This window comes from Hyalangium ruber (assembly GCF_034259325.1).
Classification (GTDB): domain Bacteria; phylum Myxococcota; class Myxococcia; order Myxococcales; family Myxococcaceae; genus Hyalangium_A; species Hyalangium_A rubrum.
Genome location: NZ_JAXIVS010000032.1, coordinates 1 through 45,610, shown reverse-complemented (window position 1 = coordinate 45,610; position 45,610 = coordinate 1). Strand labels below are relative to the sequence as shown.

General features: G+C 68.3%; 41 protein-coding genes. 23 read left to right on the top strand and 18 right to left on the bottom strand.

Annotated features, from left to right (window positions below; all coding sequences use genetic code 11):
* Positions 1 to 315: 315 nt before the first annotated feature.
* Positions 316 to 471: a hypothetical protein gene (locus SYV04_RS43435; RefSeq protein WP_321552029.1), complete on the top strand. Its 156-nt coding sequence runs from the start codon at positions 316 to 318 to the stop codon at positions 469 to 471.
* Positions 472 to 1,116 (top strand): IS5 family transposase, encoded by a 645-nt coding sequence (locus SYV04_RS43430; protein ID WP_321552028.1) that lies wholly within the window; start codon positions 472 to 474, stop codon positions 1,114 to 1,116.
* A gap of 35 nt (positions 1,117 to 1,151) precedes the next feature.
* On the opposite strand, the gene SYV04_RS43425 is transcribed toward SYV04_RS43430, so the two are convergent.
* Genes SYV04_RS43425 through SYV04_RS43415 form a run of 3 tightly spaced genes read right to left on the bottom strand, consistent with a single transcriptional unit; the run spans position 1,152 to position 4,425 of the window.
* On the bottom strand, positions 1,152 to 1,523 hold the full coding sequence (locus SYV04_RS43425; protein ID WP_321552027.1) for a DUF2019 domain-containing protein: 372 nt from the start codon (positions 1,521 to 1,523) through the stop codon (positions 1,152 to 1,154).
* Complete coding sequence (gene sitA5 / locus SYV04_RS43420; protein WP_321552026.1) at positions 1,520 to 2,851, bottom strand: SitA5 family polymorphic toxin; 1,332 nt, start codon at positions 2,849 to 2,851, stop codon at positions 1,520 to 1,522. Before sitA5 ends, SYV04_RS43425 begins: the two co-directional genes overlap by 4 nt.
* A gap of 32 nt (positions 2,852 to 2,883) precedes the next feature.
* A complete protein-coding gene (locus tag SYV04_RS43415) occupies positions 2,884 to 4,425 on the bottom strand; it encodes a Kelch repeat-containing protein (protein WP_321552025.1) in 1,542 nt (513 codons plus the stop codon).
* 85 nt (positions 4,426 to 4,510) lie between these two features.
* Here SYV04_RS43415 and SYV04_RS43410 point away from each other — a divergent pair, with 85 nt between their 5' ends.
* Both SYV04_RS43410 and SYV04_RS43405 read left to right on the top strand, forming a co-directional pair.
* Complete coding sequence (locus tag SYV04_RS43410; protein ID WP_321552024.1) at positions 4,511 to 6,055, top strand: sensor histidine kinase; 1,545 nt, start codon at positions 4,511 to 4,513, stop codon at positions 6,053 to 6,055.
* Complete coding sequence (locus tag SYV04_RS43405; RefSeq protein WP_321552023.1) at positions 6,052 to 7,377, top strand: M16 family metallopeptidase; 1,326 nt, start codon at positions 6,052 to 6,054, stop codon at positions 7,375 to 7,377. The genes SYV04_RS43410 and SYV04_RS43405 overlap by 4 nt, the downstream gene beginning before the upstream one ends.
* Here the strand turns inward: SYV04_RS43405 and SYV04_RS43400 are convergent.
* The gene (locus SYV04_RS43400) at positions 7,358 to 8,605 is read right to left on the bottom strand and encodes a tetratricopeptide repeat protein (RefSeq protein ID WP_321552022.1); all 1,248 of its coding nucleotides are present in this window, start codon (positions 8,603 to 8,605) and stop codon (positions 7,358 to 7,360) included. The two genes, SYV04_RS43405 and SYV04_RS43400, sit on opposite strands and share 20 nt — an antisense overlap.
* Before the next feature lie 112 nt (positions 8,606 to 8,717).
* Between SYV04_RS43400 and SYV04_RS43395 the strand changes: the two genes are divergently transcribed.
* Together SYV04_RS43395 and SYV04_RS43390 are read left to right on the top strand one after the other, a co-directional pair.
* A complete protein-coding gene (locus SYV04_RS43395; protein WP_321552021.1) occupies positions 8,718 to 9,065 on the top strand; it encodes a hypothetical protein in 348 nt (115 codons plus the stop codon).
* A gap of 8 nt (positions 9,066 to 9,073) precedes the next feature.
* Positions 9,074 to 9,760, top strand: coding sequence for a phosphoribosylanthranilate isomerase (locus SYV04_RS43390; protein ID WP_321552020.1), 687 nt, complete (start codon positions 9,074 to 9,076; stop codon positions 9,758 to 9,760).
* On the opposite strand, the gene SYV04_RS43385 is transcribed toward SYV04_RS43390, so the two are convergent.
* The 5 genes from SYV04_RS43385 to SYV04_RS43365 all read right to left on the bottom strand — a co-directional run bounded on the left by SYV04_RS43385 (position 9,731) and on the right by SYV04_RS43365 (position 19,772).
* Complete coding sequence (locus tag SYV04_RS43385) at positions 9,731 to 9,946, bottom strand: hypothetical protein (protein WP_321552019.1); 216 nt, start codon at positions 9,944 to 9,946, stop codon at positions 9,731 to 9,733. The two genes, SYV04_RS43390 and SYV04_RS43385, sit on opposite strands and share 30 nt — an antisense overlap.
* Positions 9,947 to 10,066: 120 nt before the next feature.
* Positions 10,067 to 11,563 (bottom strand): DUF4388 domain-containing protein, encoded by a 1,497-nt coding sequence (locus SYV04_RS43380; protein ID WP_321552018.1) that lies wholly within the window; start codon positions 11,561 to 11,563, stop codon positions 10,067 to 10,069.
* A 12-nt stretch (positions 11,564 to 11,575) separates the two neighbouring features.
* The gene (locus SYV04_RS43375; RefSeq protein WP_321552017.1) at positions 11,576 to 13,426 is read right to left on the bottom strand and encodes a GGDEF domain-containing response regulator; all 1,851 of its coding nucleotides are present in this window, start codon (positions 13,424 to 13,426) and stop codon (positions 11,576 to 11,578) included.
* A 37-nt stretch (positions 13,427 to 13,463) separates the two neighbouring features.
* On the bottom strand, positions 13,464 to 14,315 hold the full coding sequence (dapF, locus tag SYV04_RS43370; RefSeq protein ID WP_321552016.1) for a diaminopimelate epimerase: 852 nt from the start codon (positions 14,313 to 14,315) through the stop codon (positions 13,464 to 13,466).
* A gap of 24 nt (positions 14,316 to 14,339) precedes the next feature.
* Positions 14,340 to 19,772 (bottom strand): methyltransferase domain-containing protein, encoded by a 5,433-nt coding sequence (locus SYV04_RS43365; RefSeq protein ID WP_321552015.1) that lies wholly within the window; start codon positions 19,770 to 19,772, stop codon positions 14,340 to 14,342.
* 104 nt (positions 19,773 to 19,876) lie between these two features.
* On the opposite strand from SYV04_RS43365, the gene SYV04_RS43360 reads away from it, so the two are divergent.
* Entirely contained in the window at positions 19,877 to 20,692 is an 816-nt protein-coding gene (locus SYV04_RS43360; RefSeq protein WP_321552014.1) for an IF-2 protein, read from the top strand.
* A 4-nt stretch (positions 20,693 to 20,696) separates the two neighbouring features.
* Here the strand turns inward: SYV04_RS43360 and SYV04_RS43355 are convergent, their stop codons facing one another.
* Positions 20,697 to 22,205 (bottom strand): ATP-binding protein, encoded by a 1,509-nt coding sequence (locus tag SYV04_RS43355; protein WP_321552013.1) that lies wholly within the window; start codon positions 22,203 to 22,205, stop codon positions 20,697 to 20,699.
* A 535-nt stretch (positions 22,206 to 22,740) separates the two neighbouring features.
* On the opposite strand from SYV04_RS43355, the gene SYV04_RS43350 reads away from it, so the two are divergent.
* Both SYV04_RS43350 and SYV04_RS43345 read left to right on the top strand, forming a co-directional pair.
* Positions 22,741 to 25,200 carry a ribonucleoside-diphosphate reductase subunit alpha gene (locus SYV04_RS43350; RefSeq protein WP_321552030.1) on the top strand — a complete coding sequence of 820 codons (2,460 nt, stop codon included), beginning with the start codon at positions 22,741 to 22,743 and terminating at the stop codon, positions 25,198 to 25,200.
* A 60-nt stretch (positions 25,201 to 25,260) separates the two neighbouring features.
* A complete protein-coding gene (locus tag SYV04_RS43345) occupies positions 25,261 to 26,271 on the top strand; it encodes a ribonucleotide-diphosphate reductase subunit beta (RefSeq protein WP_321552012.1) in 1,011 nt (336 codons plus the stop codon).
* 15 nt (positions 26,272 to 26,286) lie between these two features.
* On the opposite strand, the gene SYV04_RS43340 is transcribed toward SYV04_RS43345, so the two are convergent.
* The 4 genes from SYV04_RS43340 to SYV04_RS43325 are packed head-to-tail and all read right to left on the bottom strand — an operon-like array spanning position 26,287 to position 28,682.
* The gene (locus SYV04_RS43340) at positions 26,287 to 26,697 is read right to left on the bottom strand and encodes a hypothetical protein (protein ID WP_321552011.1); all 411 of its coding nucleotides are present in this window, start codon (positions 26,695 to 26,697) and stop codon (positions 26,287 to 26,289) included.
* Positions 26,698 to 26,702: 5 nt separating this feature from the next.
* Complete coding sequence (gene hpt / locus SYV04_RS43335) at positions 26,703 to 27,236, bottom strand: hypoxanthine phosphoribosyltransferase (protein ID WP_321552010.1); 534 nt, start codon at positions 27,234 to 27,236, stop codon at positions 26,703 to 26,705.
* A gap of 10 nt (positions 27,237 to 27,246) precedes the next feature.
* Positions 27,247 to 28,062, bottom strand: a complete 816-nt coding sequence (locus SYV04_RS43330; protein ID WP_321552009.1) for a uracil phosphoribosyltransferase — start codon at positions 28,060 to 28,062, stop codon at positions 27,247 to 27,249.
* Between the two features lie 20 nt (positions 28,063 to 28,082).
* Positions 28,083 to 28,682 carry a thymidine kinase gene (locus SYV04_RS43325; protein ID WP_321552008.1) on the bottom strand — a complete coding sequence of 200 codons (600 nt, stop codon included), beginning with the start codon at positions 28,680 to 28,682 and terminating at the stop codon, positions 28,083 to 28,085.
* A gap of 260 nt (positions 28,683 to 28,942) precedes the next feature.
* On the opposite strand from SYV04_RS43325, the gene SYV04_RS43320 reads away from it, so the two are divergent.
* From SYV04_RS43320 to pth, 5 genes are all read left to right on the top strand, one after another.
* Positions 28,943 to 29,254: a DUF5658 family protein gene (locus SYV04_RS43320; RefSeq protein ID WP_321552007.1), complete on the top strand. Its 312-nt coding sequence runs from the start codon at positions 28,943 to 28,945 to the stop codon at positions 29,252 to 29,254.
* 101 nt (positions 29,255 to 29,355) lie between these two features.
* Positions 29,356 to 29,655 (top strand): septation regulator SpoVG, encoded by a 300-nt coding sequence (gene spoVG, locus SYV04_RS43315; RefSeq protein ID WP_321552006.1) that lies wholly within the window; start codon positions 29,356 to 29,358, stop codon positions 29,653 to 29,655.
* A 41-nt stretch (positions 29,656 to 29,696) separates the two neighbouring features.
* Complete coding sequence (locus tag SYV04_RS43310) at positions 29,697 to 30,650, top strand: ribose-phosphate pyrophosphokinase (RefSeq protein WP_321552005.1); 954 nt, start codon at positions 29,697 to 29,699, stop codon at positions 30,648 to 30,650.
* 174 nt (positions 30,651 to 30,824) lie between these two features.
* A complete protein-coding gene (locus SYV04_RS43305) occupies positions 30,825 to 31,556 on the top strand; it encodes a 50S ribosomal protein L25/general stress protein Ctc (protein WP_321552004.1) in 732 nt (243 codons plus the stop codon).
* Between the two features lie 69 nt (positions 31,557 to 31,625).
* The gene (gene pth, locus SYV04_RS43300; protein WP_321552003.1) at positions 31,626 to 32,201 is read left to right on the top strand and encodes an aminoacyl-tRNA hydrolase; all 576 of its coding nucleotides are present in this window, start codon (positions 31,626 to 31,628) and stop codon (positions 32,199 to 32,201) included.
* A gap of 21 nt (positions 32,202 to 32,222) precedes the next feature.
* Here pth and SYV04_RS43295 read toward each other — a convergent pair whose 3' ends face one another.
* Entirely contained in the window at positions 32,223 to 34,298 is a 2,076-nt protein-coding gene (locus tag SYV04_RS43295) for a phage tail family protein (RefSeq protein ID WP_321552002.1), read from the bottom strand.
* A gap of 374 nt (positions 34,299 to 34,672) precedes the next feature.
* On the opposite strand from SYV04_RS43295, the gene rpsF reads away from it, so the two are divergent.
* The 7 genes from rpsF to SYV04_RS43260 all read left to right on the top strand — a co-directional run bounded on the left by rpsF (position 34,673) and on the right by SYV04_RS43260 (position 40,943).
* Entirely contained in the window at positions 34,673 to 35,149 is a 477-nt protein-coding gene (gene rpsF, locus SYV04_RS43290) for a 30S ribosomal protein S6 (RefSeq protein ID WP_321552001.1), read from the top strand.
* 51 nt (positions 35,150 to 35,200) lie between these two features.
* Entirely contained in the window at positions 35,201 to 35,614 is a 414-nt protein-coding gene (gene rpsR, locus SYV04_RS43285; protein ID WP_321552000.1) for a 30S ribosomal protein S18, read from the top strand.
* Between the two features lie 30 nt (positions 35,615 to 35,644).
* A complete protein-coding gene (gene rplI, locus SYV04_RS43280) occupies positions 35,645 to 36,088 on the top strand; it encodes a 50S ribosomal protein L9 (protein ID WP_321551999.1) in 444 nt (147 codons plus the stop codon).
* Between the two features lie 172 nt (positions 36,089 to 36,260).
* On the top strand, positions 36,261 to 37,637 hold the full coding sequence (gene dnaB / locus SYV04_RS43275; RefSeq protein WP_321551998.1) for a replicative DNA helicase: 1,377 nt from the start codon (positions 36,261 to 36,263) through the stop codon (positions 37,635 to 37,637).
* A gap of 140 nt (positions 37,638 to 37,777) precedes the next feature.
* Positions 37,778 to 39,310: a Ca2+-dependent phosphoinositide-specific phospholipase C gene (locus SYV04_RS43270; protein WP_321551997.1), complete on the top strand. Its 1,533-nt coding sequence runs from the start codon at positions 37,778 to 37,780 to the stop codon at positions 39,308 to 39,310.
* 44 nt (positions 39,311 to 39,354) lie between these two features.
* Positions 39,355 to 40,344, top strand: a complete 990-nt coding sequence (locus tag SYV04_RS43265) for a TIGR01777 family oxidoreductase (RefSeq protein ID WP_321551996.1) — start codon at positions 39,355 to 39,357, stop codon at positions 40,342 to 40,344.
* On the top strand, positions 40,344 to 40,943 hold the full coding sequence (locus SYV04_RS43260) for a YdeI/OmpD-associated family protein (protein ID WP_321551995.1): 600 nt from the start codon (positions 40,344 to 40,346) through the stop codon (positions 40,941 to 40,943). Before SYV04_RS43265 ends, SYV04_RS43260 begins: the two co-directional genes overlap by 1 nt.
* Before the next feature lie 330 nt (positions 40,944 to 41,273).
* Here SYV04_RS43260 and SYV04_RS43255 read toward each other — a convergent pair whose 3' ends face one another.
* Positions 41,274 to 41,429, bottom strand: a complete 156-nt coding sequence (locus SYV04_RS43255) for a hypothetical protein (protein ID WP_321551994.1) — start codon at positions 41,427 to 41,429, stop codon at positions 41,274 to 41,276.
* A 73-nt stretch (positions 41,430 to 41,502) separates the two neighbouring features.
* On the opposite strand from SYV04_RS43255, the gene SYV04_RS43250 reads away from it, so the two are divergent.
* Positions 41,503 to 41,631, top strand: coding sequence for a hypothetical protein (locus SYV04_RS43250; RefSeq protein WP_321551993.1), 129 nt, complete (start codon positions 41,503 to 41,505; stop codon positions 41,629 to 41,631).
* Here SYV04_RS43250 and recD2 read toward each other — a convergent pair.
* Both recD2 and SYV04_RS43240 read right to left on the bottom strand, forming a co-directional pair.
* Complete coding sequence (gene recD2, locus SYV04_RS43245; protein ID WP_321551992.1) at positions 41,628 to 43,913, bottom strand: SF1B family DNA helicase RecD2; 2,286 nt, start codon at positions 43,911 to 43,913, stop codon at positions 41,628 to 41,630. The genes SYV04_RS43250 and recD2 overlap by 4 nt on opposite strands.
* Before the next feature lie 94 nt (positions 43,914 to 44,007).
* A complete protein-coding gene (locus SYV04_RS43240) occupies positions 44,008 to 44,499 on the bottom strand; it encodes a VOC family protein (RefSeq protein WP_321551991.1) in 492 nt (163 codons plus the stop codon).
* Between the two features lie 114 nt (positions 44,500 to 44,613).
* Here SYV04_RS43240 and SYV04_RS43235 point away from each other — a divergent pair, with 114 nt between their 5' ends.
* On the top strand, positions 44,614 to 45,531 hold the full coding sequence (locus tag SYV04_RS43235; protein ID WP_321551990.1) for a dienelactone hydrolase family protein: 918 nt from the start codon (positions 44,614 to 44,616) through the stop codon (positions 45,529 to 45,531).
* The last annotated feature ends 79 nt before the right edge of the window (positions 45,532 to 45,610 follow it).

The following is a 45,610-nucleotide window of genomic DNA, read 5'->3' as shown; positions in this document are numbered from 1 at the left end:
TTCCTCCGGGAGCACCTCCCGAGAAGATGGCCTCGGCCCTGGCTCGGCACGCCTCAGTCGGCTATCGGCTGCTCTCCCGGACCCTCTCCTCTCAGAGAGCCACTACGCAACACCTTGAAAGGGGTGGGCTTAAGAGGGTGTTGATCCGGGGTGAGCAGGCCCCAGATATAGTGCTCCCCCAGCAGGTTACCGAACACAATGCTGCTGCACACGGACGGGCTGCCGCCTGCCTGTACTGATGCTCTGTCAGGTGGGACACGGCCCGTCCTACTTACCAGGTTGCCCCTCTCCGATGCCCGTTCTATAGGCACGGGCATGAGCTCTGCTCCCCAACCCCCTGGTCGACAGCAGTACCCCTCGGATTTGACCGACGAGCAGTGGCAACTGGTCGAGCCCTTCGTGCGCGGCAACCCTGTGGGGCCGCAGCCGGTGGTGTACTCGCGGCGCGAAGTCGTCAACGCCCTGCTGTAAGTGTCGCGCACCGGAGTGCAGTGGCGCTACCTGCCGCACGACTTTCCCGACTGGCAGAGCGTCTACTCGTACTTTCGGCAATGGAAGAAGGACGGCACGCTCAAGCTTCTCCACGACGTACTGCGCGGCAAGGTGCGAAAGCAGGCCGGACGTGCGGTGCAGCCCACCGCAGGCGTGCTCGACAGCCAGAGCGTCAAGAGCGACGTGCAGGCACAGACTCGAGGCTATGACGCCAACAAGAAGATGAAAGGGCGCAAGCGTCACCTGCTGGTGGACATGCTGGGCTTGGTGCTGGTGGCGTGGGTTACCACCGCCGACGTGCAGGACCGGGATGCGAGCGCCGCTGTGTTACCTCTGGCCGCAGAGCAGTTCCCCACTCTGGTGAAGGCGTGGGCCGATGCGGCCTACGAGGGCCCTCGCGTCGAGCGCATCGCCCAGCAAACCGGAGTCCAGGTGGAGATTGTAAAACGCTCGGACACCACACCTGGGTTCGTGGTTCAGCCCAAGCGTTGGGTCGTGGAGCGCACCTTCGGGTGGTTGAGCCGAGAACGGCGCTTGGCCAGAGACTACGAGCGAAAGGAGGAGTCCTGCGAAGCGTTCATCTACCTGGGGATGATACGACTGATGCTGGGCCGCCTTGCCTGAGTGCCCTGGCTCAACACCCTCTGAATGTAGGGTCATCACGCTGGAGTGAAGGTTCCGTCCTTCCACTTCTTGAGAACCATCTCCGCGCTAAAGCCCACAAGACTTTTGGGAATACTTGCTAGTTCGCCTAACACCCTTTCCGCTTCATGAGGCATGAACTCCAGCAGAAACGTCGCAGCCCAGTACCGGGTTCCCGGTTCCGGATCATGAAGCAGGGAACTCAGACGCTGCCATCCTTCCTCGCCTCGTGTGCGGAGTTCCTTTCGGATGGCAACCAGAATATCGAACTCTTTGTTGGCGGCTCTTGGATGCCCCTCTGAAATAGCGCGTCCGTGCTTTGCCGAGGAGCTTCTGTACTTCTCGATGAGCGCTTCCAACTCAAGTGCCTTCAGAGTGGCTTCTTTCATGGGCTCACCCCGAATCGTCTCAAGATCATAAGCCCGAAGTCCCGCTGCTCCTCGTAACTCTTCCCACGCAACCATTCGCGGACAACTCTATTGTCCGTGAGTTCTTGCTTGGATGAATAGAATGCGCTGATTTGCTTGTGTAGCTGAGAATCTATCGCAATTGCATTCTCAGTATTGTGCAGAGCGTCGGGACCAAATCGTTCAATGTTACCCGATGTCTGATGCCAGTTCTTTCCTTCGCCCGCAGGGCCCATCGCGTTCTTGAAGTCCCGCATGGATTTGAAAGACCTGAAGCCAGCCTTGGCCGAAGAACCTGCACCGCCCGAGGCCCGCGCCGTCATGGCAACAGCGTTGGGAGCCAACACGACCACAGCACCCTCTGCATTGATCGCCACCGACTCAACCTCAGCCAGCGCAGCGGCCGAATACCGGATCAATTGGGCTTCCGCCACTACCGCTGCCTGCCCAGCCCCGGGCAGCGTAGGCATCTTCGCCGCCATCCCCGCCGCTGTATTCCCTACCGCCAGCATCGCTAACATCACGAATGCCTTTGCGGCCTTGTCCCCCATCACCTTCGCGAACTGCTCCCCAGCGGCGCGAATCTCCTCAAAGGTGGTGGCCCGCTCCACCTTCGCCACAAGAACGCGCCACCCATCGATCAGCTTCCACAGCATGTCCCAGCCCAGGTAGCTCACCATTCCCACGGTCATCAACGCAGCGACGCCCTTGCTGATGGGCTCGGGCAACATCCACAACAACAGGTACGTCGTCATTGCCCCCACGAGGGCAGCTGCCACTGCCTCGGGCGATACCATCTCTCCGAAGGCAGTCTTCAATTCCCCGAGCACTGCGCCTTGAGCGATAGCCATCGCCAAAGCGTATTTCCCGTCGCCTTCCAGCACAGGGCTGTCCACAAGCAGGCGTAGGCAATCTCCAGGCGGCGATCCCCAAGCGCGGCCACACCAGAGAAAGTACAGGCGGTTCAACTCCGCATCAGCGGGCGAAAGCGCGACCTTCAGCTCGTTCCCGGCTTCGAGAGGTAGCAGCCGCCGGCTTTTTCGCTCATAGCGATACCAGCCACTGTGCTCGGGTACCCCAAAAAGTTGGCGAGCATGTACCAGAGGCCGCGCAGGGGTCGGCACGGTGCGCGCATGTTTCGCGACCGACTTCCTGAACGCGTCGTCGCCTACGTCCACTGTCTTCATGTCGCGACGCGGCACATGGACAATGGGACCGCCCTGACCCGTGTCCAGGCGGACAACCTTTGTGGTGCCGCTTGTGCATCCCACGAGGAACGCGAACTGCAGCAGAACCACCCAGCGGGGCATGTGAGGCCTCATGACCTTTTGAAGCGCCTGGTTCAGTCGCGGGGCACCGGCATGAAGATGAAGGCCCCCGGGGCCACCCGGGTCGAGCCTCCGTTGTTATCCAGCCCGCCCGTGACGAGCACCGAGCCATCCGGTAGCGCTGTGCAGGTGTGGAGGGAGCGTGGTGGCTCCACTGGCGACATACCGAGCACTCCGCCCGTCACGTTCTGCGTGGGAGTGATGAGTTCCGCGAGCCCTGTGCTCACCAAGCCTCCCTCTCCCGGCCGCTGCCCTCCCACTGTGAACACTCGGCCTTCTGGCAGGGACACCGCGCACAAGTCTCCCCGACCCACGATGGAGGGACCTACCGAGGCGCTCGTGCTTCCTGCCTCGAGATTGAGGATCTCCGACACCGCCACGGGCCTGGTAATGCCCTCCGTCGTCGGGACGGCATCCATGTAGCCCCCCGTCACGAGCAACCGCTTCCCGTCGTCATAGAGGGCCGTAGCCGCGTTCCTCCGCCCCTGGCGCAACAGCTGGCTCTCGGGGGTCGGCGCGAACGTGGTGCCGTTGAAGGCGAAGACCTGTACCTCGCGGGAGACCTGCGCCCCATCCGAGCCTCCCACCACCGCCATGCGCTGGCCATCCGCCAGCACCGTCACGCTCACGCCCGTGCGAGGCACTGGCGTGGGCACTGGGAAGCTTCGGCCCGCCGCGGGATCCACTCCCTCGGGGTTCGTTACCACCGCGCCGCCCTCCCCCACTCCTCCCACCACCAGCCCCCGGCCCGAAATATCGATCGCCGACGCATGGCGGGAACGCGCCTGTGCCATCTCGAACCGCTGCACCTCCCGCGTCGCTGGGTTGAACACCGCAACACTTCGCAGCGGCGTGCTCGCCGTGCCTGATTGCGTCTCTCCGCCCATCAGCGCCACCCGCCCGTCGATCGTCCGCGCCGCCGTGTGGAACGCACGGCGCGCAGCGTCTCCCCCTGGGTCCGGCACGAAGGTGAACGTGCGCGCCATCGGGTCCAGGATTTCAATGGAGGCCAGCGTCTCCACCGCCCCCTCTTCCGAAATGCGGAAACCGCCCGCCAACAGCACCCGGCCGTCCTCCAGGAGGGTGGCCGTGTGCCCGGCCCTCTCCTCGGTGAGTCCCAGGCAGTTTCCCGGCTGCTGCGCATCCTCCACCGGGACGAAGGTCTCCACCCGACGAAGGATGACGCGCACGGGCGCCTCGGGCGCCCCGCTCTCTGGCATGTCGAACGGACCCGAACGGCCCACGGAGACCACCCGGCCCGCGCTCGTGGGCTCTCCTGTGTAGCCCCGGACCTCCAGCATCCGCCTCGGCCCAGCGGGCACTGCGGGGATGTCCTCCGGCTGCAGGAGCACCGGGGTCACACGCTCAATGGGTCCGGACAACCCCTCTCCCGTCACCTTCAGGCGCAGGTGCGTGACGCCCTCCAACGGGGAGGTACCGGCACACGAGGTGGTGACGAGCTGGACCTGGGGAGCCGCCCCCCCTTGTTCCTGACACGCGGGGACGAGAGCCAGGGCAGCGGCCAGGAAGGCATGACGGAGGAAACGGAGCCTCATTCGGCGGGACGGTATCAGCTTGCGCTCCGGCCGGCGCGAGCGTAGCGATGCGGTTGGCGTCTCCTGGACGCCCCGGTTCCGCACGATGAAGCTCTCGCTCGCCACGCGCATCTTCCTGGGCTACGCCGTGGTGCTCGTCACCTTCGGCGCGGTGTCCCTGTTCAGCGTGGCCGAGCTCCATCGCAACCAGCAGGAGATCCGCCTCGTCAGCCAGGGCTACCTCCAGCTCTCCCAGGACGCCGCCGCCCTGGAGACCTTCCACACCAACCAGGGCAAGGATACCGAGCGCCTCCTGGACGAGCAGAGCGTCGAGACGCGGCGCGCCCTCATCCGGCTCGCCCGCCTGTATTTCCCTCCGCTGATGGCCCAGCGCCTTGCGGGCGCTCGCGCCAAGGCCCAGGACATCCTCACCTTCGCCCCTGCCGGCGAGGTGCCCTTCGTGCGCGAGCTGGAGGCCCGCTTCGCGGAGCTGGAGATACAGTACGCGGCCCACGGTCGCACGGCCGAGGCCATCTTCTCGGCGCTCGCGGTGGAGAGCCCGGACCGCGCACAGGTGGCGGAGCGAACCTCCGAGCTGCGCGACCGGGAGGCCTCCATCGGCCGCGAGCTGCGCGTGGTGCGCGCCGCCCTGGACAACCGCATCCGCTCCCGCGTGGACCGCGCCGAGGAGCGCGAGCGGCGCACCGGCCTGGCCATCATCACCCTGTCCCTGGTCGCCATCGGCGTGGGCCTCGGCGCCACCCTCCTCTCGGCGCGCACCCTGCGCCCGGTGCGCACCCTCATCGAGGGCGTCTCCCGCATCGGCCGGGGCGACTACAGCGCGCAGCTCGGCGTGCAGGGCGAGGACGAGGTGGCCGTGCTCGCCCGCGAGTTCGACGCCATGGCCCGCTCGCTCCAGGCCCGTGAGTCCCAGCTCAAGGCCCAGGCCGAGGCCCTGGCCCGCGCCGAGCAACTCGCCGCCGTGGGCCGCATCTCCGCCCAGGTCGCCCACGAGGTCCGCAACCCCCTGTCCTCCATCGGCCTCAACGTGGAGATGCTCGGGGACGCGCTCGCCCGCGCCACCTTCCACTCCGAGGAGGAGGGCCGCGAGGCCCATGACCTGCTCACCGCCGTGACGCGCGAGGTGGACCGGCTCACGGATGTCACCGAGCAGTACCTGCGCATGGCCCGTCCGCCCAAGCCCACCCTCGTCTCCGAGAACGTGACGGAGGTGCTGGGCGGGGTGCTGGACTTCTCCCGCGAGGAGCTCGAGCGCGCCGGCGTCGAGGTGGTGCGCGACTTCGCCCCGGACACCCCGCCGGTGCTCGCCGACGAGGGGCAGCTACGCCAGGTGCTCCTCAACCTCGTGCGCAACAGCCGCGAGGCCATGCCGGATGGCGGCCGCCTCACCGTCTCCACCCGGGGCCTGGACAGCAAGGAAGTGGAGATCTCCGTCCAGGACACTGGCCGAGGCATGACGGAAGCCGTCCGGGGACGCCTCTTCGAGCCCTTCTTCTCCACCAAGGAGGGCGGCACCGGGCTGGGCCTGTCCGTCAGCCAGCAGATTCTGCAGGCACACGGGGGCACCCTTTCCTGCCAGAGTCAGCCCGGCCAAGGTACCACCTTCGTGTTAAGGCTCCCTCGCGCATGAGCTTCACACCCTATCGGGACGTGCTGCCCTCCGGGCTCCGCGTCGTCACCGTCGAGACTCCCCACCTGCACACCGCCCTGCTGGCCGTGTACGTCCGGACGGGCAGCCGCCACGAGGTGGACGCCAACAACGGCGTGAGCCACTTCCTGGAGCACCTCTTCTTCCGCGGCAGCGAGGGCTGGCCCGACACCGTGCGGATGAACGCCGCCGTGGAGGAGGTCGGCGGCAACCTCAACGGCGTCACCACCCGCGACCACGGCTACTACTACACCCCCATCCACCCGGATCACCTCGCCGTGGGCATGGACATCATCGGCGACATGCTCACCCGCCCTCGGCTCACGGACATGGAGGTGGAGCGGCAGATCATCCTCGAGGAGATGCTGGACGAGGTGGACGAGAAGGGCCGCGACATCGACATCGACAACCTGTCCAAGCGCCTGCTCTTCCCCCAACACCCACTGTCGCTGAAGATCGCCGGCACCCGCGAGTCCGTCTCCGACCTCACCCACGCCCAGGTGCTCGAGCACTTCGCGCGGCACTATGTCGCCGGCAACCTGGTGGTGACGGCCGCCGGCCGGGTGAAGCACGCCGAGGTGCTTTCCCTCGCAGAGCGCGCCTTCGCCCGCCTGCCCAAGGGCCCCGCCACCACCGAGGCCGCGCCTCCCGACTCGGAGCCCGGTCCCCGCCTGCACTTCGTCACCCACGACGAGTCCCAGACGGAGTTCCGCCTCAACTTCCGCACCGTGCCCGAGCACCACGAGGACTACCCGGCCTTGCAGATCATCCGGCGCGTGCTGGATGACGGGCTGTCCTCGCGCCTGCCCTTCGAGATCGTCGAGAAGCGGGGCCTGGCCTACTCGCTGCACGCCTCGCTGGACGCGTTCCACGACACGGGCCTGTTCGAGATCGACGCGGCCAGCGCCCCCGAGAAGGCCTCCAAGGTGGTCGAGGAAGTGCTGCGCGTGCTGGGCACCCTGTGCGAGCAGGAGATCGATCCCGAGGAGCTGGCCCGCGCCAAGCGCCGGCACCGGATGCTGCTGGAATTCTCCCAGGACTCGCCGGGCGAGCTGGCCGGCTGGTTCGGCGGCACCGAGCTGTTCCGGCTGCCCGAGTCCTTCAGCCGGCGCGCGGACCTGGTCGACGCCCAGACCGCCGCCAACGTGCGCCAGGTGGCCCAGCGCTACTTCAACCGCGAGAACCTCACCGTCGTGGCGGTGGGCCAGCGCAAGGGCCTCAAGGCCCTGGAGCAGGTGGTGGAGTCCGCTGCCGCGCTGCCCTCGGCCCACCCGCTGAAGAAGCTCAGCGCCTCCCGCGCATGATCTGGATGCCCTGAGGCTTCTTCTTCGGGGCCGCCTGCGTGAGCGACGCCTTGATGGCGACGTACTTGGGGTTGCCCGGCTCGCGCTGCAGCGCCTCGTCGATGAGCTTGCGGCCGCGCTCCAGGTTCGTCTTGCTCTCGGCGTACAGCTCCGCGAGCGACACCTTCTCCTCCACCGAGGCCTCGCCGGAGAAGTAGAGCTTCTCCAGCGCCGCCATCGCCTCCCCTTTCTCGCCCCGCTCCCGGTAGAGCCGCCACATGCGCGAGAGCGCCGGGGCGAAGCGCGGATCGGCCATGAGCGCGTAGCCGTAGTGCTCCTCGGCGCCCTGCTTGTCGCCCTGCAGTTCCATGGCCCGGGCGCGGACGTAGAGCGCGCGCGGGTAGCGGGCCCGCATCCGCAGCACCTTGTCCACCAGCTGCTGCGCCTCGGCGGGCTTGTTCAGCAGCAGCTTCGTCTCGGCCAGCTGCGCCAGCCCCTCGGCGTTGTCCGGGTGCTCCTCCGTCAGCCGCGTCAGCTCGGCGTCCGCTTCCTCGTGGCGCTCCAGCTTCGTGAGCAGCCGCGCCCGCAGCAGCACCACCTCGGGCCGCGCCGCGTCCTTGCCGGTGATGCCCGACAGGTCCTGCAGCGCCTCCGCCGCGTACCCGCTGTTGAAGAAGTAGCGCACGCGCAGCAGCCGCGCCTCGATGAGGCCCGGGTTCTCGTCCACCAGCCGGTCCATCAGCTTCGCGGCCAGCAGCTCCTCGCCCTTGATGAGGAGGATCTCCGCCTCCACCACCTTGGCGTCCGGGTCGTCCGGGCGCTCGCGCTGGATGGGCTCCAGGGACTTGAAGGCCCCGTCCGGATCTCCCGTGCGCGCCTGGAGCCGTGCCAGCGCCAGCAGCTCCGGATCCGTGAGGTGATCTCCGTCGCGCAGCCCCACCAGCACCGTGATGGCCTGCTCGATGTGGCCCTGGCGGCGGTAGAGGTCCGCCATCTGCTTCTGGATGGCCGGATCCGAGCCGGGCGCGATGGCCTCGGCCTCCTTGAGGGCCAAGATGGCCGGGCCCTCATCCCCCGCGGCGCGGTAGGCCTCGGCCAGCAGCAACAGGGGCTCGAGGTTCTCTGGGGCCACGTTGGCGGCGGCACGGAACGCCTTGGCGGCGGCGCCTGGCTGGTTGGCGGCCATCAACGTCCGGCCCTCGGCGAGCCGGGCTTCGTAGTTGTTGGTCCGCGCCTGGACGGCGGCCATCTCCGGGTCCTTGCAAGCGACCGGGAGAAGCAACGGCAGGAGGGCAGTCAACCTTAGAATTCGAAAATGCATCGCTGAGGCGCAGGGTACCGGATGTTATCCTCCCCCGTCGATGGACCCTTTCGTCCGACGCCTCGTCGAGAGGCTCCATGATCCCACCCGGCCGCTGTCGCGCAACCGCCACTTCCACACCTTCGATACTCCGGAGGGGCGGTCGGCGATGAAGGTGTCTCGCAGACTCAAGAGCCTGCAGCGGGACATCGCCGCCTGCGTGAAGGAGGGCCGCCGCGCCCGCTTCTTCCGCCACGTGGGACCCAACGGGGAGAACCGCATCGAGCTGCTCATGGAGCGCATCCAGGGCCGGCGGGTGTCCCATCTCCAGGACGCTGAGTTCGAGCTGCTCGCTCAGCTCCCTGGCGTGCGCGAGGCGTTGGAAGAAGTGCTGGAACCCGCCGCCTGAGAGGCTTCGTGGAAGCAACAACCCGAGTCCGAGTGAAGGTGTGCTGCATCATGTCCGAGGAAGAGGCGCGCATCGCCGTGCGCCATGGCGCCTCGGCCTTGGGGCTCGTGTCACGGATGCCCAGCGGGCCCGGCGTCATCTCCGAGGAGCGCATCGCGGAGATCGCCTCCCAGGTCCCCCCACCGGTGGGCACCTTCCTGCTCTCGTGCGCCACGGAGGTGGAGGAGCTGGTCGAGCAGCACCGGCGCACCCGCGCCAACACCCTTCAACTCGTGGACCACGTGCCCCGGGAGAACCTCCGCCGGCTGCGTCAGGCCCTGCCCGGCGTGCGGCTGGTGCAGGTCATCCACGTCGCCAGCCCCGCCTCGCTCGATGAGGCGCTCTCGGTGGCCTCGGAGGTGGATGCGCTGCTGCTCGACAGCGGCAACCCCACCCTGGCCGTCAAGGAGCTGGGCGGCACCGGCCGGGTCCACGACTGGGAGGTGAGCCGGCGCATCCGCGAGCGCTCTCCCGTGCCCGTGTTCCTCGCCGGAGGCCTGCGCCCGGAGAACGTGGTGGAAGCCGTGCGACAGGTAGGCCCGTTCGGCGTGGACATCTGCTCCGGGCTGCGGACGAACGGCGCGCTGGATGAGGACAAGGTGGCCCGCTTCTTCCGGGCGCTGGACTCAGGGGTCCTCGGGCTCCACCACGTGTAGATAGCGCTCGGCTACCTGGCGCTCCGCCGTATCGATGTCGGAGTGCAGCGCCTGCCAGACCGCGTCGAACGCCGCGAGGTCCCCCTTGGTGCCGTCCATCCCCAGGGCCGCGCGCTGGAGCGTGAGCTCCAGGAATCGGACGACCTCCTCGAAACCTTCCGGCACCTCGATGGTGACCTTCGGCATGTCGTCTCCTCGCAGCCACCCAACTCACCAGATTCTACTACCCCCGTCACGCCACCCAACGTCCTAGAGCAGATCACCCTGAGTCTGAGTACAACGACGACGGAATGCCCGGTGCCCCGCTCACCCGGAGGACACGGCACGCGGTTCCTGCGACGGAACCCCCGGCACCACGGGGACCGGGTGGAGGCTCTGGATGAGCAACGTCTTGAGCGCCTCGGGCAAGTCCTCGCCCAGCGCCATCGCCCCGGCCGGAGCGCCCTGCAACGGCGCGGGCACCGCGTCGCCCACCACCACGACCGGCACCCGGATCTCCCACGCCAGGAAGCTGGCCAACCGGACGGCTGCCTCCGAGCTGTCCATCAGCAGCGCCCCCACCGCGCCCGCGCTGAAGGGGCGCCAAAGCGGCCGGGCCGCCTCCGCGGGTGGCAGCACGCAGAAGTCCAGGTGCAGCACCTCGCTCAGCTCCATGTGCCCCAGCGTGCCAAAGCCGCTCTTCACCGCCGAGGGCTCGGCCGACGCCGCCACCAGCCCCGGCAGCCGCGCGAACAGCCTCCGCGCCGCGGACGGGCCGTTGCCGCAGATGAACACCTTGGCCGTCACCACCTTCAACGGTGCCTTGCCCCGGAGCACCCGGCTGCGCAGCGCGTGCAGCTCCGCGGGCCCCAGCAGCGGGCCGCTCCCCTCCTCCTCCCCTTCGGCCACCCGCGCTACGCCCTTCTGCATCAGCGTGGTGAGGACGCCCAGCACCTCCAGGTCCGTGGCGGGCGCCAGGTCCAGCACCTCGCCCAGCGAGCGCGGCTGGCGCAGCAGGTCCACCACCTGCGCCGTCACCGGGTGCTGGTCCTGCGGCAGGTCCGCGTCCGGGGCGATCATCAGCCGCGTGGTGCGCGCCGGCAGCGAGGGCTGCAGCCGGTTCACCTCGTCCGCCTGCCGCATGCCCTCCAGCAGCGCGTCGTCCATGCCCCGGTTGATGCGGGGACGCGCGGAGCTACCGCCCGGCGCGAAGGTGAACGAGCCCTCCGTCCACGACAGCAGCCGGAACAGGGCCTTCTCGCCCTCCACCCGGCCCAGGCGCGCGTTCACTGGACGGCCGTCGCCGACGAGGATCTCTCCGCGCTCGCTGCCGCGCTCCAGGCTCAGCTTCCCGCTGCGCTTGTTCATCCCGAGGATCTGCATCAGATCCGGGATGCCCAGCTGGCTCAGCGAGCCTTCGATCTCCTGCGCGTCGTTCTTGAGGTCCCTGGCCGCCTCGCTGCGGCGGAAGATGTGCTCGATGCGCCCGAGCACCTCATCCAGGTTGAAGGGCTTCTTGAGGTGCGCCGCCAGCCGCATGCCTCGCAGCCGGTCTACGTCCAGGCTGGTCGTGGTCAGCACCACCGGGATGTCCTCGGTGCGCGGGTTGGTGCGGAGGATCTGGATGAAGGTGCGCGCCTCCAGCAGCTTGCAGCCCTCGTCGAACAGCGCCAGGTCCGGGTGGCGCAGCACGCAGATCTCCAGCGCCCGCGAGCCATCCGGCGCGTAATGCACCTGGTACCCACGCTGGCGCAGCGCGCGCGTGAGAACCCGGACCGCCTCCAGGTCGGGATCTGCGATGAGGATCTTCCGGGAGGGGGCCACGGCGCGCGCTCTCTAGTACGGCTGTAGATCGTACTCCGACTGCAGCTTGGTGATGAGCCCGTCCACCACGGCGGTGTCCGAGGAGTGGAAGCCCCACGTCGCCCCCTTCCCACGACGCTGAATCAGCGCGTAGGAGGCGTGCTCCGAGAGCCAGAACAGGAACTCGTGCCGAGCCACCCGCTCGTCTCCCTCCAGGAACACGGGGGTGAGCGCGGGGTGCGACTCCATATCCACGCGGCGTCCCAGCAGGTAGATGCGAGAGGACAGCTCCGGCGGCGCCGACTCCAGCCCCGAGGCGATGGGCAGGTCCGCGCGGATCTCCGGCCCACCCACGTACAGCAGGCCGCGCGAGCCTGGGTCCCGCATCAGCTCCCGGGCGATCTCCGACTGCAGCTCGTCGAAGAGCACGTCCGACACCTTGCCCCGGCGCGAGGGCTCGGCCCGATCGTCCGAGGGCAGCTTGGGGCTGGTGGGGCTGCCCAGCAGCAGCTCCACCTCGTCCCAGAAGGGCAGCCCATCCAACAGCAGCCGGCGCTGCAGCGAGGCGCGCCGCTCGTCCATGCGCCGCCGGCAGCGGTGTACCAGCTCGTCGAAGTCCTCGCCGTCCTTGGGGAAGGTGCTCGCCCCGCCCACCAGCGCCAGCGGCAGCTTGCTCTCCACCTCCTGAACGTCCGGCTCCTCGCGCAGCGCCGACACCGCCCGGCGCACGAACATCAGCGCGCCGAAGAAGTCCGTCTCCGGCAACAACAGGTAGAACTCCTGGTCGCTCGCCTTCGCGATGACGTCCGAGTCGCGGATGATCCGCGACAGCGCCCGGATGATTCCTCGCACCGCCTTCTTGGCGTCCGCCGCGCCCAGCCGCACCCGCACCAGCGGCAGGTTGTCGATGGAGAACGTGAGCAGCGAGAACGTGCGCCCGTAGCGCCGCGCCTTGTAGATCTCCTTGGAGGCGTAGTCGGTGAAGTAGCTGAGGTTGTAGGCGGCCGTCTCCCGGTCCCTCAGGCCCAGGCGCTGGAGCGCCATCATCCGCCGGCCGTTCTTCACGCCCACCGCCGCGAAGTCGCCGATGATCCGCGCCTGGCGCACGTGCTCCGGCTGGAACTCGCCGCCGAGCGGGTCCGAGAGCTGCGCCAGCCCCATCAGCTCGCCGGCGGCCACCAGCGGTACGTACAGCACCGGCGAGCGCTCCTCGCGCGAGAGCCACGGAGCGGCCTCGCGCAGGCGCACGGCCAGCGCGCCATCGGGGCGCATCTTCTCCACGAGGAACTGCCGGTCCAGCAGTCCCCGGTAGGCGCGCAGCACCAGCTCGTTGCGGTCATCCACCACCCAGAGCGCTGCGCTCTGCGCGTCGCACACGGCGGCCAGGTCCGCGATGACGCGCTCCTGCAGTCCCTCCAGGTCCGGGTAGGCGAGGAACTCCAGGCAGCGGCGGTGGAGGTTCTGGTAGCGGGCGAACTCGAGGTTCTCGTCGCGCAGTTGGGCGCGCTCGCTGCGCAGGGCCACGCGCTGCAGCGCCCGGTCCACCGCCAGGAAGAGGTCCGCCTCCTCGATGGGCTTGGTGAGGCAGTCGGCCGCCCCCGCACGCAGGGCCATCTCCGAGCCCTTCACGTCCGGCCGGGCGCTGATGAGGATGACCTCCTGGTCCGGATCCCTCTCGCGCAGCCGCGCCGTGAGCTCGAAGCCGTCCAGCCCCGGCATCATCACGTCCGTGAGGACGAGCTCGAACCGGGTGAGGGCCGTCTCCTTGAGCGCCTGCTGGGCGTCCGCCGCCGCGACGACGCGGTAGCCCCGGCGCGAGAGCATGTCGGTGGCGAACTCTCGGAAGAAGCGATCGTCATCGACGAGGAGGATGGTGCCGGCCACGGCTCGGAGGGACTCGGGGTACGAGGGAATCGGAAGGTTACCGGCCCGCTGGAAGCGCGACAACGCCTTCGAAGACGAAGGTCGCCGGGCCTCGGAGGCGGATGTCGGACAGGTCGGCAGGCACGCGAATCTGCAGGTCCCCACCCGGCAGGGTGACTCGCAGCCAGGCATCCGCCGGGAGCCGTTTGGCCAGCACCGCCGCCGTCGCCGAGGCGCAGGCCCCTGTCCCACACGCCTGGGTCAGCCCGCAGCCCCGCTCCCACACCACGACGGTGAGGCCATCCGGGTCCACGCGGACGAACTCCACGTTGGTCCGGTCCGGGAAGGAGGGGTGGCGCTCCAGGGTCGGCCCCAGGCGCTCGGCCTCGTCCAGCGGACGGTCCAGCAGGACGAGGTGCGGGTTGCCCATGCTCACCGCCGTGCCGTGCAGGCCGGAGTGGCCCGGCACCGAGGCCTGGAGGAACGGCTGGCCCGTGGCCCCCGAGGGCAGGTTGGAGGCCACGAGGCGCGCGGGCCCCATGGACACGTCCACCTCGGCGGCGCCGTGCGCGTCGTAGGTGGGGACGCAGGCGAGGACTCCCGCGCCTGTCTCCACGAGGATGCGCTCGGGCCGGCCTCCGGCGTGGTCCACGAGGTACTTCACCGCACAGCGCAGGCCGTTGCCGCACATCTCCGCGATGCTGCCGTCGGAGTTGTGGACCACCATCCGCGCCAGCCCGGCCGTCGAGGGGAGGAGCGCCAGGACTCCATCCGCGCCAATGCCCCGCCGCCGGTCGCACATCCACCGAGACGTCTCGGCGTCGATGTCCACGCCCGACTGGCGCCGGTCGAGCACGACGAAGTCGTTGCCGAGCCCGTGGTACTTGAAGATGCGTTCGCGTTCCGCCACGGCCTTCATCCTAGCGACGAGGGCTCATTCCTGCCCGTCCACCTTGGAGGGCGGCACAGGAGCGCCCACCGCGGGCAGGGCGCTGGCCGGACGCCGGGGCACTCCGGGAGCGGGAGTGGCAGGGCGAGCGGAGCCCGTGGGGGCGGGCGTGAGCACTGGCGGCGCGCCCGCGTTGGGAACGAGGACCGGAGGGGCTCCCGCGCCTGCTCCAGGGGTTCCCGTTCCAGGTCCCGGCCGGCGCACGGGCGGAGTCCCCGCGACGGGAACAGGGGTCCGGCTCCCCGTCTTGGCCGGAGTCGGCGGGAGGGTGGCCGGACGCCGAGGCGCCTCGGCACCGGTGGCCCCTGGCGCCGCGCGGGGGGTGGCGGGCGGTGCAGCGGGCGCGCTCGCCTTGGCGGCACGTCGCAGGGCCGCCAGTTCCTGGTCATACGTCACCAGGCGCTGCTGGGCCTCCTCGAGCTTCTCCTCGCGCTCGGCCAGGGTGGCTCGCAGGCTCTCCTCCTGCTCCTTGGCCTGATCGAGACGCGCTTGGAGTTCCTTCAGCTCGGCCTCGTGGGCCTCGGCGCGCTCCTTGAGCCGCTCCAGCTCCGCGACCACTCCGGGATCGACGGTGGGTGGCTTCTCCGACTCGCTCGCCTCCAGCCGGGACGTGAGCTCTCGGATCCGGGTTTCCAGCCGAGACTGATCCTCCAGGAGGATCTGCTTCTCGGCGCCCAGGCTCTCCGCCTGCTCGCGCAACAAGGGCAGCTCCCTCTGGAGCGTGGCGAGCCGCTCGGCGGCCTCCTTCTCGCGCCGCTGAGCCTCCTGCGCGGCCTCGGCGGATTCCTTCTCGCGCCGCTGGGCCTCCTGCGCGCCCTCGGTGGCCTCCTTCTCGCGCTGCCGGATGGCCTGCAACACCTCCGCGGCTTCCTTCTCGCGCCGCAGGATCGTCTCCTGCGCCTCCCCCGCCACCTGCGTCTGGCGGTTGCGCTCGGAGCGCTCGGCATCGAGGAGCCGCGCGGCGTCCGCGGCCGCCGCCTCCAGCGCCGCCACCCGCCCCTCCAGCCGCACCCGGGCCGCCTTGGCGACGGTCAGGTCCGTCTGCATCCGCTCGCGCTCGGAGTTCAAGGTCGCGCGCTCCGCCTCGACGCGGGTGATGCGCTCCTGCTCCGTCCGCAGGGACTCGTTGGCCCGGGCAAGCTCGGCGCGGGCGGTCTCCAGCGCGGCACGCTCGGCTTCCAGGGAGGCCTCTGCTGTCGAGGCCCGACCGGCGAAGCGCCGCGCCGACTCGAGCTGGACTCCCAGCAACTCCACCTGCTCGTGCTCGGCGATGAGGCGAGCACGGGCGTCGCTCAGCTCGGTGTCGAGCCGTGCGACGTGGAAGTCTCGATCCTGGAGCATCTGGTGCGCGCGCTGCAGCTCCGAACCTACCCGCATGAGCTCGCCACGGGTCGCTTCGAACTGGGCCAGCTCGGCGCGCAGGGCCTGCCGTTCGGTCTCCCAGGCACTCTCGCGCTCGCGCACCTGGGCCTGCTCCTGCTCCCGCGCCGCGTCGGCCTCCTCCATCCGCGCGGTGAGTTGCCGGGTGCGCTGCTCCGCCTCCGCCAGCGACTGCTCCAGAGCGGCCACCCGGGCGCGCTGCGCCTCCACCGTGGCCTGCTGCTCCTGGGCCGAGCCCTGTGCCAGGGCCCGCTCGGTCTCCAGCTGGTTCAACGTCGCGCGAAGCTCCTTCTCGCGAGCCTCCGCCACCGCGAGGCCCTCGGTATTCGCGCCGCGCTCCCGCTCGACCAGGGACCTCAACTGCTCGGCCTCGGCGCGCTGCTCCGTCAGCCGCGCGTTGAGCGCCTCCAGCTCGCGCCGCGTGGCCTCCAGGCGCTCGGTCCACGAGCGCTCTCGCTCCGCGGCCTCCGCTCTCGCGGCCTCCAGCTCGGCGCGCAGCGTGGCGCTCGTCTCGCGCTCGGAGTTCCAGTCCCCCCGAGCCTCCGAGAGCAACGAGGCGATCTGCTCGCGCCCCTGCTGCTCGGTGTCCAGCGTCTCCTGAGCCTGGGCCAGGGCGGACTCCACCGCCTCGCGCTCCTTCCGCTCGGCCTCCAGCGCCGCGCGAAGCTCCGCGAGCCCCGCCTCACCCTCGGTCCGCCCCTGCCGCTCGGCCGTGAGCTCGGCGCGGACCGTGGCCAGGGACTCGTCGAGCCGTGTACGTGCCTCGCGCTCGGAGCCCAGCTCCGCCCGAACCTCTTCGAGGACAGTGTCCAGCCGCCGCCGCTCTTGGAACCCCGAGTCGAGCTCGGCCTGGGACTGGGAAAGGGCGGCCTCGGCCTGGGAGCGCTGCTCCTGCTCCGCCGCGAATTCAGATCGGAGGCGGGTGAGCAACTCGTCCGCTTCGACGCGCCGCTGCCGCTCCGTGGTGAGCGCGGTCTCGGTGGCGGAGAGGGCCTCCACATCCTGCGAACGCCCGCTCTGCTCCGACTCGAGCCGGGTCCGCGCCGCCGCGAGTTCCTCTTCCAGCCGGGCGCGCGCCTCCTGCTCCGCGGCGAGCTGCTGGCGGGCCTTCGCCAGGGCCTCATCAGTCTGGGTGTGGCGGGCCTGCTCCTCGGAGAAACCTCCCCGGAGCTGCTCCAGCATCGCGTCGACCTGGGCGCGCCGGTCCTGCTCCGCCGTGAGCGCCGCCTGGAGCTGCTCCAGCGCGGCATCCGAACGAGCGCGCTGCTGCTGCTCGGTGTCCCGCTCCGCCCGCGACTGGGCCAGCTGCTCCTCGAGCCGAGTCCGCTCCTGCCGCGTCGAGTCGTGCTCCGCCTGCGTCCGAGTCAGCTGTTCCGTGAGCTGGGCCCGCGCCTGCTGCTCCGAGTCGCGCTCCGCCCGTGTCTGGGTCAGCTGCTCCGCGAGCCGAGCACGCTCCTGCTGCTCCGAGCCCAGCTCGGTCCGAGTCTGGGCCAGCTGCGCCTCGACCTCGGCCCTCTGCCGCTGGTCACCTTCCAGCTCCGTCCGCAGCCGGGCCAGCGCATCGCCCGAGAGGGCACGCTCGCCGCGCTCGGACTCCAGCACCGCGCGCAGCTCCACCAGCTCCGCATCGAGCCGGGTGCGCTCCTGCCGCTCCGTCTCGAGCACATCGCCCGTCCGGGCCGTCGCCGCATCCGCCTCGGAGCGCGCGTGGCGCTCGGCCTCCAATTGGGCCCGGAGCCCGACCAGCTCCTGATCCAGCTCTCCCCGCTTCTGCTGTCCAGCCTCCAGCTCCGCCCGAAGCCCGGTCAGCTCCTGCAGCATGTCGCTGCTGCGTTGCTGCTCGGCCTCGACCACGGCCTGCAGTCCGGCCAGCTCCTGCTCCAGCACACCGCGCCGCCGGGCTTCAGCCTCGAACTGCGCGCGCTGCTCGGCCAGTTCCTGCTCCAGCTCGCCGCGCCGCCGGGCTTCAGCCTCGAACCGAGTGCGCTGCTCGGCCAGCTCCTGCTCCAGCGCGCCCCGCCGCCCCTGCTCCGCCTCCAGCTTCTCCAGGGTGGACTGAAGCGCCGCCTCGCCCTCCGCCACCTGCCGCAGCAGCGCCTCGCGCGCCGCTGTCAGCTCCTGGCCCTGCTGCTCGGCCCGAGCCAGGGTGAGCGCCACATCCGTTCGCGCCGTGGACTCGGTCTGAATCCGGGCCTGGAGCTCCTGGACCTGCAGCTCCAACGCCTCACGCGCCGCCGTCTCCCGGGCGAGCTGCGTCGAAAGCTCCTCCGCCCGACGCCGCCCCTCCTCCGTGGTCTGGGTGAGCCGCTGCTCCGCGAGCTCCCGCTCCGCATCGAGCGCCTGCGCGAACGTCGCCGAGGCCTTCTCGCGATCCTCCTCCAGGTCCGCCATCCGCGCGCGTGCCGCCTGGAGGGACTCTTCGAGCTTCTCCCCCGTCTCGCGAGCGGTCGCCTCGTCGCGATTCAGCGCCTCCAGTTCGGCCGTCAGCCGGGCGGTGGCCGCGCGTGCCGCCGCCAGCTCCGTCTCCAGCCCCCGAACCTCCGCCTCTCGCGAGGCCAGGCGCTCCTCGGCCTCCTGCCGCCCGGCCTCGGCGGTCACCACCCGCTGCCGGCCCTCCTCGAGCCCGCGCGCCGTCCGCGCCAGCTCCGCCTCCTTTATAAGGAGGGAATCCTCGGAGACCTTCGCGGCCTCGGTGGCCTTGGCCAGGTCCGCCTTGAGGTGCTCCACCGCGGCGAGCGCCTGCGAGTACTGCTCGGCGATGCGCAGCTCCCGCTCTCGCGCCGCCTCCGCATGCCGCCGGCGGTCCTCGACCTGCTCCTGGGCCCGGTCCGCCGCGAGCCGATCCTTCTCCCGGGCGATGCGCAGGTTCGACAGCTCGTCCTGCAGCTCCCGCACCTGGGTGTAGGCCTGGGTCAACCGCTCCCGCGTCTCATCCAGCGCGGCGGCCGTCTCCTCGCGACGGGCCCGCTCCAGCCGCTGGGCTTCCTGCGAGGCCAGCACCTGTACGCTGGCCTCGGTCTGCAGGCGCTGCACGCCCTCCATCTCCAGGCGCTGCTGCGTCAGGCGCCGCTCGGCATCCGTGAGCCGCTCCTGGGCCACCTGCAGCTCCAGCTCGCGGCGGCGCAGCTTCGCCGACAGCTCATCCCGCTCGCGCGTGGCCTCGGGAGTCCCCCGCGCCTGCTCGAGCTGTGCCGTCAGCCGGGCCACGTCCTCGCGGGCGATGTCCAGCGCCGGCTTGAGGGAGGCCACCTCCGCCTCGCGGTCGGACAGCTCCGCGCGCAGCTTGGAGGCGACCTCCTTCTGCTTGGCGGTGCGCTCCTCCCAGCCCTTGGCGCGCTGGGCCACCTCCTCCAGCCGTCCCCGAGTGAACGCGAGCGGCTCGGGCGGCAACTGCACCCACGTCGGGTCGACACTGCGCGCCGGCTCCTGCCCGGCCACTACCATGAAGTAGGCCGCCTCGCCGCCGCGGATGAGCGAGCCATCCACCTGGAGCCCCTCGCCCCGCTCGAAGGCGAGTTGGTACCCCAGCAGTGGGCTCTGGGTGGCCACCTCCACATGGGGAAAGTGGGGCGAGAGCGCATCCAGCAGCTGCCCGTACGTGGGCGGCACCCCCTCCTCCACCTCCATGAGCTGCCACAGGGCCAGCCCGCCCACGTTGCGCAAGCCCCCAATGAGGTAGCCCTGCTTCGCGACCAGCTTCGCCAGCTCGGCGAGCAGCTCCGGGGCGCGCACATAGGGAGCCAGGTCGGCGATCAGCACCAGATCGAAGCTGCCCGGCTCCAGGTCGTCATAGACGTTGGCGCGGAAGCGCAGGCTGGGGCCGCCATGGGCCTTCTGGGCGGCCTCGACGGCGGCGACATCGGAGTCGCAGGCCACCACGACGCGGGCGCCGCGCTCGAGGAGGAATCGCGCGCTCTCGCCGCCGGTAGAAGCCACTGCGTCCACCTCCAGCACCCGGCGACGGGCGATGAGGCTCTCCGCGAAGATGTACCGGGGCAGCAGTTCAGTGGGCCCCAGGCGGCGGAATGTGGGATGCATGGGTGGGTTGGCGGGTGGAGTATAGCTGTCAGGAGCAGAGTCCCAAGGAAAGCGCCACACCTGGAGACAGGGGTGGGCGGCAGGACGATCGGAGGGCAGGCGACATGAACGAGACGCCTCGAGGGAGCTTTGGCTACCGCGTGCAGCGCGCCTTCACGCGGGTGCTGGTGACGCTGCTGGTGCTGGGGATGGCGGGGGCGGTGGCCTTCCTGCTGGCCAAGCTCAACGCGCGCACTTTCACGCTGGAGCTGTACGACGGCCAGCTGGTGGTGATGAAGGGGCGGATGCTGCCGTGGGGGGCGGTGCCCTACCAGCCGGGCGATGCGCGGATGGCGGACACCTACGCCCCCATCCCCCTGGAGGGGCAGACGGTGACGAACCTGCTCGCCGAGCAATTCACCGAGCGGGACGAGCTGGACCGGGCCCTCTTCCCGGTGCTGGAGACGCTGGCCAAGCCGCGCATCGCCTCGGACGAGCCGCAGGCGGTGGAGCGAGGCGTGTACTACCTGCGACGGGCGGAACGGCTGGCGGGGCTGAGCGAGGAGCAGCGCACCCGGCTCAAGGGGATGCTGGCAGAGGTGGCCTACTACCAGGCTCGCCAGAAGCTGGACGAGGCGCGCAAGCTGATCACCGAGGCGATGACCCAGCTGAAACTGGCCTCCGAGGGCGACAACCGGCACTCGCGCAGCGCCACGCAGATGTTGAGCAAGGTGGGCGCCCCCACCCAGGCGCTGGACCAGGCCCTTGCCGAGGCCGTGCATACCCTGAGCGCGCCCCGGGCGAAGGAGACAGTGGAGCCCCCCGCCGAGACGCCCCCAGCGGCCCCCCCGGCGCCAGGCGCCGTCATCACCGACAGCGACACCCAGGCCCGGCCGCCGGAGCTCGATGCGACCGGCAGGGATGCAGGCGGCCCTCCCTGACGCCTCACCCCTCCGGGGCGCGCTTGGGCAGCTCGATGATCAGCTCGGAGAACTCACCCTCGACCGACTCCACACGAAGCCGGCCCTGGTGGTGGCCCACGATGATGTTGTGGCTGAGCGACAGCCCCAGGCCACTGCCCTCTCCGGCCGGCTTGGTGGTGAAGAAGGGCTCGAACACCTTGCCGAGACGGACGTGGGGGATGCCGGTCCCATTGTCCCGGAGCCGGATCTCCACCCACTCGCCGCGAGCCTGGGTCCTCACCTCCAGGCGCGGAGAGAACCCGTCCTTCGCCCCCTTCTTCTTCTCGTGCAGGGCGTAGCACGCGTTGTCCACCACGTTGATGAAGACGCGGCTGAGCTCCAGGGCCACCACCTCCACCTCGCCCACTTCGGGGTCGTAGTCCTCCTGAAGGCCCAGCTCGAACTCCGGCACCTTGGCGCGAAACCCGCTGAAGGCCAGCTGGAGGCTTTCCCGGAGCACGGTGTTGAGGCTGACGGCCACCCGGGGCTCGGACGAGCCCCACGAGTGCATCAACATCCCATTGATGATCTGAGTGGCGCGGTGGCCATGCTCCCGGACCTTCGCCATGCTCTGCTGGAGCTGCCCGAGCACCGTGCCCATCCCCTCGGAAGCCTCCGGCGCCAGCCGGGAGCGATGTGAATCCACGCTCCTGGCCAGCTCCGCCGTGAACTCCTCGGACAGCCCCGCGAAGCTGTTGATGAAGTGGAGGGGATTCTTCAGCTCATGGGCGATGCCGGCGGTGAGCGACCCCAGCGCGGCCATCTTCTCCTGGATGACGAGCTGCTTCTGGGTGTCACGCAGCTGCTGGAGCGCCCGGCCCAGCTCTTCGTTCTTCGCCTGGAGCTCGCGGGCGCGCTCCTTCACGCTCTGCTCGCTGCGCCATGCGTGGGTGATGATGCCGCAGGTGGTGAGCAGCGGCTGCAGGAACTCAATGAGGTCCTCGGCATAGCCCCCTGGGCGGTTGGCCATGCCCACCATGCCCACCAGCTCGCCGTGAACCTTGAACGGCACTCCGAGGAAGGCTCGGAGCGGAGGGTGGCCCGACGGCACGCCGCTGGCGCGCGGGTGGGAGGTGGGCGCGTTGGCGAGCACGGGCTGCCCCGACGTCATCACCGTGCCGAAGAGCGACTGCAGGTTGCGGAACTCCATGCCTCGCGAGGCGTTCATCGCGTACTGCGCACGCAGCTCGTCGGTCCAGGCGATGTTGGTGATGGCATAGGTCCGCAGGTACGGCGCACCTTCCGGGGAGCGGAGAACCTCTCCGATGAAGCCGTACTCGCTCCGAGTCTCTTCGAGCATGAGCGTCAGCAGCCGCTCGAAGAGGGCGCGATGGTTGCCGCGGGTGACGAGCTCGACGTGTACCTGCGTGAGCACATCCATCAGCCGCCGGCTGGCCTCCAGCTGCATGCGGTCCGAGGGGGCGGCGGACGACGGGCGAGTGGACGGCGTTTCCTGCTCCAACCCGGTGTCCTCGACTGCTCGCTGCCACATTCAGTGCGCTCCCGTTGGGGAGATTTTCTTCCATTTCAACGATATTTAACAATCACACCCAAGGCGGAATCGAGCACCTGACCTCCCAGGCCGGAAATGGTCGGCACTCAACACGCCAAGTAGGGGTCCGACCCCCGCACAAAACCGTCGATATCCGACACTTCAAGAAGGGTCCGGAAAGCGCCTCACCAGGTGGGTCCGGAACGCCGCTTGCTGGGGCCTCGGCGCGGTGCGCAATCGCACCGTTTGGAGCGTCCGATTGTGATCATAGATTGCAAGCTCTGGGCCCAAGTAGACCCAAGATCTCGCGTTGACATGGTCAGGTCCCCCCCATACGTTGTGCCCCGCCGCCGGCAACCCCCACCCGCAGCCAGGGGCCCGGCCGGATTCCCAAAACCAAACTAACGCGATGCGGCGAGCCCCCCCAGGTCTCCGGACGGGAGGGGTCTGCCTCAACGCCGTATCGCCGTGGAGTGTGCCTCTCGTGACCGTCGAAATCCCCGCGAAGCCCGCTTCTCCCACCCTGCCTCCCTCCATGACGACCGAAGCGCCGCAGACGCCGGCCAACGAGCTGGCGCCCACCATGATGCGGGTGCGCAAGCGCAACGGCAGCGCGGAGCCGGTGGACCTGAACAAGATCGTCCGGGCCGTGGGCCGCTGCTGTGCGGGGCTGACGCGGGTGGACTCGCTGCGGGTGGCCACGAAGACCATCAGCGGGCTGTACGACGGGGCGACGACGAAGGAGCTGGACCGGCTGTCCATCCAGACGGCGGCGGCGCTCATCGTCGAGGAGCCCGAGTACGCGAAGCTGTCGGCGCGACTGCTGGCCACGTACATGCAGAAGGAGGTCAGCAACCAGGAGATCCACTCCTTCTCGCAGTCGGTGGCGGCGGGGCACAAGCACGGGCTGATCGCGGACCGGTTGCTGCAGTTCGTGCAGACCAACGCGCGCAAGCTCAACGCGGCGATCGACCCGTCGCGCAACGACCTGTTCGAGTACTTCGGCCTGCGCACGGTGTACGACCGCTACCTGCTGAAGAACCCGCAGACGCGCGAGGTCATCGAGACGCCGCAGGACTTCTTCCTGCGCGTGGCCTGCGCGCTGACGGATTCGGCGAAGGACGCCATCGAGCTGTACCGGCTGTTCAGCTCGCTGGAGTACCTGCCCAGCTCACCCACGCTGTTCAACGCGGGCACGCGGCACGAGCAGCTCTCGAGCTGCTTCCTGCTGGACTCGCCGACGGACGACCTGGAGGCCATCTACAAGAAGTACACGGACGTGGCGATGCTCTCGAAGTTCTCGGGCGGCATCGGCGTGGCGTACCACCGGGTGCGGGCGCGCGGCTCGCTGATCCGGTCCACGAACGGGCACTCGAACGGCATCGTCCCGTGGCTGAAGACGCTGGACGCGTCGGTGGCGGCGGTGAACCAGGGCGGCAAGCGCAAGGGCGCGTGCTGCGTGTACCTGGAGACGTGGCACGCGGACATCGAGGACTTCCTCGAGCTGCGGGACAACACGGGTGACGAGGCGCGGCGCACGCACAACCTGAACCTGGCCAACTGGGTGCCGGACCTGTTCATGCGGCGGGTGGAGGCGGACGGCGAGTGGTCGCTGTTCGATCCGAAGTCGGTGCCACACCTGACGGACCTGTACGGCGAGGCGTTCGAGCGGGCGTACGCGGAGGCGGAGGCGAAGGGGCTGGCGCTGCGCAAGGTGAAGGCGCGCGACCTGTATGCGCGGATGATGAAGACGCTGGCGCAGACGGGCAACGGCTGGATGACCTTCAAGGACATCAGCAACCGCAAGAGCAACCAGACGTCGAAGGACGGCAACGTCATCCACCTGTCGAACCTCTGCACGGAGATCCTCGAGGTGACGAACGCCTCGGAGACGGCGGTGTGCAACCTGGGCTCGCTGAACCTGGGTCGGATGGTGGCGGACGGGAAGTTCGACTTCGACCGGCTGCGGGCGAACGTGGCGCTGGCGATCCGGCAGCTCGACCGGGTGATCGACCTGAACTACTACCCCATCTCGACGGCGGCGGAGTCCAACCGGCGCTGGCGTCCGGTGGGCCTGGGCCTGATGGGGCTGCAGGACGTGTTCTTCCAGCTGCGGCTGCCGTTCGACGCGCCGGAGGCTCGGGCGCTGTCGAAGAAGGTCTCGGAGGAGATCTACTACGCGGCGATGAACGCCTCGTGCGACCTGGCGGAGCAGAGCGGTCCGCACCTGGCGTTCCCGGAGACGCGGGCGGCGCGGGGCGAGCTGCAGTTCGACGCGTGGGGCGTGGTGCCGGAGGACACGGCGCGGTGGGATGCGCTGCGTGATCGCGTGAAGAAGACGGGGCTGCGCAACTCGCTGATGATCGCGATTGCTCCCACGGCGACGATCGCGTCGATCGCGGGCTGCTACGAGTGCATCGAGCCGCAGGTGTCGAACCTGTTCAAGCGCGAGACGCTGTCGGGCGACTTCCTGCAGGTGAACAAGTACCTGGTGCGGGAGCTGCAGGCGCTGGGGCTGTGGAACGAGTCGATGCGCTCGCGGCTGAAGCTGTCGGAGGGCAGCGTGCAGGAGCTCACGGAGCTGCCGGCGGAGCTGAGGGCCATCTACCGGACGGCGTGGGAGCTGCCGATGCGCTCGCTGATCGACATGGCGGCCGACCGCGGGGCGTTCATCGATCAGAGCCAGTCGCTGAACCTGTTCGTGGAGGCGCCGAACATCGGGAAGCTGTCCTCGATGTACTTCTACGCGTGGCAGAAGGGGCTGAAGACGACGTACTACATGCGCTCTCGCCCGGCGACGCGGATCGCCAAGGCGACGGTGGGTACGACGATGGGCGAGAGCGCCACGGCGACGCCGAACATGCCGATGGCTCAGGCGGCTCCCCAAGTTCCAACGCCGGCGGTGACGGCGACCCCTGCGGCGGCTACGTACACGGAGGCCGAGGCGGTGGCGTGCTCTCTGGAGAACCCGGAGATGTGCGAAGCCTGCCAGTAGGTCTGTAGGTCCCCTCCCCTCCCTTTCAACGCGATACCCGAGTCACAGAGGAAGCCGACGATGCTGCTGGATCCAGGGATGAACCTGACGCTCCGCCCGATGTCCTACCCCGCGTTCTTCGAGATGTACCGGAACGCGATCAAGAACACCTGGACGGTGGAGGAGGTGGACTTCTCCACGGATCTGGTGGACCTGCGCAGCAAGATGACGGAGGCGGAGCGGCACCTGATCCACCGGCTGGTGGCATTCTTCGCGACGGGTGACTCGATCGTGGGGAACAACCTGGTGTTGAACCTCTACAAGCACGTGAACGCGCCGGAGGCGCGGATGTACCTGTCGCGCCAGCTGTACGAGGAGGCGCTTCACGTGCAGTTCTACCTGACGCTGCTGGACACGTACGTGCCGGATCCGGCGGATCGGGCGAAGGCGTTCGCGGCGATCGACAACATCCCGTCGATCCAGCGCAAGGCGCGCTTCTGCCTGAAGTGGATGGACTCCATCAATGACCTGACGGAGCTGAAGACGAAGGAGGATCGGCGGCGGTTCCTGCTGAACCTCATCTGCTTCGCGGGGTGCATCGAGGGGCTCTTCTTCTTCGCGGCGTTCGCGTACGTGTACTTCCTGCGGAGCAAGGGACTGCTGAACGGGCTGGCGGCGGGGACGAACTGGGTGTTCCGGGACGAGAGCGCGCACATGGCGTTCGCGTTCGAGGCGATCAAGGTCGCGCGGAAGGAAGAGCCGGACCTGTTCGATGCGCGGATGCAGGCGGACGTCATCGAGATGGTGCGCGAGGCGGTGGAGTGCGAGACGTTGTTCGCACAGGACCTACTGAGCGGAGGCGTGGCGGGCCTGTCGGTGCAGGAGATGCGGCAGTACCTGGAGTACGTGGCGGACCAGCGGCTGATGATGCTGGGGATGTCGCCGATCTACCGGGTGAAGAACTCGCTGTCGTTCATGGACCTGCAGGATGTGCAGGAGCTCACGAACTTCTTCGAGCGTCGCGTGAGCTCCTACCAGGTGGCGGTGGGCGTGGGCGCGGCGAACGACGTGGTGCTCGACGCCGCGTTCTGAAGCCCCTCGCCTCGCTCAGGAGCCGCCGTAATAGCCGCGAAGCTGCTTGAGCAGCGCGGCCGTCGTCGGCTCCCGAGTCACCTCCAGCGCGAGCAGATGCACCAGGGAGATGAACGCGTGCTGCTGGGGTGACTTCTCCGGCCCCGGGCACCAGGCCCTGAACGTGTGCCGCTTCCCCCACTCGGGCGAAACGGCGCACGAGAAGGTGCATCCATCGATGCCCCCTTCCCTGCCATCCAGGATGTGCTCCGGGGCAAGGGCCTCCATGGCCTCCAGGAAGCGCACGCCTTGCTCGACAGAGAGCCGTACCCGCTCCTCGCGGCCCTCGGTCTGGATTCGGACCCACTCCCCTTCCGGCGCGAACGCCACCTCCACTTCGACTCGCGGATGGAAGGTGGGCTCGAACAGAACCGTGTAGCGGGTCATCCGCCCTATTTGCCCTTCATCCGCCCGATGAAGGACAGGTTCCGGTACTTCTCCGCGTAGTCGAGCCCGTAGCCCACGACGAACACGTCGTCGATGACGAAGCCCTTGTAGTCGATGTCGATCTTCGTCCGGGCCCGCGCCGGCTTCTCCAGCAGCGAGGCCACCTTCAGCGACGCCGGGTGCCGGGCCCGCAGGTTCTCCAGCAGGAAGCTCATCGTCAGGCCCGTGTCGATGATGTCCTCGATGATGAGCAGGTGCTTGCCCGCCATCGGCTTGCTCACGTCCGAGGTGATGCGCACCTCGCCCGTCGTCTCCGTCCCGCCCTGGTACGAGGACACCCCGAGGAACTCCATCGTCAGCGGCAGGTCGATGCAGCGCGCCAGGTCCATCGCGAAGAAGGTCGAGCCCTTCAGCACGCACACCAGCGTCAGGTCCTTGCCCTGGTAATCGCGGGTGATCTCCGCCCCCAGCTCGCGCACGCGCGCCTGGACCTTCTCCTCGGTGATGAAGATGCCGACTTCGTTCTCGTAGAAAGCCACGGCTCGTCCTCTACACGTAGGCGTTGTTCATGATCTCCCCGAAGCCGCCGCCACCGGGGACGATGTACTGCCGGTCATCCAGGCCCCGCTCCTTGTCCCAGAACGTGCCCGGCTCGGTGCCGAACACCTCCGGCGGAGACAGCCCTCGGTCCAGCCGGAGCGCGTAGATCGTCACGTCCGGGTGCTCCGTCGTCATCCGCCGCAGGTACTCCGGCGTGACGATGAGGTTGAGCGTGAGGATGCGCCGGGGCGTGCCCGGCACCTTCGTCTTGTAGAGCGAGATCGCCGTCGACAAGCTGCCGCCCGTGGCGCCCATCGGATCCGGGAACAGCACGAACGCGTCATCCACGTCCCCGCCGATCTTCGCCCCGCCGATGTTCGAGCCCACCACCGTGTGCTCCGTGTCGATCATCCGGCTCATGATGATGTGGTCCTGCCGCACCAGCGCCGGATCCATCGTCACGTTCATCAAGTCATACGTCACCTGCGACGGCAGGGTGCCCGCCCGGGCGATGTTCACCGTCACCACGCGCGTGTTCGGGTCAATCACTTCGCCCTGGAAGATGCCCTGCGGCGTCGAGTCCACCATGCGCGTAGGCAGGGCGGCCATCTTCCGCGGGAACTCCGCGTTGATGACCATCTTCACCAGGTCCGCGTAGAGCAGCTCCACCAGCCGGTTGATCTGCGGCTGCACCGTGCCCTTGGCGCACAGCGTCGCCAGCTGCGACAGGAGAAACGGATTTCCTATCAGGTGTACCTGCGGGCCATACCGGTGAGACAGCTCGTTCAGCCGGAACGGGACGTTCGCATACAGCGTGTCACGCATGGGACGGCTCCCTCGAGTCTTCAGTCGAACAGCTTGAGCGTCTGCGGAGGCGTCGCCTCGGTGGGCTCGGCCACATGGCACTTGCGGCACCGCGCCTCATAGGACTCCGAGGCCCCCACCACCACCCGCTCCCCGCTGGACACCAGCCGCTGCGAGCGGTTGGCCGGGTTGCCGCACACCACACAGATGGCGAGCTCCTTCGTCACGTACTCGGCCACCGCCAACAACTGCGGCATCGGCTCGAAGGGACGCCCCTGGTAGTCCTGGTCCAGCCCCGCGCAGATGACACGCAGGCCCTTACCCGCCAGCGCCTCGCACACCTGCACCACCTCTTTACCGAAAAACTGTACCTCGTCGATACCGACTACCTGTGTATCAGTCGACAGGTGGTAGAAAATTTCTTCAGCCCGATCGATGGGAGTGGAGGTGAGCTTGAGCTGCGAGTGGCTCACCACCTGCGTCTCGTCGTAGCGCGCATCGAGCTTCGGTTTGAAGACCTGGACGCGCTGCTTGCCGTAGACGGCGCGCTTCACGCGGCGGATCAACTCCTCCGTCTTGCCGGAGAACATCGATCCGCAGATGACCTCTATCCACCCGATATCTTTGGGGAATTGGTGCAAGGAGGGGTCTCTGGCCGCGGGGGCGGAAAGCGCGCGGATACTCCGTCACGCTCCCCACGGAGTCAATGACGGCGTGCGTCCTGATCCGCCTCTGAGGACCCGCCGCGGTGCCCGGCCGGCTGCCCTCGTCGCCTCACCCGCCGGGGTTGGCAAGGCTCTTGAAAGGAGTCCGCCCAGGCAGCTCTTCTGGGAGGCGACGGGTGGCGGCGACGATACAGCAGCAGCGTCGGGGTTTCTGGCCGGTTCTGGGTTCCTTCTACATGTCTCCAGCATCCGTGGCCCTGCTGGTACTCAACCTGCTGGATGGGCTCTTTACGCTCACTTTCCTGCAGATGGACGTGGCCGAGGAGCTCAACCCGCTGATGCGGGCAGCCTACGAGTTCTCGCCGCTGCTCTTCATGGTGGCCAAGCTCATCATCGTCAACGCGGGGATGACGCTCCTGTGCCTGCACCGGGGAATGCGCGCCAGCCGCCTGGCCATCCGCGCCGGCGCCCTCATCTACGCGGTCATCAATGTGTACCACCTGGCGTTTCTGGCCCACTTGCTGCGGCAGTGGCCCCACCTCGTCTGACAGACGTAGGACGTCCTGTGACTTAGGGGCTTGCATTTTCGGGTCGCTCTGACCCAGGCTTCCCGCCAACACCGTTCTTTCGGGTTCTGGTGGGGGGCCACATGAACATCACCGACGTCAGGGTGTTTCCGGTCGAAGAGGATAAGCTCAAAGCCTACGTGACCATCACCCTGGATCACTGTTTCGTCATCCGCGATCTCAAGGTTATCCATGGTGCGTCCGGGCTCTTCATCGCCATGCCGGCGAAGAAGCGCAAGGACGGTACCTACAAGGACATCGCTCACCCGCTGAACGCGGACACGCGCAGCGAGATGGAGCGGGTCATCCTCTCGGAGTACGAGCGACACATGTCCACCGGACATGTCATGTCGAATACCTTGATGGCCGCCGAGGCCGACTAAGGCGCTTCCCTTGCGGGCGCGGTCACGCTAGTAGCGCCCGCATGCAGCACGCGCGCGACTTCAAGGTGTTCACGGGCAGCTCCAACCCGGGGCTGGCCCATCGGATCTGCGACTACCTCAAGCGTCCCCTGGGCAAAGCCCAGGTGGGCCGGTTCTCGGATGGAGAGATCCAGGTCGAGATCGGCGAGAACGTGCGCGGGCACGATGTCTTCATCATCCAGTCCACGTGCCCGCCGGCGAATGATCACCTGATGGAGCTGCTGATCTTCTGCGACGCGCTCAAGCGGGCGAGCGCCAGCTCGATCAACGCGGTCATCCCCTATTACGGGTACGCGCGGCAGGACCGGAAGGTGGCCCCGCGCACGCCCATCACCGCCAAGCTGATCGCGGATCTGCTGGAGGTGGCGGGGGCCACGCGCGTGGTGTCCATGGATATGCACGCCGGGCAGATCCAGGGCTTCTTCAACATCCCCTCGGATCACCTCTACGGCTCGCCGGTGTTCCTGGAGGATCTGCGCAAGCGCTTCCCGGACACGCAGGACTTGGTAATCGTCTCGCCGGACGCGGGCGGTGTCGAGCGCGCGCGCGCCTACTCCAAGCGGCTCAACACGGGGCTGGCCATCATCGACAAGCGGCGCCCGCGGGCCAACGCCTCCGAGGTGATGAACCTCATCGGCGACGTGAAGGGCAAGGACACCGTGCTGGTGGACGACATGGTCGACACCGCCGGCACGCTGGCCCAGGCGGCCGCGGCGCTGATGGACAAGGGCGCGCGCCGGGTGGTGGCCTACGCGGTCCACCCCATCCTCTCCGGGCCGGCGCTCCAGCGCATCCAGGACTCGGTGCTGGAAGAGGTGGTGTTCACCGACACGGTGCCCCTGTCGCCCGCCGCGCAGGCGAACGGGAAGATCCGGGTGCTGACCACCGAGCGGCTCTTTGGCGAGGCGATCGCCCGCATTCACCGAGCCGATTCGCTCAGCTCGCTGTTCGTCTAGGCACGCGCCTGGTTGGCGGGCGGCTTGACTCCGCGCCCGCGCGCTGGCATGTGCCACCCCACTCCACCCGGTGGCCTCGAAGAGGCGCCGTCTTCGGGGCCCGCCATTGGGGCGGGATGCCGAGGGCGCCAGGCCGCCAGGCGGACACTCGCAGTACCTGAACGAGGAATTCCCATGGCAGTCGACAAGAGCACCCTGGAAGTGAAGGGCCGTGAAGGCGCGGGCAAGGGCGCGGCGCGCAAGCTGCGTGGCCAGGGCCTGGTCCCGGCGGTGGTGTACGGCAAGCACCTGAAGGCGCCGGTCCACATCGCGGTGGAGCCGAAGTCCGTGCGGCAGTCCATCAACACCCCGCACAAGCTCAACACCCTCATCACCCTGAAGCTGGATGGCGCCTCGCACCAGGTGCTGCTGAAGGACTTCCAGATGGACCCGGTGACGCGTGAGATCCTCCACGCGGACTTCATCGCGGTGAAGGACGACGAGAAGGTCAAGGTGAACGTGCCGCTGGTGCTCACGGGCAAGGCCATCGGCGTGGCCGACGGCGGTCTGCTCACCCAGGCTCGCCGCGAGCTCGAGGTCTGGGCGCTGCCGCAGGCCATCCCGGAGAAGATCGAGGCGGACGTCACCCACCTGAAGATCGCCACGGCGCTCCACATCAACGACATCAAGCTCCCCGAGGGCGTGTCGGTGAAGACGAACGTCAACTACACGCTGGCGGTGCTCAGCGCGCCCGAGCGCGAGGACGCGGGCGTGGCGGCTGCTGCGGCTGCTGCGGCGGCGGCAGCTCCGGCGGCGGGCGCTGCGGCTCCTGCGGCGGGCAAGGCGGGCGAGGCCAAGGCGGGCGACGCCAAGGCGGGCGATGCCAAGGCGGCCGCGGGCCAGGCCAAGGCCCCGGCGAAGAAGTAGTCTTCCACCGGTTCATCCGGAGCGGGGCTGGCCTCTCGGGGCCGGCCCCGTTTGTTTTAGGAGCCTTGCATGAAGCTGATCTGCGGGCTGGGCAATCCCGGGCGCGAGTACGAGCGCCACCGGCACAACATCGGGTTCATGGTGGTGGAGGCGCTGCTGTCGCGGGCGCGGGCGGAGCTGAACCAGGAGAAGTTCCAGGCGCGGGTGGGCCAGGGCACGCTGGGCAGCGAGCGCATCCTCTTCGTGGAGCCGCAGACGTACATGAACCTGTCGGGCCGCTCGCTGGCGGAGGCGGCGCGCTTCTACAAGGTGGCGGTGGAGGACATTCTCGTCATCCACGACGAGCTGGACCTGCCCTTCGGGCGGCTGCAGCTCAAGGCGGGCGGAGGCACGGGCGGGCACAACGGGCTGAAGAGCTCGGTGCAGAGCCTGGGCGCGGACAGCTTCATCCGGCTGCGCTTCGGCATCGGCAAGCCGGAAGGGCCCAATGCCAAGGAGCGCGTGGCGGGCTACGTGCTCTCCAACTTCGACGACGGCGAGCGGCGTCAGCTCGAGGAGCACATCGGCCGGGCCTCGGACATGGCGGAGGTCTGGGCCCGCGAAGGGCTGGCCACGGCGATGAACCGCTTCAACCGCCGGGCCTGAGCCCCTCTCCTGCCGTGGGCGTTACCGCGCCTGGCGCCGCGTCGTCCGACGCTGGGTCTTCCGCTTCGCCGAGGGGCGCCGCGCCGTGCGGGCCGCCTCCATGGCTGGGACGCGGATGGGCGACAGGCGCGGCAGCTTGGCGATCGGAATGGCCGGGATGGGCAGCTTCGGCACGGGGAAGCTGACGATGGGCCGAGTGGCCTTGAAGTGCTGGGCGTAGGGCCGCAGCAGCTCCACGTCCAGGCCGACGCTCTCCAGGCGGCGGTAGGCCGCCTCGTGCTGGCCGAACTCCTCGTACCAGAACTCCTCGGCGATGACGGCCTGCTGCTCGCGGTTGAACTTCTTCAGGTCATTGCCGCGCTCGCGGAGCATGTCATCGGTCACCGTGTAGCCCTCGCTGCTGAGCTGCCCCTCGATGGCCTGGACCATGTAGACCGGGCCCGAGGTGACGCCCTGCCACACGTGCGCCAGCTCGTGGATGAGCGTCTTCATGTCGATCTCCGCCGACGAGGCGAAGTTGATGACGTACATCGTCGTGAACGGCCGCCCCCCATTGACCAGGTTGACGAGGTCCGAGGGCAGCGAGGCGACGGCGACCTTCACCCGGCTCAGTTCGATGACGTCGCCGTACACCCGTCGAGCCTGCCGCTTCTCCTCGGCCGTCAGCTCCCGGTGCCCGCCGATCACGTCCAGCAGCGTGGCGAAGGCCAGGCCCGCTACCCCTCCGGCCGTCTCCAGCGCCGCCTTCATGATGAGGACGGGGCTCTTGCCCAGGGCGATGAGCCCCTGGAAGAAGCCCTTTCGGAACTGCTCGGCCACGTGGGTGACGATGTCGGTCACCGCCTGCCCCAGCTGGAGCCCCGCCGCCAGCAGCCCCTCCAGCACCATGCGGATGGTGCTGAGCTGGTCCTTCATGAAGGCCACCACGATGTCCGCGGCGGTCCGGAAGACCTTGTAGAGGCCCTCCACCATCCGCTTCAGCGTCTGCCCAGCGAGGTGGACGATGCCTTGGACGACCTCGGTCAGCTTCTTGCCGGCGAGCTGGAGCCCCTTGAAGATCTGCTCCAGGGCTCCGGCGGCCAGATTCACCGCGGCGTCGACGATCTCCCGCACCTGCCTGCCGAGCTGGACGAGCGCCTTGAGGGTGGCATGGATGACCGAGGAGACCTGGTTGGCCACCGCCGAGACGATCTGCGCCACCCGCCGGCCCGCCTTGATGACCTCGTCCACCACGTCCTTGACGGTGTTGGCCACCTGCTTCGCGGCCCAGGCGAGCACCTCGGTGAGCGAGCGCCCCGCGTCGAGGATGCCCCGGACGAACTTGCGCACGGTGGCGGCGCCCTTCTTGGCGGCCTCGGTGAGGATCTCCGCCACCTTGCGGCCAGCGGCGATGAGCCCCTCGACGAAGTCGGAGATCTTGTCGGTGGTCCAGTCGACCACCTTGCCGATGGCGTCACCCAGGGACTTGCCCGCCGCCGAGAGCGCATCCCCCACCGTCTTCACGGCGCCCTTGAACCAGTCGCCAATCGCGCCGAGGAACTCGACACCCGGGGCCTGGGCGCGCTCGGTCCGCAGGACGTGGCCGGCCCGCTGGAACCACTCGGCGACGTCGTCCAGGTCGCCGCCGGCCTCGAAGTAGTCCTTCATGAAGGTGCGGGCGTCCTCCTGGGGCATGCCTCCAATGTTGTGGATGACCAGGGCCCCCTTGCCCTGCAGCCGGAAGGCGCGGCTCATCATCCGCCGCTGCTCGGGCCCAGCCTGGTGGGCCCACTGGATCAGCGGCTCGGACTCTTGCTCGGCCTCCGAATCGTCGCGCCAGTTGGCGATCACCCCTCGGGTGAAGTTGAGGGCGCGCACCTGCGAGGACTGGAAGAGGTTGGCGACGCTGGGCGCCACCTGTGCCCGCTGGAGCCCCAGCGTGCGTACCTCATCCTTGGCGGAGTCGACCGTGTTGAGCCGGATCGCCGACAGCTTCAGGCCAACGTCGGCGGGCAGTTGCAGCCCCAGGGCCTCGGCGCCCACGGCGGGCTTCGCGCGACGCGTGGACTTGGAGGCAGAGGACCGCTTGGAACCGGAAGAACGCTTGGAAACAGCCATGGGAGACCTCGGGAAATGGGCCGTGGATGCAACGGGCGCCGGGAGAGCCCCGGGCGCTGTGTCGCCAGGGCTTGAGTGCGGTGGTCTCCGGATGTGATGGCTCCTGGGCACCGCCCTCCCCCAGCGGGCAGGCAACCAGGCCGCCTCCCGCCTTGACTTGGGGGGAGGCCCCCCGTAGAAGGCCCCTTCCCTACCGCCCCCGGGTGGTGGGGGATGTTCTTTTCCATCTTCCCGTGTTCCGCACGGGACGAAGCGCGAAGGTGACGGGCGCGCGGTTTTTTCTCGTTCCCGGCGGACGGCCCCCTGGGTCGGCTGACCGTTTCCCCGCTCTCCGGATTGGCCGGAGGGCACTCGACCCCAAGGGGAGAGAAAACATGGCTGAGACACAGGCCGCGGCGCGGCTTCGTGAGTACGAGACCATCTTCCTGGTCAAGCCGGACCTCACCGACGACAACGTGGACCGCATCAAGGAGCGCGTCCGCGGCATCGTCAGCCGTGAGGGTGGCAAGGTGATTCGCTTCACGGTGTGGGGCAAGAAGAAGACGCTCTACCCCATCGCCAAGCAGCCCCGCGCCATCTACGTGCATACCCACTTCCTGGGTGACTCGAAGCTGGTGGCCGAGGTGGAGCGCAACCTGCGCAACCTCGACGAGGTGACGCGCTACCTGTCCGTGAAGATCGCGGACGAGGTGGACCCCGAGTCCCGTCCGGTGCTCGAGGACGTGAAGATGGCCGGCGACGTCGAGGAGACGCGTCCGGGGGCGAGCGCCGAGCGCGAGTCCGGTGGCTTCCGTGGCGAGGCTTCCGACGAGGGCGGCGACACCGAGGAGGAGACCGCCGAGGAGGCCTAACGGCCCTCCGGTCTTCCACGAACCCTTTCGAGTTCGAGGACAAGAACACTCATGAACGGTACGGATAACAAGACGGCTCCCTCGGGAGGCGCGCGCTCCGCGGGTGGTTTCGGTGGTGGTGGCGGCGGCGGTGGTCGCGGTGGCTTCGGCGGTGGTGATCGCGGCGATCGCGGTGGCGATCGGGACCGCGGTGGCGACCGGGGCGATCGCGGCATGGGCGGCGACGACGACAAGCGCGGCGGGCGCGGCTTTGGCCGCAAGAAGGTCTGCCGCTTCTGCGCCGAGCGCAACACCAAGGTGGACTTCAAGGATCAGGCGACCCTGAAGTACTTCGTCACGGAGCGCGGCAAGATCATCCCCCGCCGCATCTCCGGCAACTGCGCCAAGCACCAGCGCGAGGTGGCGGTGGCCATCAAGCGCGCCCGCGGCCTGGCGCTCCTCCCCTACAACGCGATGGTGGGCTAGTTCGCCCCGTCCGAATTTCGGAGAAATCACATGAAGGTCATTCTTCGTGAGGACATCGACGGTCTCGGCAAGTCCGGCGAGCTCGTCACCGTCAAGGACGGCTTCGGCCGCAACTACCTGCTTCCGCGCAAGAAGGCGGTGCTCGCCAACGAGCAGAACATCCGCCAGCTCGAGCACGAGAAGGGCGTCATCTCCGCGCGCAACGCCAAGCTGAAGGGCGCCGCCGAGGAGACCGCCAAGAAGCTGGGCTCCATCAAGGTCACCATCAAGCGCAAGGTCGGCGAGCAGGACAAGCTGTTCGGCTCCGTCACCGCGCTGGACATCGCCGAGGCGCTGGCCTCCCAGGGCCAGCAGGTGGATCGTCGCGGTCTGCACCTGCCCGAGCCCATCAAGACGGTGGGCACGCACGAGGTGGAGCTGCGCCTGCACCGCGATGTGGCTGCCAAGATCAAGGTCGACGTCGTCGCCGAGTAGGCGAAGGTATCGCACCTCACCGTAGCTTCAGGGCCGTCCGGACACCCGGGCGGCCCTGTTTTTTTGCGTGGGTTGCCGGCTCGAAGCAGGCTCCGGAGGGAGCAGGCAGGGAACCCATACGGGGGGGCGGATTCACCCCTGTCAGTCCTCCCAGTAAACTGTGAGCACTCTCATGACGAACGTCCTCGATGGTCGTGAAGGCCGGCGGGTCCACGAGGATCTCGCCGCGGAGCGCGCGGTGCTCGGCGCGGTGCTGGCCGACAACACGCTGATCGCCAGCGTGGCGGAGGCCGTCCACCCGGACGACTTCGCCAGCCCGGCCCACTCGGCCATCTTCGCCGCGATGCTCAAGCTGGACTCCACCCAGCGCCAGGTGGACCACCTGACGCTCGCGGAGGAGCTGAAGCTGGCGGGGCACCTGGCCACGGTGGGCGGTCCGGCCTACCTGATGGCCCTGGACCAGGGCGTGCCCCTGGCGCACAACGCCGTCCAGTACGCCAACATCGTCAAGGATCAGGCGCTGCGGCGGCGGCTGGTGGCGGTGGGCCGCGAAATCGTGGAGATGGCCAGCCAGGAGACGGGCGACGTCGAGGTCATCCTCGATGAGTCCGAGCGCCGGCTGTTCAACCTGGCCGAGAAGCGCCGCGAGGGAGACCTTCGGGCCGTCAGCGAGCTGATGGAGCAGACGCTGACTCTGCTCGACAAGATGAAGGCCTCGGCCTCGGGCGTGACGGGCCTGTCCACCGGCTTCGTGGACCTGGACATGCAGCTGACGGGTCTGCACGCCGGCGAGCTCATCATCCTGGCGGCGCGCCCGGGTATCGGAAAGACGTCGCTGGTGATGAACATCGCCATGCACGCGGCCCTCAACAAAGAGGACCCCAAGGCGGTGGCCATCTTCAGCCTGGAAATGCCCGCCGACCAGCTGCTGATGCGTCTGCTGGCCTCGAGCGCGCGCGTGGACATGAAGAAGCTGCGCGGCGGCCGGCTCACGGCGAACGACGAGGAGAAATTCCAGGAGATGGCCGGCGAGCTCTACAACGCCCCCATCTACATCGACGACTCTGGCGGCCTGTCGCCCTTCGACCTGCGCGCCAAGGCGCGGCGGCTCAAGCAGAAGGATCCCCGGCTGTCGCTGATCGTCATCGACTACCTCCAGCTGATGCACCAGAAGGGCAAGGTGGAGAGCCGCCAGTTGGAGGTGAGCGAGATCTCCCGCAGCCTCAAGCAGCTGGCCAAGGAGTTGGAGGTGCCGGTGATCGCCCTCAGCCAGCTCAACCGTAAGGTGGAGGAGCGCAAGGGCGGCCAGCCCATGCTCAGCGACCTGCGTGAGTCGGGCTCCATCGAGCAGGACGCGGACGTGGTGATGTTCATCCACCGCGAGGAGCCAGAGGAAGGCGAAGGGGGCGGTGAGCAGCGCGCGAGCTCCGTCATCCCCGTGGAGCTGATCATCGCCAAGCAGCGTAACGGCCCCGTCGGCTCGGTCCCGCTGGTGTTCCTCTCGGAGTTCACTCGCTTCGAGAGCCGCGCCCGGGGCGACTTCCAGTAGGAGCGCGTCAGGCGCCCGGGGCCATCCCCTAGACTGGGGGCATTGCGGACTCGTCGGTCGGTTCTGACGCGGAGGGGCTTCCCTCGGGGTGTGGCTCTCCTGCAAGGTGGAGGGCCCCCTCCCTCACGAAAGCCCCGGCCATGACGCTTCGCGCCCCCCTGCTGCTCGCGCTGCTGGCATCGTTCGCGCTCGTCCCCTCCGCCCACGCCCAACCCGCCTACAACGAGCTGCGCCAGAAGTCGTCCCACAACTCGTACCAGCGCCATGAGGCGGTGCTCGACCAGCTCGTCTACCACCGCATCCGCTCGCTCGAGTTCGACATCCACACCGGCAAGAGCGGCTGGTCCAAGACAGCGGGCAACTGGTTCGTCTACCACGACGACAACGAGCCGGAGACCACCTGCCACCGGCTCTCGGACTGCCTGGAGGAACTGCGCGCCTTCCACCTCGCCAACCCGAACCACGAGGTGGTGACGGTGTGGGTGGATCTCAAGGACCCCTTCGAGACGGGGCGCCTGCCTCAGGACCTGGATGCGCGCATCACCACGCACCTGCCGTCCGCGTGGCTCTTCAAGCCCTCGGACGTGATGGCGGCGTGCCCGGGAGTCAGCAGCCTGCAGGCGGCGCTGACGGGCGCCTGCACCTGGCCCACCCACACGGCGCTGCGGGGCCGCTTCGTCTTCGTCCTCACCGGTGGGGACGTCTCCTCGTCCACGAGCAAGCTCAACACCTATGTCTCCAACGGCACGACGGCCACCAGCCGCGTGGCCTTCATCGCTCCGGATCTGAAGAGCACCTCGGGCATTGGCACTCGGCAGTACGCCGTCTTCTTCAACATGGAGAATACCTACGCTCCCCTGTCCACGGACGTCCACCTGGCCAACTTCATTGGCCGGGTGTGGGGAGTGAATGACACGACGTCCTGGAGCCGGGCGGTCTCGCTCAACACCCACCACGTGGCCACGGACAAGGTGAGCTACCACATGGATCCGTGGGCGGTGACGCACAATGGCCTGGGCTGGCCCTTCCAGTGCCTGGAGGGCTGGCCCTGCGCGAGCAACCAGGAGGCGGTGGACAGCTTGGGCGTCGAGGTGGACTCGGGTGACATCTGGTCCTCGAGCGACAGCTTCCTGTTCGCGCACGAGAGCAACAGCGCGGTGACCACGACGACGTGGACGGCCTCGGTGTCGACGCCCAACAGCCACGTGGATGAGTGGGCCAAGGGGTGCCTGATGGTGCGAGCGGGCACCACGGCCACGGCGCGCTACTTCGCCATCTGCCGAGCGGCGGACAACCACAAGCTGCGCGTCCAGTACCGCACCAGCACGAGTGGCGCCTCGACCGCGGCGGAGGTGGACATTCTCCCGGCGGACACGGTGGACCAGGAGAGCCTCACCTTCCTGCGCCTCACGGTGCAGTACGACGGGGCGCAGACGTGCGCCTCGGGGTATGGCTCGCAGAACGGCTCGACGTGGAAGCTCATCGCCAGCCAGTGCTTCTCAGGACTGCTGGCGAACCAGGGGCTCGCGGTGAGCTCGCACGGAAGCGGCAAGGTGAAGCTGCTGTTCGGCAACGTGAAGCGCGACACCACGCTGTACCGGGCGGCCTCCTTCCCGAATAAGACGGCTATCGGCGGGGCGAGTTCCTGGCGAGTATTCGACGGGTTCTTCTAACCCCCTCGTCACCGCGAAGAGCCTGCCGACACTTGGGAGGACCCATGAAGATCGTGATTCCTGGAGGCACAGGGCAGGTGGGCACCTTGCTCGCCCGCGCGTTTCTCGCGCAGGGACATGACGTCGTCATTCTCAGCCGGAGCGGCAAGGGAGAGGCGCGCACCGTGCATTGGGACGGCCGCACTCTCGGCGCGTGGGCCCTGGAGTTGGACGGAGCCGACGCCGTCATCAACCTGGCCGGGAGGAGCGTGAACTGCCGCTATACACAGGAGAACCTGCGGGCGATGAAGGACTCACGCGTGGACTCGACGCGCGTGGTGGGCCAGGCCATCGCTCAGGCTCAGCGCCCGCCCCGGGTGTGGCTGCAGATGAGCACGGCGACCGTCTACGCGCACCGCTTCGAAGCCCCGAACGACGAGGCGACGGGCCAGCTCGGCGGCGACGAACCAGATGCTCCCAGTTACTGGCGGGTGAGCGTCGACATCGCGAAAGCCTGGGAAGAGGCGCAGCGAGAGGCAAACACCCCGCACACACGCAAGGTCGCGCTCCGCACCGCGATGGTGATGAGCCCGGACCGGGATGGCATCTTCGACGTGCTCCTGGGGCTCACACGCCGGCGGCTGGGGGGCGCGGCGGCCGGTGGTCGCCAGTTCGTCTCCTGGATCCACGACCGCGACTTCGTCCGCGCCGTCCAGTTCCTGCTGGAGCACGAGGAATTCGAGGGACCGGTCAACCTGGTCTCGCCGAATCCCCTTCCCCAGCGCGACTTCATGGCGGAGCTTCGTGCAGCGGCGGGAGTGGGGCTCGGGCTGCCCGCGACGAAGTGGATGTTGGAGATCGGCGCCTTCTTCATGCGAACGGATACGGAGCTGCTATTGAAGAGTCGCCGTGTGGTTCCTGGCCGCCTGCATGCAGCGGGTTTCACGTTCGAGTTTCCCGAATGGCCTCAGGCAGTTCGGGACCTCGTCAGTCGCTGGCAAACCACCGCTGGTTCAGAAGGTACGACGGCCCGCACAGAGCGAAAGGCAGACTGATGGCACCCGTCCAGGTTCGGGCTGAAAAGGTCCGTGAGTTCAAGGATGCCGAGAGCTTCTACAAGTGGCTCGGCAAGCACCACGACAAGGAAGACGAGCTCTGGATCAAGATTCACAAAGTGGATTCAGGGCTCCGATCGATCACCCCCAAGGAGGCCATTGACGTGGTGCTCTGTTGGGGCTGGATCGACGGGGTGCGCAAGGGGTTCGACGACAAGAGCTTTCTGCAACGGTATACGCCGCGCGGAAAGAAGAGCATCTGGAGCCAGATCAACGTCGACAACGTCGCCCGACTCATCAAGGAAGGCCGGATGACCCCGCACGGGCTCGAGGCCGTCGATGCCGCCAAGGCTGACGGCCGTTGGGATCGCGCCTACGGAAGCGGCAAGGACATGAAGATCCCCGACGATCTTCAAGCCGCGATCGATGCCAAGCCCAAAGCGAAGACCATGTTCGAAAAGCTCAGCGCGCAGAACCGGTTCGCCCTGGCCTTCCGGATCCACAACCTGAAGACCGAAGCCGGGCGGAAGAAGAAGATCGAGACCCTGGTCGCGATGCTCGAGCGCGGCGAGACGATCTACCCACAGCGCAAGAAATGAGCCTCCGGTGCGGCTGCAGGCATTCGCACCATGCGTCACGAACCAGCAACACGCCTTGTGCTACTCTTCCGCCTCTTTCTCTTCTCATCGGAGGCAGTCCATGAAGCATTTTCTGGGTGTCCAACTTCCGGCGATGTTCGCGGCGTCCCTTTTCGCGGTGGCCTGTGGAGGTCCAATGGAGGAAGCCTCCGAGTTGGAGGAAACGCAGACGCTCCAGAAGAGTGAGCAGGCATTGGCGACGCTAACCACGGGCATCGCGTTCTGCACCAACAAGGGGAACGGCCTCTTCGGGTGTTCGGGGGGAGCCAATGGAGGGACGCCTCCTTACGCTTACTCTTGGACGGGCAACCAATACGTCTCCATCACCCACGTCGCCACGGGCCCCTCGAACACACGAATCGACGGGTCCTGCACCATCGGCAGGCTGAACCAGGTGACACTGACCGTCACGGATTCCGTGGGCGCCACGGCTTCAGCGACGCGCAACGTTGCGTGCTCCCTTATCGCGCCCTAGGAGTTTGTTGAGGTAACGGGCGACGAGCCTGGCGGGTAGCAGAGCGTGCTGCGTGGCAACGTGCTCTCCACCGAGCACTCCTTCCCACAGGAGGACGGAGTGCATCGGCTGTCACTGGAGGGCTACGGCTACCGGTGGTTCCGCGTCGGTGAGCAGGACGACGCGAGGCGCTAGTCCCGCAGCCGCGCGGCGAGCCGCGTGAAGCGCTTCTGGGTTTCCCCATTTCGCACCGCGAGCCCCAGCGCCTTCTTGCTTCCCACCAGCACCACCAGCTTCCGGCCCCGCGTCACGCCGGTGTAGAGCAGGTTGCGCTGCAGCAGCGTGTAGTGCTGCGTGTGCAGGGGCAGCACCACACACGGGTACTCGCTGCCCTGCGACTTGTGCACACTGGTGGCGTAGGCGAGCACCAGCTCATCGAGGTCCGACCAGGCGTAGGCCACCGGTCGCCCGTCGTAGCGCACCACCAGCGCCTGCTCCTCGCGGTCGATGACCTCCACCCGCCCGATGTCCCCGTTGAAGACGTTGAGCTCGTAGTTGTTGCGCACCTGCATCACCTTGTCGCCCACCCGGAAGGTCCGATTGCCCCGGACGAGCTCCTCTCCGGAAGGGTTCAGGTGCTCCTGCAGCGCCGCGTTGAGGCTCGCGGTGCCAATGAGGCCCCGGTTCATCGGCACGAGCACCTGCACCTCGTCCACCGGGTGCAGGCCGAAGCGGCGCGGAATGCGCTCCTTCACCAGCGTCTTGACGGCCGCGAGGATGGCCTCGGGCTCCTCCTTCTCCACGAAGTAGAAGTCGGCCAGCGCGTCGGCGGGGGGCACCTGGGGCAGCTCGCCCTGGTTGATGCGGTGCGCGTTGGTGATGATGAGGCTGGCCTGCGCCTGGCGGAAGATGTGCTTGAGCCGCACCACCGGCACATGCCCGGAGGCGATGATGTCCTGGAGCACGCTACCCGGCCCCACGCTGGGCAGCTGGTCCACGTCCCCCACGAGCAGCAGCTGGCAGTGGGGCGGCAGCGCCTTGAGCACGCTGAGCATCAGCACGGTGTCCACCATGGACACCTCATCGAGCACCAGCACGTCGGCCTGGAGCGGGTTGTTCCGGTCGCGTTGGAAGCTGTGGGTGCGGGGGTTGTACTCGAGCAGCCGGTGGATGGTCTCCGCCTCGCGTCCCGTCGCTTCCCCCATCCGCTTGGCCGCGCGTCCCGTGGGGGCCGCGAGCAACAGCCGGCGGTCCTTCTTCTCCAGGATGGAGAGGATCGCGTTGACCAGCGTCGTCTTCCCCGTGCCCGGGCCGCCGGTGATGACCAGCACCTTGGCCACCATCGCCTGACGCACCGCCTCCTTCTGCTCGGGGGCCAGCGAGATGCCCTGGCGGGCCTCGGCCCAGGCGACGGCCCGCTCCACGTCCACCTCCAGGGGCCGCGCGGGCCAGGCGGCGAGCGCCCTGAGGAGGTTGGCGACGCCGATCTCCGAGACGTGCAGCGCCTTCAAGTAGACCGCCTCGCAGGCGTCCTCGGGGCGGGGGTGGGCCAGGGCGTTGACCCCCTCCACGGCGAGGTACTCGGCGGCGTCGAGCCGGGTGATGGCCGCCTCCACGAGCGCGGGCGTCACCTCCAGCATCTCCACCGTGCGCGCGCTGAGCTTCTCGCGCGGCGCGTAGAGGTGGCCGTCCTCGGAGAACTCGCGCAGCACGTGCAACACCCCCGCCTCGGCGCGCCTGGGCGAGTCCGGAGGCACGCCGAGCGACCGGGCGATGCGGTCGGCGGTGCGAAAGCCGATGCCGTACACGTCGATGGCCAACCGGTAGGGATTGTCCCGCACCACGTCCACCGCCCTGGCGCCGTACTGCTTGTAGACCTTCACCGCGAAGCTGGCCGGCACCTCGTGGGACTGCAGGAAGACCATCACCTGACGGATGTCGCGCTGCTCGGCCCACGTTTCGCGCAGGAGCTTGCGGCGCTTCTCCCCGAAGCCCTTCACCTCCGCCAGCCGCTCGGGCTTCGAGTCGATGATGTCCAGCGTCTCCAGGCCGAAGTGCTGCACCAGGCGCCTGGCCATCGCCGGGCCCACGCCCTTCACCAGCCCGCTGCCGAGGTACTTCTCGATGCCCACCAGCGTCGCCGGCTTCACCGTCGCGAAGGAGACGACGCGGAACTGTTCCCCGTACTTCCGGTCCTGCACCCACGAGCCGGTGAGGCGCAGGAACTCGCCGGGCTGGGCGCCCAGGAGGTTGCCCACGGCGGTGATGGGCTCCTTGCGACCGGGGAGCAACACCCGCACCACGCTCCAGGCGGCCTCCTCGTTGGCGTAGGTGATGCGCTCGAGGCTTCCCTCCACGGTGGTGGTGGGACGCTCAGGGGAGCTGGCCTCATGGGCCGAGGGGGCCCCATCCCGCGCGGAGGGCAGGATGCCCCCTACCTCGGCGGCGTACACCGGGGAGGAACGGGAAGCGGACATGGCGCCGGGAAATTATCAGGGCGCTGGCTCCCGAGGCAGTGGCAAGCCAGGCCCTGGTGAAGGAGGGCCGCCGAGCATGCAGCCGACCGCGTCCTCAGCGCGCCGGCTTCGGGACGTGCTGATCAATCAGGATGGGGTTGCCATCGGGATCGATGAGCATGAGGCTCGCGGGGCCGGTGGAGGATTCGTCGGCGGCGGAGGCGAGGGTGAGGCCACGGGCCTGGAGGGTCTTCTGGAGCTCGCGGACGTCGTCAAAGTCGGCGAGTGCAGTGGCGTTGCGGTCCCAGCCCGGATTGAACGTCAGGATGTTCTTGTCGAACATTCCCTGGAAGAGGCCGATGGTGCTGGTCTCGTTCTGCATGATGAGCCAGTTCTGGGCCTGGTCACCGCCGAAGACCCTGAAGCCAAGCTTCTCGTAGAACGCGCGGGAGGCGGCGAGGTCCTTGACGGCGAGGCTGACGGAAAAATTGCCGAGGCGCATGAGTGCGGCTCCTGAGGTCGGGGCGGTGGCGGGTTGGCGAGCAGGCGCCGTCGCGCAGCCGCTCAGGGTGAGGACAAGCAGCATGCTGCTGAGAATTCGAAGCATGGGTGCTCCAGGGCTGACGAGGGTGGCTGCCGCTCGGCATGGTAGCTGAGTTCAACAGAGCCAGGCAGGGACTGCGTCACGGGTCGGCATACCCGCGTGATACGCTGCGGCGCCATGGCCGAGATGAAGAGAGCCGAGGACTTCGACCAGGACCTGCTCATCCTGTTCGATGCGTACGTGCATGGCGACATCGATCGCCGTGGCTTTCTCGAGAAGGCAGCGCGCTTTGCCGCCGGTGGCGTCACCGCCGCCATGTTGCTGGGCATGCTGTCGCCAAAGTTCGCCGAAGCGCAGCAGGTGCCGAAGGACGACGCGCGGCTGAAAACGGAGTACGCGGAGTACGAGTCGCCGAAGGGCTACGGCAAGATGCGGGGCTACCTGGCTCGACCGGCGAAGGCCACGGGCAAGCTGCCCGCGATCCTCGTCATCCATGAGAACCGCGGCCTCAATCCGCACATCGAGGACATCACGCGGCGGCTGGCGCTGGAGAACTTCATGGCGTTCGCGCCTGACGCGCTCTTCCCGCTCGGCGGATACCCCGGCACCGAAGATGAGGCGCGTGCGCTCTTCCCGAAGCTGGACCAGGCGAAGACGCGGGAAGACTTCGTCGCGGCCGTCCAGTGGCTGACGAAGCGACCGGACTCGACCGGGAAGGTCGGCGTGGTCGGCTTCTGCTACGGCGGAGCCATGGCGAACATCCTCGCGACGCGGATTCCCAAGCTCGCGGCGTCCGTGCCCTTCTACGGCACCTCACCGGCGCCTGAAGAGGTCGCGAAGATCAAAGCGCCGCTGCTGATCCACCTCGCCGAGAACGACGAGCGCGTCAACTCGAGCTTCCCTCCGTACGAGGAAGCGCTGAAGAAGAACAAGGCGAAGTACCAGGCATTCACGTATCCGGGAACCCAGCACGGGTTCAACAACGACACGACGCCGCGCTACGACCCCGAAGCCGCGAAGCTCGCCTGGACGCGTACGCTGGAGTTCTGTAAGACCTCGCCGTGCCCCGTCGTGACGGGCTCCGGCCTCTCATGAGACCTCCCTTGGCCACACGCCAGGGAGGTGGTCCATGGAGTTGGAGAAGGAATTGGAGCAGTTCCGTCAGGAAGCGCAG

Coding starts and splice junctions, on each gene's coding strand:
- SYV04_RS43435 (WP_321552029.1), top strand. CDS start 316: ATGAGCTCTGCTCCCCAACCCCCTGGTCGACAGCAGTACCCCTCGGAT.
- SYV04_RS43425 (WP_321552027.1), bottom strand. CDS start 1,523: ATGAAAGAAGCCACTCTGAAGGCACTTGAGTTGGAAGCGCTCATCGAG.
- sitA5 (WP_321552026.1), bottom strand. CDS start 2,851: ATGCCCCGCTGGGTGGTTCTGCTGCAGTTCGCGTTCCTCGTGGGATGC.
- SYV04_RS43415 (WP_321552025.1), bottom strand. CDS start 4,425: ATGAGGCTCCGTTTCCTCCGTCATGCCTTCCTGGCCGCTGCCCTGGCT.
- SYV04_RS43410 (WP_321552024.1), top strand. CDS start 4,511: ATGAAGCTCTCGCTCGCCACGCGCATCTTCCTGGGCTACGCCGTGGTG.
- SYV04_RS43405 (WP_321552023.1), top strand. CDS start 6,052: ATGAGCTTCACACCCTATCGGGACGTGCTGCCCTCCGGGCTCCGCGTC.
- SYV04_RS43400 (WP_321552022.1), bottom strand. CDS start 8,605: ATGGCCGCCGTCCAGGCGCGGACCAACAACTACGAAGCCCGGCTCGCC.
- SYV04_RS43395 (WP_321552021.1), top strand. CDS start 8,718: ATGGACCCTTTCGTCCGACGCCTCGTCGAGAGGCTCCATGATCCCACC.
- SYV04_RS43385 (WP_321552019.1), bottom strand. CDS start 9,946: ATGCCGAAGGTCACCATCGAGGTGCCGGAAGGTTTCGAGGAGGTCGTC.
- SYV04_RS43365 (WP_321552015.1), bottom strand. CDS start 19,772: ATGCATCCCACATTCCGCCGCCTGGGGCCCACTGAACTGCTGCCCCGG.
- SYV04_RS43360 (WP_321552014.1), top strand. CDS start 19,877: ATGAACGAGACGCCTCGAGGGAGCTTTGGCTACCGCGTGCAGCGCGCC.
- SYV04_RS43355 (WP_321552013.1), bottom strand. CDS start 22,205: ATGTGGCAGCGAGCAGTCGAGGACACCGGGTTGGAGCAGGAAACGCCG.
- SYV04_RS43350 (WP_321552030.1), top strand. CDS start 22,741: ATGACGACCGAAGCGCCGCAGACGCCGGCCAACGAGCTGGCGCCCACC.
- SYV04_RS43345 (WP_321552012.1), top strand. CDS start 25,261: ATGCTGCTGGATCCAGGGATGAACCTGACGCTCCGCCCGATGTCCTAC.
- SYV04_RS43340 (WP_321552011.1), bottom strand. CDS start 26,697: ATGACCCGCTACACGGTTCTGTTCGAGCCCACCTTCCATCCGCGAGTC.
- SYV04_RS43330 (WP_321552009.1), bottom strand. CDS start 28,062: ATGCGTGACACGCTGTATGCGAACGTCCCGTTCCGGCTGAACGAGCTG.
- SYV04_RS43320 (WP_321552007.1), top strand. CDS start 28,943: ATGTCTCCAGCATCCGTGGCCCTGCTGGTACTCAACCTGCTGGATGGG.
- spoVG (WP_321552006.1), top strand. CDS start 29,356: ATGAACATCACCGACGTCAGGGTGTTTCCGGTCGAAGAGGATAAGCTC.
- SYV04_RS43310 (WP_321552005.1), top strand. CDS start 29,697: ATGCAGCACGCGCGCGACTTCAAGGTGTTCACGGGCAGCTCCAACCCG.
- SYV04_RS43305 (WP_321552004.1), top strand. CDS start 30,825: ATGGCAGTCGACAAGAGCACCCTGGAAGTGAAGGGCCGTGAAGGCGCG.
- pth (WP_321552003.1), top strand. CDS start 31,626: ATGAAGCTGATCTGCGGGCTGGGCAATCCCGGGCGCGAGTACGAGCGC.
- SYV04_RS43295 (WP_321552002.1), bottom strand. CDS start 34,298: ATGGCTGTTTCCAAGCGTTCTTCCGGTTCCAAGCGGTCCTCTGCCTCC.
- rpsF (WP_321552001.1), top strand. CDS start 34,673: ATGGCTGAGACACAGGCCGCGGCGCGGCTTCGTGAGTACGAGACCATC.
- rpsR (WP_321552000.1), top strand. CDS start 35,201: ATGAACGGTACGGATAACAAGACGGCTCCCTCGGGAGGCGCGCGCTCC.
- rplI (WP_321551999.1), top strand. CDS start 35,645: ATGAAGGTCATTCTTCGTGAGGACATCGACGGTCTCGGCAAGTCCGGC.
- dnaB (WP_321551998.1), top strand. CDS start 36,261: ATGACGAACGTCCTCGATGGTCGTGAAGGCCGGCGGGTCCACGAGGAT.
- SYV04_RS43270 (WP_321551997.1), top strand. CDS start 37,778: ATGACGCTTCGCGCCCCCCTGCTGCTCGCGCTGCTGGCATCGTTCGCG.
- SYV04_RS43265 (WP_321551996.1), top strand. CDS start 39,355: ATGAAGATCGTGATTCCTGGAGGCACAGGGCAGGTGGGCACCTTGCTC.
- SYV04_RS43260 (WP_321551995.1), top strand. CDS start 40,344: ATGGCACCCGTCCAGGTTCGGGCTGAAAAGGTCCGTGAGTTCAAGGAT.
- recD2 (WP_321551992.1), bottom strand. CDS start 43,913: ATGTCCGCTTCCCGTTCCTCCCCGGTGTACGCCGCCGAGGTAGGGGGC.
- SYV04_RS43240 (WP_321551991.1), bottom strand. CDS start 44,499: ATGCTTCGAATTCTCAGCAGCATGCTGCTTGTCCTCACCCTGAGCGGC.
- SYV04_RS43235 (WP_321551990.1), top strand. CDS start 44,614: ATGGCCGAGATGAAGAGAGCCGAGGACTTCGACCAGGACCTGCTCATC.